The organism is Salipaludibacillus sp. CF4.18, assembly GCF_051262595.1.
Taxonomy (GTDB): Bacteria; Bacillota; Bacilli; order Bacillales; family Salisediminibacteriaceae; genus Salipaludibacillus; species Salipaludibacillus neizhouensis.
In genome coordinates, this window is sequence record NZ_JBIMEV010000030.1 from 1 (window position 1) to 54592 (window position 54592).

Annotated in this window: 45 protein-coding genes, 1 riboswitch and 1 other annotated feature; of the genes, 40 read left to right on the forward strand and 5 right to left on the reverse strand. The window is 37.0% G+C overall.

Annotated elements, in window-relative coordinates; all coding sequences use genetic code 11:
- Positions 1–43 precede the first annotated feature (43 nt).
- Complete coding sequence (locus tag ACHABW_RS16405) at positions 44–592, reverse strand: N-acetyltransferase family protein (protein WP_435756759.1); 549 nt, start codon at positions 590–592, stop codon at positions 44–46.
- Between the two features lie 179 nt (positions 593–771).
- Between ACHABW_RS16405 and ACHABW_RS16410 the strand changes: the two genes are divergently transcribed.
- The 7 genes from ACHABW_RS16410 to ACHABW_RS16440 all read left to right on the forward strand — a co-directional run bounded on the left by ACHABW_RS16410 (position 772) and on the right by ACHABW_RS16440 (position 8234).
- On the forward strand, positions 772–1416 hold the full coding sequence (locus tag ACHABW_RS16410) for a CAP domain-containing protein (RefSeq protein ID WP_435756761.1): 645 nt from the start codon (positions 772–774) through the stop codon (positions 1414–1416).
- 308 nt (positions 1417–1724) lie between these two features.
- Complete coding sequence (locus tag ACHABW_RS16415; RefSeq protein ID WP_435756763.1) at positions 1725–3455, forward strand: two-component system sensor histidine kinase NtrB; 1731 nt, start codon at positions 1725–1727, stop codon at positions 3453–3455.
- A gap of 395 nt (positions 3456–3850) precedes the next feature.
- Positions 3851–5791 carry an ATP-dependent DNA helicase gene (locus ACHABW_RS16420; RefSeq protein WP_435756765.1) on the forward strand — a complete coding sequence of 647 codons (1941 nt, stop codon included), beginning with the start codon at positions 3851–3853 and terminating at the stop codon, positions 5789–5791.
- Between the two features lie 279 nt (positions 5792–6070).
- The gene (locus tag ACHABW_RS16425; protein WP_110935899.1) at positions 6071–6256 is read left to right on the forward strand and encodes a hypothetical protein; all 186 of its coding nucleotides are present in this window, start codon (positions 6071–6073) and stop codon (positions 6254–6256) included.
- A 184-nt stretch (positions 6257–6440) separates the two neighbouring features.
- The gene (locus tag ACHABW_RS16430) at positions 6441–6962 is read left to right on the forward strand and encodes a topology modulation protein (RefSeq protein ID WP_435756767.1); all 522 of its coding nucleotides are present in this window, start codon (positions 6441–6443) and stop codon (positions 6960–6962) included.
- 56 nt (positions 6963–7018) lie between these two features.
- Complete coding sequence (locus tag ACHABW_RS16435; RefSeq protein WP_435756769.1) at positions 7019–7270, forward strand: DUF3986 family protein; 252 nt, start codon at positions 7019–7021, stop codon at positions 7268–7270.
- Between the two features lie 109 nt (positions 7271–7379).
- Positions 7380–8234: an HAD family hydrolase gene (locus ACHABW_RS16440; RefSeq protein WP_435756771.1), complete on the forward strand. Its 855-nt coding sequence runs from the start codon at positions 7380–7382 to the stop codon at positions 8232–8234.
- A gap of 385 nt (positions 8235–8619) precedes the next feature.
- On the opposite strand, the gene ACHABW_RS16445 is transcribed toward ACHABW_RS16440, so the two are convergent.
- Positions 8620–8964 (reverse strand): hypothetical protein, encoded by a 345-nt coding sequence (locus ACHABW_RS16445; protein WP_435756773.1) that lies wholly within the window; start codon positions 8962–8964, stop codon positions 8620–8622.
- 189 nt (positions 8965–9153) lie between these two features.
- Here ACHABW_RS16445 and ACHABW_RS16450 point away from each other — a divergent pair, with 189 nt between their 5' ends.
- A complete protein-coding gene (locus tag ACHABW_RS16450) occupies positions 9154–9279 on the forward strand; it encodes a hypothetical protein (protein WP_435756775.1) in 126 nt (41 codons plus the stop codon).
- Positions 9243–9326, forward strand: a riboswitch (ZMP/ZTP riboswitch). Its footprint overlaps the gene before it by 37 nt.
- Before the next feature lie 141 nt (positions 9327–9467).
- Positions 9468–10667: a phosphoglycerate dehydrogenase gene (locus tag ACHABW_RS16455; protein ID WP_435756777.1), complete on the forward strand. Its 1200-nt coding sequence runs from the start codon at positions 9468–9470 to the stop codon at positions 10665–10667.
- Positions 10668–10767: 100 nt separating this feature from the next.
- On the opposite strand, the gene ACHABW_RS16460 is transcribed toward ACHABW_RS16455, so the two are convergent.
- Positions 10768–11922 carry an MFS transporter gene (locus tag ACHABW_RS16460; protein WP_435756779.1) on the reverse strand — a complete coding sequence of 385 codons (1155 nt, stop codon included), beginning with the start codon at positions 11920–11922 and terminating at the stop codon, positions 10768–10770.
- A gap of 254 nt (positions 11923–12176) precedes the next feature.
- Between ACHABW_RS16460 and ACHABW_RS16465 the strand changes: the two genes are divergently transcribed.
- The 17 genes from ACHABW_RS16465 (at position 12177) to ACHABW_RS16545 (ending at position 31390) form a co-directional block, all read left to right on the forward strand.
- Positions 12177–13292: a DUF6946 family protein gene (locus tag ACHABW_RS16465; protein ID WP_435756781.1), complete on the forward strand. Its 1116-nt coding sequence runs from the start codon at positions 12177–12179 to the stop codon at positions 13290–13292.
- 188 nt (positions 13293–13480) lie between these two features.
- Entirely contained in the window at positions 13481–13864 is a 384-nt protein-coding gene (locus ACHABW_RS16470) for a GntR family transcriptional regulator (RefSeq protein WP_110935908.1), read from the forward strand.
- Entirely contained in the window at positions 13861–14766 is a 906-nt protein-coding gene (locus ACHABW_RS16475; RefSeq protein WP_435756784.1) for an ABC transporter ATP-binding protein, read from the forward strand. Before ACHABW_RS16470 ends, ACHABW_RS16475 begins: the two co-directional genes overlap by 4 nt.
- Positions 14738–16738: a hypothetical protein gene (locus ACHABW_RS16480; RefSeq protein ID WP_435756786.1), complete on the forward strand. Its 2001-nt coding sequence runs from the start codon at positions 14738–14740 to the stop codon at positions 16736–16738. The genes ACHABW_RS16475 and ACHABW_RS16480 overlap by 29 nt, the downstream gene beginning before the upstream one ends.
- Positions 16739–16876: 138 nt before the next feature.
- On the forward strand, positions 16877–17221 hold the full coding sequence (locus tag ACHABW_RS16485; RefSeq protein ID WP_435756788.1) for a hypothetical protein: 345 nt from the start codon (positions 16877–16879) through the stop codon (positions 17219–17221).
- A 305-nt stretch (positions 17222–17526) separates the two neighbouring features.
- Positions 17527–18534: a GGDEF domain-containing protein gene (locus ACHABW_RS16490; protein WP_435756790.1), complete on the forward strand. Its 1008-nt coding sequence runs from the start codon at positions 17527–17529 to the stop codon at positions 18532–18534.
- Between the two features lie 404 nt (positions 18535–18938).
- Entirely contained in the window at positions 18939–23531 is a 4593-nt protein-coding gene (gltB, locus tag ACHABW_RS16495) for a glutamate synthase large subunit (RefSeq protein WP_435756791.1), read from the forward strand.
- 2 nt (positions 23532–23533) lie between these two features.
- The gene (locus ACHABW_RS16500) at positions 23534–25018 is read left to right on the forward strand and encodes a glutamate synthase subunit beta (RefSeq protein ID WP_435756793.1); all 1485 of its coding nucleotides are present in this window, start codon (positions 23534–23536) and stop codon (positions 25016–25018) included.
- A 566-nt stretch (positions 25019–25584) separates the two neighbouring features.
- Entirely contained in the window at positions 25585–26175 is a 591-nt protein-coding gene (locus ACHABW_RS16505; RefSeq protein ID WP_435756795.1) for a YusW family protein, read from the forward strand.
- A gap of 295 nt (positions 26176–26470) precedes the next feature.
- Positions 26471–27313, forward strand: coding sequence for a SurA N-terminal domain-containing protein (locus tag ACHABW_RS16510; RefSeq protein WP_435756797.1), 843 nt, complete (start codon positions 26471–26473; stop codon positions 27311–27313).
- 215 nt (positions 27314–27528) lie between these two features.
- Entirely contained in the window at positions 27529–28263 is a 735-nt protein-coding gene (locus ACHABW_RS16515; RefSeq protein WP_435756799.1) for an alpha/beta hydrolase, read from the forward strand.
- A complete protein-coding gene (locus ACHABW_RS16520) occupies positions 28224–28475 on the forward strand; it encodes an alpha/beta hydrolase (protein ID WP_435756841.1) in 252 nt (83 codons plus the stop codon). The genes ACHABW_RS16515 and ACHABW_RS16520 overlap by 40 nt, the downstream gene beginning before the upstream one ends.
- Before the next feature lie 267 nt (positions 28476–28742).
- The gene (locus ACHABW_RS16525; RefSeq protein WP_435756801.1) at positions 28743–29300 is read left to right on the forward strand and encodes a shikimate kinase; all 558 of its coding nucleotides are present in this window, start codon (positions 28743–28745) and stop codon (positions 29298–29300) included.
- Between the two features lie 85 nt (positions 29301–29385).
- Positions 29386–29508, forward strand: coding sequence for a hypothetical protein (locus tag ACHABW_RS16530; RefSeq protein ID WP_435756803.1), 123 nt, complete (start codon positions 29386–29388; stop codon positions 29506–29508).
- 252 nt (positions 29509–29760) lie between these two features.
- Positions 29761–30540 carry a hypothetical protein gene (locus ACHABW_RS16535; RefSeq protein ID WP_435756805.1) on the forward strand — a complete coding sequence of 260 codons (780 nt, stop codon included), beginning with the start codon at positions 29761–29763 and terminating at the stop codon, positions 30538–30540.
- A gap of 11 nt (positions 30541–30551) precedes the next feature.
- Positions 30552–31010: a hypothetical protein gene (locus ACHABW_RS16540; protein WP_435756807.1), complete on the forward strand. Its 459-nt coding sequence runs from the start codon at positions 30552–30554 to the stop codon at positions 31008–31010.
- 212 nt (positions 31011–31222) lie between these two features.
- A complete protein-coding gene (locus ACHABW_RS16545; RefSeq protein ID WP_435756809.1) occupies positions 31223–31390 on the forward strand; it encodes a hypothetical protein in 168 nt (55 codons plus the stop codon).
- 91 nt (positions 31391–31481) lie between these two features.
- Here ACHABW_RS16545 and cysI read toward each other — a convergent pair whose 3' ends face one another.
- Both cysI and ACHABW_RS16555 read right to left on the reverse strand, forming a co-directional pair.
- Positions 31482–33200, reverse strand: coding sequence for an assimilatory sulfite reductase (NADPH) hemoprotein subunit (gene cysI / locus ACHABW_RS16550; protein WP_435756811.1), 1719 nt, complete (start codon positions 33198–33200; stop codon positions 31482–31484).
- A gap of 27 nt (positions 33201–33227) precedes the next feature.
- A complete protein-coding gene (locus ACHABW_RS16555; protein WP_435756813.1) occupies positions 33228–35051 on the reverse strand; it encodes an assimilatory sulfite reductase (NADPH) flavoprotein subunit in 1824 nt (607 codons plus the stop codon).
- A 526-nt stretch (positions 35052–35577) separates the two neighbouring features.
- On the opposite strand from ACHABW_RS16555, the gene ACHABW_RS16560 reads away from it, so the two are divergent.
- From ACHABW_RS16560 to ACHABW_RS16625, 14 genes are all read left to right on the forward strand, one after another.
- Complete coding sequence (locus ACHABW_RS16560) at positions 35578–36573, forward strand: substrate-binding domain-containing protein (protein WP_435756815.1); 996 nt, start codon at positions 35578–35580, stop codon at positions 36571–36573.
- 23 nt (positions 36574–36596) lie between these two features.
- A complete protein-coding gene (locus tag ACHABW_RS16565; RefSeq protein WP_435756817.1) occupies positions 36597–38411 on the forward strand; it encodes a cache domain-containing sensor histidine kinase in 1815 nt (604 codons plus the stop codon).
- Between the two features lie 4 nt (positions 38412–38415).
- Entirely contained in the window at positions 38416–39609 is a 1194-nt protein-coding gene (locus ACHABW_RS16570) for a response regulator transcription factor (RefSeq protein ID WP_435756819.1), read from the forward strand.
- Between the two features lie 219 nt (positions 39610–39828).
- Positions 39829–40947, forward strand: coding sequence for a multiple monosaccharide ABC transporter substrate-binding protein (chvE, locus tag ACHABW_RS16575; protein WP_435756821.1), 1119 nt, complete (start codon positions 39829–39831; stop codon positions 40945–40947).
- A gap of 87 nt (positions 40948–41034) precedes the next feature.
- The gene (gene mmsA / locus ACHABW_RS16580) at positions 41035–42585 is read left to right on the forward strand and encodes a multiple monosaccharide ABC transporter ATP-binding protein (RefSeq protein ID WP_435756823.1); all 1551 of its coding nucleotides are present in this window, start codon (positions 41035–41037) and stop codon (positions 42583–42585) included.
- Positions 42569–43735: a multiple monosaccharide ABC transporter permease gene (mmsB, locus tag ACHABW_RS16585; RefSeq protein WP_435756825.1), complete on the forward strand. Its 1167-nt coding sequence runs from the start codon at positions 42569–42571 to the stop codon at positions 43733–43735. Before mmsA ends, mmsB begins: the two co-directional genes overlap by 17 nt.
- A 245-nt stretch (positions 43736–43980) precedes the next feature.
- Complete coding sequence (locus tag ACHABW_RS16590) at positions 43981–44985, forward strand: LLM class flavin-dependent oxidoreductase (protein WP_435756827.1); 1005 nt, start codon at positions 43981–43983, stop codon at positions 44983–44985.
- A 170-nt stretch (positions 44986–45155) separates the two neighbouring features.
- Positions 45156–46001 (forward strand): protein-glutamine gamma-glutamyltransferase, encoded by an 846-nt coding sequence (locus ACHABW_RS16595; protein ID WP_435756829.1) that lies wholly within the window; start codon positions 45156–45158, stop codon positions 45999–46001.
- A 316-nt stretch (positions 46002–46317) separates the two neighbouring features.
- Entirely contained in the window at positions 46318–46599 is a 282-nt protein-coding gene (locus ACHABW_RS16600) for a DUF3219 family protein (protein WP_435756831.1), read from the forward strand.
- Positions 46600–46813: 214 nt separating this feature from the next.
- A complete protein-coding gene (locus ACHABW_RS16605) occupies positions 46814–49369 on the forward strand; it encodes a helicase-related protein (RefSeq protein WP_435756833.1) in 2556 nt (851 codons plus the stop codon).
- 131 nt (positions 49370–49500) lie between these two features.
- Positions 49501–49757: a binding site (T-box leader), on the forward strand.
- A 67-nt stretch (positions 49758–49824) separates the two neighbouring features.
- The gene (locus ACHABW_RS16610) at positions 49825–51504 is read left to right on the forward strand and encodes a 2-isopropylmalate synthase (protein WP_435756835.1); all 1680 of its coding nucleotides are present in this window, start codon (positions 49825–49827) and stop codon (positions 51502–51504) included.
- Positions 51505–51541: 37 nt separating this feature from the next.
- Entirely contained in the window at positions 51542–52441 is a 900-nt protein-coding gene (locus ACHABW_RS16615) for a fumarylacetoacetate hydrolase family protein (RefSeq protein WP_435756837.1), read from the forward strand.
- Between the two features lie 488 nt (positions 52442–52929).
- Complete coding sequence (locus tag ACHABW_RS16620; RefSeq protein ID WP_435756839.1) at positions 52930–54450, forward strand: sodium-dependent transporter; 1521 nt, start codon at positions 52930–52932, stop codon at positions 54448–54450.
- The gene (locus tag ACHABW_RS16625; RefSeq protein WP_110935933.1) at positions 54450–54554 is read left to right on the forward strand and encodes a methionine/alanine import family NSS transporter small subunit; all 105 of its coding nucleotides are present in this window, start codon (positions 54450–54452) and stop codon (positions 54552–54554) included. Before ACHABW_RS16620 ends, ACHABW_RS16625 begins: the two co-directional genes overlap by 1 nt.
- Positions 54555–54592: the final 38 nt, after the last annotated feature.

Consider the following 54592-nt stretch of genomic DNA (forward strand, 5'->3'; position numbering starts at 1 on the left):
CTATGTTATGAAGCAGAGAACCGTCCCTTTGTTTTACCTTTTTTTAATTTAAATCCTCTGTCAATACGGAAAAAGGCTTTAAATTATCCCAACCATAGGCGATCTCTTCCAATTTTTCTCCTCCGATGGTAGTTGATTTTTCATACACCTGCTCGCCGTCAAGATGTTTGAAGAAAGTACCTGAATCGAGATCCTTAAAGGTCCATAAAGCAATGGTTGAGAAGTGAACAGAAGAAAGATGTTGTACAGCACATTCAAAAAGTTTTTTGCCATATCCTTTTCCTTGAACATCAGGATGCACATACACCCCATATATCTCTCCAGTATATTTTATTCTTAATCGAGCATCCCTCATAGTACCAGCTAGAGAAAACCCAACTATTGTTCCATTACTGTCTTCCACAACATAGGTCATCGCTCCTCCAGTTGTCGAGGACGGAAGATCTTTTTTCCATCGTTGCTCTCTAGTGTTATACGTAAACTTATCTAAAGTAGCGGGTGGTAAAATATTCTTATATGACGAGTGCACACAATCAACATGAACACGAGCTATTCCTTTCCAGTCATTCACTTTCGCTTGTCGAATAATCATAAGATTTCTCTCCCTTCTCATGTTTGAATAAATCGGGGGGACGATTCTCTGCTTCCTAATTAAGAAGCAGAGAATCGTCACTCTAATTGTGGTGGAATAATTTGGAGGGTTACTATCTCATGCCTCTTACGATATCGTAATCTTATAAATAAATTAAGTTAAACGAGGGGATGAAGAACGTGAAAAAATACAACAAATATATTAGTGCCGTTTTATCGGTAACAGTAGCGCTAGGGATTTATACGGGTTCGGCAAGTGCATATGAATACTTTGACGAACCACCATTTGAAGCTTACAAAGTAAGCAAAGGTGATAGCTTTTATTATATTGGACTTCGGTACGGTGTAGATTATCGTGAACTTCAACGGATTAATCCTAACGTTGATGCGCGTAACATGCAAGTAGGATCGGTTATTCGCCTAATAGAGGATAAAAATAACCAAACACAATCAGCAGATGCTACATATGAATACGAGGTTGTTAGACTTGTGAATGTAGAACGAGAAAACCGTGGATTGAAGCCACTATCCATAAGAACTGAATTACAAAACGTTGCAGAAGCAAAGTCTAGAGACATGATTAACAACAACTATTTTAGTCATACGAGCCCAACTCATGGTTCTCCTTTTGAAATGCTAGATGCATATGGCGTTCAATACCGAACCGCTGGCGAAAACATAGCCAAAGGACAACGCACTCCAGAAGCAGTTGTAAATGCCTGGATGAATTCGGCTGGTCATAGGAAAAATATTTTAAGCACTAGCTTCACGCATATTGGTGTAGGATACTATAAAAACGCATGGACTCAGCTTTTCACAGGTTGATAGGGGAAGCAAGGGACGGTTCTCTGCTTCATTCAAAGAGAATACAGGAAACAGTGGTCACGTTCTATAGTAAAGATATTTTTTATAAAACTTTTCACTCTAATACGCTCGGATATATTATCCAAGCGTATTTTCTTTTGCTCTTTTATACTATCTATAACCTTATTACTTAAAAACGAAGCAGAGAACCGTCCCTGAAATCATAAAAAATACTATTTTTTTACTTCATTTTAATATAGTATATACTCTAGACTGAAAGTACTATATAAGAATAAATTTTCTATAAAAAAACAAGTGAGTGATTGAGGATGACGGATAGTCTTTTATTTAATAAAAAAAGAACAATATTTATGCTTGGTCTTCATATATGCGGATTCAGTATATTTTACACGAACTTTAATTATTCTATGATGCCTGGCGATTGGATATTATTTTTATCTTTGGTTGGAGCTGTTGTTTTATCAAGCTACTTTTTTATTCCAAAATGGCCAAGAGGAAGTAGTCTATCATTAGACACTGCTTTTTATATTGCCTCTCTTTTTCTCTTAGGATTAGAAGAGACATTACTATTATTGCTTATAAGTAATGTAATTTTTGCGATTTTTCGCAGTGAAATTATATGGTGGAAGCATGCTGCCAACCTTTCCATTTATTCTATTATGATAAGTACTACATACTTTGTATTCATTTTTTTAAATGGGGATGTTGGTGGGACCATTGAATCACTAACCTATTATTCCTTTGTATTGGCTCTTTTAACGTATTATCTTGTTAATTTAATTTTAATGACAATTTATTTTCATTTGTCTAATTCAGATCCACTTAAGGTCCTGTTTAAAAGTTTTATAAAAGAAACATACTCTAATTATTTTGTTACAATGGCCTCTTCATACATTTTAATGATTATTTTAACATTAGAGAATCCTATTTTTGGTGTCCTTATATTCACGTTTATTATTGTTTTGTTATCGATTATCTTTAGAAAAAATTACCACTTGTATGAAGAAATATCTAAAGACAAAATGTACCGTGAACAAATACTTAACTCACTGCCTGTAGGTATTATTACAATCGAAGACGAAGACACGACGGTGGATTTAAATCTATCTGCAGAAAAGCTATTGAACAGAGATGCATCGGAAGTAAAGGAATATTTAGTCGACAACTCAGAAATTCTTAACAAAAAGAACAGAAGTTTTTGGAGAAATGTTTCCTTAAAAAAGAAATACAACCAGGTGAAAACTCATTATGCTTCCGGAGATAAGAACTATCTTTTATTAATGTCCCAAACGGAACTTATTGATCAATACGATCAACTGATAGGAAGAATTATTTATTTCTTAGATGTTACCGATACAGAAAACCTTGAAAAGCGGATAGATAAAAGTGAAAGTCTTGCAGTCTTAGGTCAATCTGCCGCAGGGGCAGCTCATGAAATACGAAATCCCTTGACTGTCATAAAAGGGTTTTTGACACTCGTGGAAGAATCTTTAGGCGATAAAGACAATCACAAATTTCAAATTCCTTTACTGTTAAAGGAGATTAAACGAATTGATTCTATTGTCGGGGATATGTTACTAGTTGCAAAGCCTGTAACCCCAACATTAGAGAAAGTTTACTTGGAAGACATTGTTAGTGACATTCTCCCTTTGTATGACTACGCAATGACGGATCAACAAGTTTACATTCATGTTGATCTTATCAAGGTACCCCTACCTTTAGATGCAAAACAGATAACACAGGTATTATATAACTTGCTTCGAAATAGTTTTGATGCAATTGGTGAAAAAGGAACTGTTCATATTTATTCTAAAGTGTCAGGTAATTATTATCAGCTTTATATTGAAGATTCTGGGCCTGGTATTCCACCCGAATATAGGGAGGATCTATTTGAGCCATTTCATACAACAAAAGAAACAGGTACTGGGCTAGGTTTAACCATTGTCCAACGGATCGTAAAAAATCATCACGGAACGATAGAATTACTGCCTGGAAAGGGAGCGACATTTAGAATTTCGTTTCCAATACAGGTGCAATAGGAGTTTATAAGGGTGCTGAAAAAGTTTTTCTTTTTCAGCACCCTTTTTGAAGAGAGAAGAAAAGGGTTCTCTTATGTTGTTTCGGTCATACCTTGTCAATTATATATCGGTTTTGCAAGATAAATGTATTTTCTTAGATGTCTCAAACTTGCTTTTTTAATAAAGATAACTTATAATTTTGCAGCTACCTTTAACTTCATTATAGAAGATAGCAATGAATAAAGTAATAGAAATTTCGCTAATTTCATGCTTACAAAAGTTAGTTTCAAACCTTTACGTGTACGAAAAATAGACTACATTGCAGTTTTTCTAATCAGATGGCTGGCATGATAAATTACTTTCTTAGTGAGAAACATAAGAATCGTTCCACTAACAAAAAAGGGGCTATATTTTTAATGGCAAAATCACTTCCGTTTACAATTTCAAAAACAGAAAACTTCTTTGATCGTCTTGGGGATTTTGTAGGTGATGTGTTTTACGACACGTTACCGGAGCAAGGGTATGAACTTCGAGATGAGCAAATCTATATGGCATTTCAGATTGAACAAGCATTTAAAAATTCATCAACAATCTTTGCTGAAGCAGGCGTTGGTACAGGGAAAACATTTGTATATCTTTTATATGCTATTTGTTACGCGCGGTATAAACGAAAACCGGCTATCATCTCCTGTGCTGATGAAACGTTAATCGAGCAGCTTGTGAAAGAAAAGGGAGATATCGAAAAGCTCGAAAAAGCCCTTGGTATATCCATTGACGTGCGATTGGCAAAAGCACGTGAACAGTATGTATGTATGAAAAAATTAGATCCACTTGCCCATAAAACTGACGATGAGGACATCCTGCGTGTTCATGATGAGATTCCTGATTTCGTCTATGAGCAAGGTTCTTCCATGCAAACATTTGAGCGGTACGGTGATCGAAAAGAATATCCATGGGTACCAAATGATGCATGGGAAAAAATTTCTTGGGATCCGATTCAACAGTGTTCCACCTGTGATTGGCGTCATCGTTGTGGTCAGACGCTAAACCGAGATTATTATCGGCATGCCGAAGATTTAATCATCTGTTCTCATGATTTTTATATGGAACATGTTTGGACGAAGGATTCTCGGAAGCGTGAAGGACAAATGCCATTGTTGCCTGAGGCGAGCTGTGTGGTTTTTGATGAAGGTCATTTATTGGAGTTTGCTTCACAAAAGGCTTTAACGTATCGGTTTGATTCACAAACATTAGCTACTATTCTAACCGAATACATGAGTCAAGATGTACGAGAAGAATCATTACTGTTAATCGAAGATATCTTAGCTCTCCACGATGAGTGGTTTGATTTATTAAAAGAGACGGCCACATTTGTTGAGGGTTCTAACAGAAAAGAAGTTCCCAGATCAAAAATAATGATGGAACTTGCGACAAAAATAAATGAAAAAGTACAATCATTATTAGAGCAGCTAGTTTTTGATGGTGACATGTTTACCATTGAAGATTACCATGTGAAAATAATTGAAGAATATTTAGAATTTTTCTCTTACGGATTAGCAGTACTATTAGAAGGAAATCAAGGAGTATTTTGGCTGGAAGAAACGGAATTAGAGAGTTCATTTGTGATTATGCCTCGACTAGTTGAGGATGTCTTGAAAAAAGAAGTCTTTTCTCAGTCGATTCCTTTTATCTTTTCATCAGCAACGATGTCGCAAGCTGGAGATTTTAGTTATATTGCTGATAGTTTAGGCATTGAACGCTATGATTCCTTTACTGTTAAATCTCCATTTGATTATGAGCAACAAATGCGTGTATTTGGTCATGTTCAAGAAACGGAAGAAGAGAAGTGGCACGAAATAAGAAATGAACTACTAGAGAGCAATGGAAAATCATTAGTTTTATTCTCTTCGAAGGAAGAAATGACTCAATTCCGTGAGTGGTCCGATCAAAACACTTGGGATTTCTCTATTTTTTACGAGGGCGACCGTGAAATTAGTGAATTGGTTAAAAAGTTTCAGGACGATCATTCTTCTGTGCTATGTTCGTACAACTTGTGGGAAGGGTTAGATGTACCAGGGGAATCATTATCGCAAGTGATCATCGCATCCTTGCCATTTCCACCACATGATCCGGTATTTCAAGCAAAACGTAAACATGCAAACAATCCTGTTGAGGAAGTAGACATGCCTTACATGATCCTTCGTTTAAGACAAGGGATTGGTCGACTAATTCGAACGAGCACAGATAAAGGGACGCTTCACATTTGGATGAACAAAACACAAAAAGAAGCCTACAAAAACGACATCCAACAAACCCTACCAGAAGAAACAAGGGGACGGTTCTCTGCTTCTTTTTAGGTGAATTAAAGGGACTTGTTGGTTCTCTGCTTCCGATAAGTTTTTAGTGTATAAGAACTTAAGGGACAGGATGGTTTATAAGACATTCCGACTATTTTTCAATGAAATAATGGATTAATAGCCTTGTAAAGAGTAGAATGCCCATCTGTCGAATGAAGCACAGAACCGTCCCTACGGACTTTTTTAATTTGTATGCAGGAGATAAGGGCTCTTGGGAGGAATATTTAATGGAGGACAAATGATAACACGTCCAACAAATTAGAAAGGTGGTCGTTGTCTTTGAATCAAAATGTTACCTTGCAAGAAATCGCCGAAAATATCTCTAAGCCGCTATTAAACGCTTCTGACAAAGAATTGGAAGGTTTTCGCCAAATCATCGAGGAAACGATTAAAATAAGAGATTCACATATAAATTTGAAGAAAATGGTCAACAACTATGCTAGTTCTAAGATTCAACGATCTTAAAAGTTAACTGCTGAAAAAGGTTGTCCCTCAATGAAGAATACTGAAAAGTCGATGTGGACTTTTTCAGTATTCTTTTTTGCTGAAATTGACGAGTCTGATATCAATCATTCAGATCTTCAACAAGCATTACTTTTCATGTAAAAAATACTCACCAATAAATCATTTGTTAGGGGATGTTTGCAGAATGAATCGCATTATGGTGATGGGTGTTTCAGCTGGTGTGGGGAAGTCTATGTTTGCACGAAAGTTAGCGCAATCTCTAAATATACAAGTTTATCATCTGGACACTATATACTGGAAACCAAATTGGATAGAAGCTTCGTTGGAAGAATTTTCTGCTCGACAGCAGGAGATTGTTTTGCTGGATAGTTGGATCATGGAAGGTAATTATAATAGTACATATAGTATTCGAATAGCAAAAGCAGATACAATTATTTATTTAGAACTCCCACTAATTATTTGTTTATACCGAGTTTTCAAACGGTGGTTGACTAATATTGGTAAAACGCGGCCGGACATGGGCGAAGGCTGTAAGGAAAAACTAGATTACCAATTTCTTAAATTCATCTGCACTACTTACTATCCACGTAAAAAAATGATGAAATCCAAATTACAAGCTTTCAAAGAAATAGATTCTGAAAATAGGGTTATTACGTTGAAAAGTAAAAAAGACATCCAATCATATTTACACTCATTAAACATTTAATCGCTATTTTCAACTAAAAAAATTAAACATCTGTTTAAAAGAGAGTGGTGAAATTATTGCTGTTTGATCAACGATATCATCTTCATGTAGGCTATTATGCTAACTCAAAAGACATCGAGGCAATTTGCCTGAAAGTTTTAAATGAGGATATTTGGTGTATGTTCTTAGATAATGATTATAAACTGCCTCTCCCAGGCTCCGATTATCCTTCTCTAGAATCATTTGGATTATTGATTGGTATCTTTAACTTTACTACGAAAGAAATGTCCTATGATGCAGGAGCAAAACTGTTTAACGACTTTCTTTAAAAGAGAAAACATCATTTAAAAGTTGAAAACCGACAAAATTTTTATTTTAAGCAGTGATCAGTGTATACTTACCAAAGACATTCGTTTTATAAAATTAGGGGGAATCAGCGTGGTATTAAATCCTAAGGCAATTTTCTTAGACATGGACGGAACAGTATTAAATCATTTTAATAAGGTAAGCATTCATACAAAAGAAATTATTGATGAGTTACGAAACCGAGGTATATTTGTTTTTATCGCAACAGGAAGGTCAGCAGGTGAAATTTCAGGAGTAGTGCCTCCTGGTTTTCAAGTCGATGGTTTAATTACCTCAAATGGCATGGCAGGTTATGTTGGGGATGAAGCAGTATATGAGCATTCACTTTCGCTGGAATTGGTGGAGAGAATCATTGAAAAAGCTAGAACAAACAACGTCTATTATGAACTCTTCCCTTATGGAAGACCTCGCATTACATTGAAGCAAGATAAAGTATATGTAGAAGATGAAGTGAAAGATCCTAAGCCAGAAAGTGTTGGAATAAATGAGTGGCTTTCCCGAAAACAAGCAGTCAAAGAAGAAATTGATTGGAAGGAAAACATTGAGGGGAGTGCGTTTTCGAAGTTTTATTTTTTTGCCCGATCTACAGAGCATATCGATCATTGGAAAGATGAGCTTGACCAGCTGAAAAAAGAAATGAATTTTACGACTTCCATTTCTTCTATACATAATGTTGAGGTAATGGTTGCGAACGTAAACAAGGCAACAGGAATGAAGCAGATGTTACAGCATTTTGGGTTATCTGAAGAGAACACTCTCGCTATTGGAGATAGTAACAATGATTTGCCAATGTTAGAGTACGCTAGCTACTCAGTTGCGATGAAAAATGCAGCTGATTTAATTAAAGAGAAAGTCGATGAGGTTACGGAATTTAATTGTGATGAAGACGGCGTATATCATTTTCTAAAAGCTAAATTTGATCTGTAGTTTTGGCAGTTTGGAAAACACTGTTTGTTGAAAAAGGAGTACCTTTTAGTGATGAAAAGAAGGTACTCGAAACGATGTACTTGATATATAAAATAATCCAGTAGAAATGTACTGAAAGTGGTGAATAGAACGTCACCAATGGATGTGTCCATGAAACAAATGAAGCAGAGAACCGTCCCTACTTGCTTTTTTTTAGAATGAATTCATCGACTAACCATTTGATGACAACTGCCTTAATAATGTAGATGGGGAAAGAGTAAATGTATCTCCAGTTATCGAGGTTATAAATCTCGAGCCAAACAGTTATAGGTTCGAAAATAAACGTAAAAATAACCGCCATGATAAAATTTGCTATGATAAAGCTTCTCCATTTAGAGAAGTATTGTTACAGAAACATATGAGCAACGATGATGATGCCTTGATCGATTGAAATTAGCCTTGGCATGATATTGAAAAGTTGATAAGGATAGGACCACAATTGTAATTCTACCCCAATATCATCCATCATTAACACAAGAAGGCTCATCAACGTTCCATACAATAATATTGGTGCAATTCTATTTGTATCAACAAACCGCCACCAGATAATCCACGGAATTATCAATACAGCTAAAAGTAGAAACCATTGAAATGAGAACAAGTCATGATTCAACCACTTTTCTAATCTCATTTCAAACAATCGTTCATTAAAACTTTGTATTTGCTCATGACTCGGATAGTTTTCTGGCATTGTAAGTTATCCTTTTTAGTAAAATATCTAACATTAAACCTTCATTCAAAATCACTTCCTCTTATATGGTGTACATTTTCGTGAATTACACTCTCTTAAATGTATAAATAATAATTTTTATATTTCCCGGGCAAGCGCATGATCCGCCTTTATTCTTATATGGGGATCATTTAATCGAGAGAATTAGTAATGATTCAACAATACTTGTCAGGAAGTGTAACTAAAATATTTTATATGTTGAAGGTTGCGGCAGAATTTGATACGATAAAGGAAATAAAGAATCTATGTGTAACTGGCGTACACGGATTACCGTGAGGGAGCACATATCGATTGGAAAGCAGCCGTTCGCCTGGGCAGAGGTAAGGGATGTACAGGTACATCCTTTACCTCTTTCTGTTTATTTTTAGGGGGGATAGCTTAGTAGTTGAATGTAATTGAATGAGGAGACCACACTAATTATTTCCACAGAGTTTAAATACCAATAGAAGAAAGAGGCGGATAAAATGAGCTCAGTTATTTTAGACAATAAAAAAACAATTAAAACGTTAAACAATATTGCAGAATCAGGTTTAAAGATTTTTAATAAAGATAATTATACGATTGATAATGATAGTGAAAATCCTGATGCAATTGCTGTGCGTAGTTTTAACATGCATGATCTTGAATTTGGGGATAACCTGAAAGCTATTGCTCGTGCCGGTGCTGGTGTAAATAATATTCCCGTCGATAAATGTACGGAACGCGGAATTGTTGTTTTTAATACGCCTGGGGCAAATGCCAACGCAGTAAAAGAACTTGTATTAACATCTTTAATTGCTTCTTCACGGAACCTTTTTGAAGGAACCACTTGGGCAAGGACGTTAAAAGGCGAAGGAGACCAAATTTCAAAACATGTTGAGACCGGCAAGAAACAATTTGTAGGTAAAGAAATCAAAGGTAAAACTTTAGGTGTCATTGGTTTAGGAGCAATCGGTGCACTTGTTGCAAATGATGCGCTTAATTTAGACATGGACGTCATCGGCTTTGACCCGTTCATCTCTGTTGATACTGCTTGGAACTTATCTCGTACAGTGCATCGCGCTATGACGATCGAAGAATTGTTTGCTAACTCCGATTACATTACTGTACATGTTCCGTTAACGGACGACACGAAAGGGATGTTCAATGAAAAAACATTCAGCATCATGAAAAATGATGTTACTATTTTGAATTTTTCGCGTGACGGTCTTGTAAATGAATCGGATATGGCTGCTGCGCTTGAAAGTGGAAAAGTCGGCAAATTTATTACAGATTTTCCAAGTGAAGAAGTCTTGAATATGAAAAACGTTGTTCCATTCCCTCATCTAGGGGCTTCTACGAAAGAATCTGAAGAGAATTGTGCTGTGATGGCGTCTCATCAAGTCAAGGATTTTCTTGAAACAGGGAATATAAAAAATGCTGTTAATTTTCCGAATGCATCTTTACCTTACACAGGAAACCGTCGTTTTACTGCGTTCCATAAAAATGTACCAAACATGGTTGGTCAAATTACCTCCGCTTTATCGAATTATGACTTAAACATTGCTGACATGGTAAATAGAAGCCGAGGCGATTATGCCTATACGATGATCGACATCGATAACAAAGTAAACGGAGATATCATTCCTGGTATCGAGGCAAATATTACAGAGATCGAAGGTATTATTGCCGTTCGTTTGATTTAATTCATTTCAAGCTTAATACTGAAAAAGCCAAGCCATACTTTCTTTGTGAAAGTATGGCTTTTTTTGCTGTTTTCCTTTGAATAGATTACCTCGAATCCCTTTAGGTAGGTACTTTTTGTAGCGAAATACCCCCCTTAAGATACCCACTAATTGTTAGAACAATCATTCCGATTAGAAAAGCAACAAAATATGGTGATACGGTGTCACGAATGATTCCGGTAACCGAGGAACTAACAATGATACCTAACGAGAAAATGGCTGACATATAACCAAACGCCCGGCCATGAACTGCTTTAGGCGCATTTTCTGTAATGGAGGTCGCCATTGCAGGCATAATAAGACCAAAGAACACGCCCATCATAAATAATAGAACGGGTAACTGGAAGAGATCACTTATTAAAGCAAAGAGTGTCATCGACATTCCGAATAAACCTGTCATAAGCCTCAAAAACGGGCTAAACCGATTAATGAAAAAGAAAGAGAGTGTAATAAACGTCCCAATAGCCATATAGCTGAATAATTGGCCGGTTTGAAAAGTAGACAGTCCCCTTTCAACAGTTAAATAAGGAATTTCGAAAATAAGTACACCGTGGATATACATCACTGCAAAAGCTATTAAATAAACGATGGGTAGGTTGGGCGTCGATAGAATCCCACCGCCTGCAGATCCCTGTTTATGCTTTATTACCGATGTGACTTGTCTATCTTTTAGAAAAACGAAAGAATATGTTGCGGTAATGATCATGGCAGTCCCAATAAAAAAGTAGGTATTTGCGTAACCAATCCAAACGACCATTTGCCCACCGAGTAGTGGAGCGATAATACTGGCAATTGTTGATAACATCCCATTAATGGCAATATTTTTCCCTTGTTCCCGACTGTTTTTTGCATACCCCGAGAGCAGGGTGAAAGCGGCAGGAATCAAAAATGCTAAAGCAAAACCGTTTAAACCATGCAATACTAACAAATCCATAGAGTCTCCTGCGAGTCCGTGCGCAATAAATAACCCTCCGGAGGCAAATAACGGCAGAGTGATGAATAATTTCTTACCAAAACGATCTACCAGAGGCCCTGCGATCAAATTTCCGGTTAAATTACTGAGTGAAGTAACACTTATAATAACACCAATTAAGATACTCGATGCTCCGAAAGCTGCTGCATATGGAGTGAAAACAGGAATTTGAATTCTCATGATCAAACTAATAAAAAACATGACAATAAAGATATTCAATTTATCTTGTGTTACTTCTCTCATACTGTTCACCTCAGAAATAATGTATGTCGGACCTTTCAAGAATAGACGAGCAGTTTTATATATGTTTTGTATTCCTTTCCTCTGTCACTTTTCGAACACCAAAATAACAATAACAGGATATAAAGATATTTTTGCAGGATAATCGCTAGTTTTATTGAAATAAGCATTATACTCAACAAGCATGAATCAAGTTTTCCGTTCAATAGAAAGACAGATAAATGAATACCATGTTTGAAAACTAGGGAGGGAAATCTGTGGGGAGTTATTATACAGAGACACAAGGAATCGAATCGTGGAAAAACGAATTATCCGAACCGGAAAAACAGTGGAAGTCTGGTTTATCAGCGAAGGAACTAGCTTTGAGTTGGGAAGAGGCTAATGGTTTTCCACTTAGTATTCAAGAAGCTTTTCAAGACAGTGGTATCCCGCTTTTTAAAGATACGACTTTTTTATTTGGATTTCCTGAATATAAGATCCCATTACCGGGTGGCGGGACTAGTTCGCAAAATGACCTTTACGTTTTAGCAAAAGCCAGTGATGAATTGCTTACAATTATGGTAGATGGAAAAGTATCGGAACCTTTTGGGAAAACAGTCGGATTTTGGAGAGGAACGGACCCTAGCAGCGCTAAAAGAAAAAAGTTAGCCAAGTTACTAACCACACTTAAGTTAGAGGAAGAGGATGTATTGAATAAACGGTATCAATTATTGCATCAAACTGTATCTGCACTAATTGAAGCAAAAAGAGTCCAGGCAAAAAATACGCTTTTACTTATACATTCTTTTAGCAAAACAGCATCGGGCTTTGATGAATACTGTGAATTTGTAAAGATGTTTGAATTAATGCCTTTACGTAACTCTGTTGTTGGACCCGTTCTACTTAACGGTGTCGATGTTTATTTTGGTTGGGTCACGGAAGTAAACAACAATATAAATATAGAAGAAAACGAGACACTACAAGCCATTAAGGAGAAAAACACAACGATAAAGAAAGATACGAACAAGTTTGTTACAAAAATAAATCATGAAGTGATGTATTCTGCCGATCGATTTAATAATGATATAAATATTGGAGAATTTGTAAACACTACATTAATAGGCTTAATTAAAAACAGGCAGTTATCAAATGAGATGGTAGAGTGGTTAACGGACACTGAGTATTGTAAGGAAGTGTTTGATATTAACTACCCTGTGCTGAAGAAACTCGATGAAACGGTTCCTTCTTCCGAGCAGCGGAAGATACGAGGGTATAACCGCTACTGGACGAAGATCGTTTATATTCATCAGGCAAGGTATCTTATATGTAATGATTGGCATGAGAGAAACAGAGTTAAATATCAGAGGTGGTTGGTAAGGGTTGAGAATAAATAATCAGAGACTGGTTTAAAATTAGTCGCGAATAGAAAGGTACATACATTTACAGTCGTATTCTCAAAACTGAGAACGGCTGTTTTTCTTTGTTCAATATTCCTCAATTGGAAAATAATACTTGAATTTTGTATCAACCGTATTATAATGGGTAATACAGATAGTTTAATTCAAGATAAGGGGGTCCGAAGATGTTTAAGCTTGATACACGAAGTCGAGTCGCTATTTATGAACAACTAATGGAACAATTAAAGACGATGATTATTCGTGACGTCCTTCAAAAAGACGAAAAATTACCTTCCGTAAGAAATCTGGCTCAAGAATTAACGATCAATCCTAACACCATTCAGAAGGCTTACCGTGAATTAGAACATGAAGGTTTTATTTATACGATACCTGGTAAAGGGAGTTTTGTTTCTCCGCTTGATAAAAGTCCGAATAAGAAGAAACTTGCTTCCCTTAAACAAGATATTGAACAGAGAATCAAAGAATTCTTATTTTTGGGTGGTACTAAACAAGAACTGATCGATTGGCTAATACAGGGAAGCGAGAGAGAAGAGGGGGAAAGAGAATGATTAAAGCTGAAGCAGTGAATAAAAAATTCGAAGACTTGCAAGCAGTTCGAGATTTAACTCTTCATGTAAAAAAAGGATCTATTTATGGATTGCTCGGCTCTAATGGAGCAGGTAAATCAACGTTTTTAAAAATCATATCAGGTGTGTACAAACCTGATAATGGTAAGTTAACAATAGAAGATCAACCTATCTATGAACAACCTGATACGAAACAAACGGTTCTTTTTATTTCCGATCAACCTTACTTCTTTAATCTAGCAACTCTGAAAGACATGGCTGATTTTTATGCAGGCGTATACGAGCGATGGAACATGAAAAGATATGAGCAACTCACGAAGCATTTTCGGATGGATCCAAAGAAGAGATTAAACCGCATGTCAAAAGGAATGCAACGTCAAGCAGCATTTATTCTAACGTTGGCAACCATGCCAGATGTATTAGTCCTTGATGAGCCTTTTGATGGACTTGATCCAGTCATTCGTCAGCAAATGAAGAACTTGATTATGCAAGATGTTGCAGATCGTGAGCTTACATTAATCGTCTCCTCTCATAATTTACGAGAGATGGAGGATTTTTGTGACTATGTTGGTGTTCTCCATGAGGGGTCTTTATTGTTTGAGAGAGATTTAGATGAGTTACGTACAGATATTCATAAGTTACAACTTGCTTTCAAAGAAGTGCCAAATGAGGATAGCCTCAAGCAAGACTTGGATGTTCTTCACTATGAGTTAAAAGGCAGTGTCGTATTTTTGATTGTTAAAGGACAGAATGAAGAGATTCTCGCTAAAGTAAATCGACTTAATCCTGCAGTGGTGAATATGCTTCCATTGACATTAGAGGAAATATTTATTTATGAACTAGGAGGTGCCGGCTATGAAATCGAAAATCTCATTGTGGAATAAAGCCTTATTCAATCTACAGTTACGCACTGTTACTTGGTTTGGCATCCTACTCACATTGGCACTTCTTGTCATGTTGCCAATTAGTATCTTTGTACAAGAAGTTCGTTTTGGACCAGAGTCGAATCAATGGTTTTATTCTGCAAACAGCACGCTAAACTCCTTAAGTGAATTTTCACTACCATTTCAATTAATCGTTTTTGCTATTTTTCCTGTTCTATTAGGTATTGTGTTATTAAATTATTCGACGAAAAAAGAAGCTACGTATTTTATGCACAGCTTACCATTCACCAGACAAACCCTTTTAACCAATACGTATTTAGCTGGTTTCGTTGCATTGTTGTCTCCTATTCTGATAACAGGTATTGTGTTAGGAATTTTAAGGTTTTTCCTCGAAGATCCTTTTTATTCTTTCGTTGATCTGTTCGCATGGATCGGATTATCCACGTTTATCTTAGTATTTATATTCATTGTTACGATGATGATCGGTATTCTGGTAGGCAATGGGCTCCTCCATGGTGCACTAACTTATACTGTCATAGCAGTGCCTGCATTATTAATTGTATTAACACTTCTCAATCTTCAATATTTTATTTCGGGATTAGCCCTTACGTCATATACGGATACACTCGTAACAAAAGGGATATTTTTCGTTCGCTTAACCGATTTATATGACAATAGCTTTTCCATCTTAGAATATTTCATCTACATATTTATCATGGTAAGTCTCGTTCTTCTCTCTTACCTGATGTATGCGAAACGACCATCTGAGGCATCCGATCAAGCCATTGTTTATCCAATAGTTCGATCAATCTTTCTCTACGGGCTAACTTTTTTTACGATGCTAGTAAGTGGGGTTTATTTTACGGAAGCTCTGCAGGGCGGATTTGCTTGGACAATGTTCGGCTACATTCTAGGGGCGTTTATTGCCTATACAATCTTGCAAATGATTTTGCAAAAAGCGATTCGGCTTACGTGGTATTGGAAAGGATTTCTGGGATACATTGTTGTTATCGTCCTTTTAATGATTCCGATAAACATTGGCAGCGGCGTATATGAAAACAATATTCCTACTACTGCAACTGTTGAATCCGTTGCAATTTATAGTTCTTATTCTTATGGAAACGAAGAGTCAGGTGGAGCACCTCGTTTGACCGACGAATTATCTATCGAGCAAGTTACGGAGTTGCATAAGCAGTTGAAAGACTATGACCATGATGATGAATTTTATAGTTGGAATACAATTACGTTTGATTATAAGCTGGAAGATGGCAGTTCATTAAGAAGAGAATACAGTTTAGGAGAAACAGCTAGTAATGAACTAACCGAAGACCTTAGAAATAATGCTGAATTCAAGCAGGCCTATGATCCAATTTTTCAACTAAATGATTTAGATGTTACGTATGCTTCGGTTTACGGTAATTTACAAGGTGACGAAAAAAGAATTTCAGATCCTGAGGAATTACAAACGTTAATCAGTCTTCTAGAAAAGGATGTTACCGAAAGTCCGTCACAAGTGCTTGCGCAAGAAAATGCAGTTAGTGTTGGTGATGTTCAATTTAATATTGCTCGTAGTGAAGAAGATCAGAGAGATGAATATGTTATGCATGAGGGTGGATATGTCATGTTAACAAAAGATCACCAACGAACATTAGATTGGCTAAAAGAAAATGACTACGCTGATTCCCTATTATTGTCTGAAAATATAGACTCAGTTACTGTTGTTCCATCAACAGGAAATGACTTTCATATGGAACTTGATGAGGTTATTTATTCCTCAAACTCCATTTCAGATACATTTCCTGATGCTTTAGTAATATCGGAGACAAGTGAAATCGAAGAATTATTAACTGTAGGTCAAAGTAACTATGATGAAGATTATTTCGTTATTATTAATGACGAAAATGAATATCAACATTATTTTGGTATTGATAAGGAAGACATACCTGATTTTGTTTTAGAAGGATTAGAATAAATTCCTAAGACTTAGTTTGTTGCACGCGTATAAAATTGGAAGGTTACTAGAGTAAAGTGTGAGAACTCCTCTGATTAGCATAGCCTTCCTTCATAGCAATAATGTGTGAAACTCAATACAAGAAGGAGTGATTAGTCAATGGCAAAAATAACATCCATATGTGTATTACTCTTTCTTGTTTTTGTGTTCATAGGGTGTCAAAAAGATAGTATAGACTTCGATGAAAATGATCTCACTCATATTGAGGTAAATGAATGGGTGGATAATAACCACGTCGCAACAATCATCGGTCGAAATTCCATCACCCGACTAGTAAATGAAATAGAAACTACCAGCACAGAGTCACTTGTGAATACCGAGCGTGTGACCCCAGACTGTAAAGTCATATTTAAAAACAACGAAGAAATTATATATGAAATGAATTATTATACAAATAGCGGGGACGGTTACATAGCATCCTTTTGTGACAGTCCAAGGAAGTAGGGGACGGTTCTCTGCTTCTTTTTTGTGCGTTACATTAAAAGAAAGAGTTGTAAAAAACCTATTTCATAGATTTCTAAACTTAAAGTATAAATTTACCTGTTGAGGCAATTACTCAACAGGTTTTTAAAAGTTTTGATAATCGACAAATTTCTCGGGATTATTTATAGGTATAATGGTATAGTGCAAATGTAGACTAAATGAATGGTCAAAAACTGGAGTTAAGTTTCCAGATTAGATATCTCTTTGTGCCTTATTCACTTATTAATTGTTTTGAAGGATGTCTCTAAATGATCAGGAGGGGTGTTATGAAAAGTATATTGAAAGACACACGTGAGTACAATAAACTTGCAAGTCTTGATTTTAATAAAATTATTACAGGTGTAATCATTGCGTATGGAATTTGGGCTTGTACTTTTATATATTTAGATATTCCTATATTAGTTTGGATCTTCATCATTACGATTGCCATACAAGTAATTAACTTCACGCTTGTTAAGAATCAATATTTCCAACTTTATTTTCTTGCCATTTTCTTGCCTACTATAACAGCTGTAATAGTAGCGACAATAACGATAGGTTGGGGTGCTGGTTTCCATTATTACATTTTGATATTCCCATTATTTGTTAGCTTTGTATCTAAAGGTTTGATAAAATATTTCATCATATTTTCTAGCACTATCGTATATATTATTCTCTATTATTTAGTAGCAAAAAACACCGATATTGTTCCATTATATGTGTTTGAAACTTTTCATAGTTTGAATTTCATAGGATTACTTGTTTTTACGGTATTTACGACGTCATTATACCAACGCACAAACATCGCTATGCTCCATAAATTACAAGGCATGGCTATGATAGATCCATTAACTGGTATTTATAATAGAAGAACCATGTATGTCTTTTTAAATAATGCCGTGAAGGAAAATAGAGCCGGTTTGGATATTGATGATTTTAAAGAAATAAATGATAAATACGGTCATGATTGCGGAGATGCCGCATTAATTTTCTGTTCAGAAATATTCAAGAAAATGATTACAGGTCAAGGAATTGTTGCTCGATGGGGTGGGGAAGAGTTTTTGTTTCTTATTTACAGCAATCGTGAGGAGATTGCAGAACATATTGCCTATAGCATCAAGGAAGCTATGGAACTAGAAGGTGCCTTTAGCTATGAAAAATGCGAAATAAACCTTTCTATGACAGGTGGACTGGCAAAATTAGATGACTCATCAGATATTGAAGAAACAATTAAAGCAGCAGATAAAGCCTTGTATATAGGAAAAAATAGCGGGAAAAACCAAATTGTTATATAGGGACGGTTCTCTGCTTCCTTTCTTAAGAGTTAAGGTAGGATTATTAATTGACTAAACAAAAAACGATTGCTCCATGGAGCAATCGTTTTTTGTTTATATATACACCTCTAAATTATTTAAGTATATTTATTATTTCTGATTACTTTTTTGCTCATGTTGATGGATAGCCCAGTATAGTTCCTCATCTGTGTATAGGGACAATTCAATACTTTTCATGTTTTACCCCTCCTTTGTTCTTTGTGCTTACTAGTATAGTCCATGGAATCTAAGAGATGTTGTATAGCGTAAGGTTTTGTAACAGACAATTTTGGAAGCAGAGAACCGTCCCCTGCATTCCAATGTATTAAATAAAGTTGTCTTGTAAACATTAATTACAATGATGTTTGGACAGGGGTGGTTTTAGGATGAATAGGCACAATTTTCCAGCTAAGCAAGGTTTATATGATCCAGAAAATGAACATGAAGCCTGTGGAATTGGAATGGTAGCTAATATCAATGGGGAGAAAAAACATGAAATTATTACGCATGCAATTACTATTCTATGTAATTTAGAGCATAGAGGCGGTCAGTCAGCGGATACGAGTACTGGAGATGGGGCAGGTATACTGACTCAAATTCCTCATGTTTTTTTTGAAAGAGAATGTGATAAATATAATATTATTTTACCTGAAGAAGGTGGATATGGAGTAGGGATGGTATTTTTACCACAAGATCCTGAAATAAGAGCTCAAACTCAGAAACAAATTAGAACGATCGTTGAAGAGGCGGGGCAAGTGTTTTTAGGTTGGCGAACAGTTCCTGTAAATGATTCGTTCGTCGGTGATATGGCAAAAAAATCGGAACCATTTATCCGTCAAATGTTTATTGCTCCTTCTGATGAAAAAATGGATCAGGATACATTTGAACGAATATTATATGTGATTCGTAAGCGGTTGGAAAAACAGATGAATGCCTCGGATATTGAACACCAAAAAGGCGTGTATATTTGTAGTTTATCGACAAGAACAATCGTGTATAAAGGCATGTTAATTCCAGAACAACTCGGTTCCTTTTTCATTGATTTAAACAATCGTTATTTCAAATCAGCGCTGGCACTTGTGCATTCGCGGTTTAGTACAAATACATTTCCAAGTTGGGAACGGTCACACCCGAATAGGATGACGATACATAACGGCGAATTCAACACGATTAAAGGAAATGTCAAGTGGATGCAGGCAAGAGAAGGACAGTGCAAACCGAAAATGTTTCGACCAGATGATTATAAGTACTTATTTCCAGTGATTGATAAAGACGGAAGTGATTCCTCTATGTTTGATAATTGTTTTGAGTTTTTACACCTAACTGGACGATCACTCGCCCATACGGCGATGATGATGATCCCTGAACCATGGGTGAACGATGACAGAATGGGTGACGAGAAAAAAGCATTTTATGAATACCATAGCTCGTTAATGGAACCTTGGGATGGTCCGGCAGCGATTGTTTTTACTGATGGAAAACAAATAGGCGCATGTTTGGACAGAAATGGACTTAGACCTGGGAGGTACTATGTCACCAAAGATGGCATGATTATTTTAGGCTCTGAAGTAGGTGCGCTAGATGTCTCTGCTGAGGATATTGAATACAAAGAAAGGCTTCATCCAGGGAAAATGCTGCTAGTGGATTTGGAAAAGGGAAAAATTATATCCGATGAAAAAATTAAAAGTCACATCATTTCCGAACATCCTTACAAACATTGGTTAGCAGAAAATCTTGTTCATTTAAACGATTTACCGGAAAACACCCATACCGAAAGATTTACAGAAGACGATCGAAACAGGCAACAACTTGCCTTCGGATATACGAATGAAGAGTTAAATAAAATACTGAAACCTATGATTACAGATAAAAAAGATCCCATTGGTTCGATGGGCTATGATTCCCCACTAGCTGTTTTATCAAAAAAACCACAGATGTTATACAACTATTTTAAACAAATGTTTGCACAAGTTACGAACCCACCGATAGACGCAATTAGAGAAAAAATTATCACTTCTGTAAGAACGACAATTGGACCTGAAAAAGATTTAGTTCGACCAGAACCTGAAAGCTGCAGACAAATTCAAATTGACACGCCAATATTGAAAAATAGCGAGCTGCAAAAACTCTATGACTCAGATTTTCCCAGTGTAACTTTCTCTATCTTATTTCCAGTTAATCAGAAAGAACAAGAGTTTTCAAACAGATTATCGAAGCTTTTTAATGACGTTGACAAGGCCATTGAGCAAGGAGCGACACTGCTCGTTTTATCTGATCGAGGGGTAAATGCCGACTATGCAGCCATACCGACATTACTAGCAGCTTCGGGTTTGCACCATCATCTGGTTAGAAAAGGGACGCGCTCACTAGTTAGTATTATAGTTGAAACTGCCGATGCAAGAGAAGTTCATCATTTTGCATGTTTACTTGGATTTGGTGTGGAAGCGATAAATCCATATTTAGCTTTTGAGTCATTACAAGGTTTAATTGACAGAGGAGACCTTCGCGATATTTCAATGGATCAATCGGTGAATGAATACATTAAAGCCGCAACAGATGGGATTGTGAAGGTATTATCTAAAATGGGGATCTCAACTATTCAAAGTTATCGCGGAGCCCAAATTTTTGAAGCGATTGGGATAGAGAAAAATGTTATTGACCAATATTTTACAAAGACTGCCTCAAGAATTGGTGGAATCGGTCTGGACATCATTGCTCAAGAAGTATTGATGAGGCACCGTCGTACTTTTGAAGAAAAGAGAGGCTCAGAATATTCTCTAGAACCCGGGGATGATTTTCAATGGCGTGAGGATGGAGAAGATCACCAATATAATCCCAAAACCATCCATCTTCTTCAACAAGCTTGCCAAACGAATAATTATACACTTTTCAAACAATATTCTTCACTTCTGACAGATACTGATGTGAATTTACAAGCTATTCGGGGATTACTATCATTTAAAAAGAGAGAGGCTATTCCATTAGAAGAAGTGGAACCAATAGAAGAAATCTGTAAAAGGTTTAAAACAGGAGCGATGTCGTATGGGTCTATTAGTATTGAAGCCCACGAAGCACTTGCGATCGCAATGAACCGGATTGGGGGCAAGAGTAACTCAGGAGAAGGTGGAGAAACCGCGGACAGATTTACTAGGGATGAAAATGGGGACTGGAGGAGGAGTGCCATAAAACAAGTTGCTTCTGGACGTTTCGGAGTCACAAGTCATTACCTAGTAAATGCTGCCGAGATTCAAATTAAAGTTGCTCAAGGCGCAAAGCCAGGTGAAGGAGGACAACTGCCAGGGATGAAGGTATATCCATGGATTGCTGAAGTGAGAAACTCAACACCAGGAGTAGGATTAATTTCACCGCCTCCTCACCATGATATTTATTCCATCGAAGACCTGGCAGAATTAATTCATAATTTAAAGAATGCTAATCCAGAGGCACGAATAAGTGTCAAACTCGTATCAGAAGTTGGTGTTGGCACGATCGCGGCTGGGGTAGCTAAAGGAAGAGCGGACCTCGTTCTCATAAGTGGATACGATGGCGGAACAGGTGCTGCTCCGAGAACAAGTTTGAAACATACGGGATTACCTTGGGAGCTAGGATTAGCGGAAACACATCAGACCTTGCTTTTGAATCGTTTGAGAGATCGAATTGTGGTAGAAACAGACGGGAAAATGATGACAGGAAGAGACGTTATAGTTGCTGCATTACTCGGCGCTGAGGAATATGGTTTTTCCACTGCACCGTTAGTTGTATTAGGTTGTATTTATATGCGTGTTTGTCATCTAGATACGTGTCCCGTTGGTGTAGCAACGCAAAATCCTGAGCTTAGAAAAAAGTTTCCTGGTAAAGCAGATTATGTCGAAAATTTCATGCGGTTCATTGCAACCGAGGTAAGAGAGTTGATGGCGGAACTCGGATTCAGAAAAATAAATGACATGATTGGAAGAACGGATGTGTTAGAAACAAATCAAGCAATTACACATTGGAAAACAAAAGGAATAGATTTAACGGAGCTGCTCTATCAACCGGAAGTACCGGAGAATGTAAGTCGTTATGCGACCGTTGAACAAGTTCATGGACTTGATAAAACAATGGACAAACAAGAACTTATTCCATTTTGTAAAGAGGCGATTGAAAATCAAGAACCTGTCGAAGGTACTTTTTCGATTCGAAATATCAATCGAGTAACAGGGACACTTTTAGGAAGTGTTATTACGAAGCGATATGGTGCAGAAGGATTACCCGTGGATACGATACGGTTAACCTTTAAAGGCTCTGCTGGACAAAGCTTCGGTGCCTTTATTCCACCCGGTCTAACATTAAGACTTATTGGAGATGCCAATGACTTTATCGGCAAAGGAATGTCCGGTGGAAAAATAATCGTCCGTCCTTCTAGAAGGAGTACTTTTACCGCTGAGGAAAATATTATTGTTGGAAACGTTGCGTTTTATGGAGCAACTGCTGGAGAAGCTTATATAAATGGCATTGCCGGAGAACGATTTTGTGTCAGAAATAGTGGAGCAAGTGTGGTTGTAGAAGGTGGTGGCGATCATGGTTGTGAATACATGACAGGTGGGAAAGTTGTTGTACTTGGTGAAGTAGGGAAAAACTTTGCGGCGGGCATGTCCGGTGGAGTTGCCTATGTGTTGGATGAATCAAAAGATTTTCGTTACAAATGTAATCAGGAACAAGTTTTACTCGATTCGATTTCGGATGAAGAGGAATTGTCCATGATTTATAAAATGGTGGAGAACCATGTCTATTACACAGAAAGTGATTTCGGTAGCCAAGTAATCAAAAAATGGGCATCAATGAAAAAGAAATTTATTCGCGTGATTCCCGTTGATTATTTAAAGATGCAAAACAGAATCAGACATTTTGAAACAAGCGGATTAGATAAATATAAAGCGGCACTTGCAGCATTTGAAGAAAGTAAAAAAATAGTTAATTCCATAAAGGATGGAGGTTAACAATGGGGAAACCAACTGGTTTTATAGATTTTAAACGGCAATCGCTCCCAGAACGTGACCCGGCTGAACGGACGAAAGACTGGGAAAGTTACATGTTGCCGTATGAAGAAAAAGAGCTCAAACAACAGGGAGCTCGTTGTATGGACTGTGGCATTCCGACTTGTCACACAGGTACCATGTTAAATGGCATGACTTCTGGTTGTCCTGTGCACCATTTAATACCTGAGTGGAATGATTTAGTTTATCAAGGTCAATGGAAAGAAGCATTGAAACGGGAACACAGAATGAATAATTTTCCTGAGTTTACTGGTTTGGCGTGTCCAGCTCCTTGCGAAGGTGCCTGTGTTCTCGGGATTAATGAGCCTCCGGTTGCCATTCGATCGATTGAGTTAGAAATTGTTGAAAGAGGATTCAAGGAGGGTTGGGTGAAGGCGGTCGTCCCGGATACTCGGACAACTAAAAAGGTTGCCGTTATTGGTTCCGGTCCAGCTGGATTAGCCTGTGCTGCACAGTTAAATAAAGCTGGACACCACGTTAAGGTGTTTGAAAAGAGTGACCGTATTGGTGGACTTTTAACCTATGGGATACCTGAAATGAAACTTCCTTATTCCGTTGTTGAACGCAGAGTGAACCTTCTGAAGGAAGAAGGAATTAGCTTTGTAACAAATACAGAAGTCGGAAAGGATTTTTCAGTTTCAGCCCTTCAAACGGAATTTGATGCCGTCGTTCTTTGCGGAGGTGCGACAAAGCACCGGGATTTGGAAGTAGAGGGAAGAGAGCTTAAGGGCATCCATTATGCGATGGATTTTCTGCACGCAAATACGAAAAGTTTATTGGATTCTAATTTTGAAAACAATGATTATATTTCTGCAAAAGATAAAGATGTCATTGTTATCGGTGGTGGTGATACAGGAACAGACTGTTTAGCTACCTCCGTAAGACATGATTGCAAAAGTTTAACGCAATTTGATATTTATGAGAAAAAAGGAGATGTACGTGAGGATGATAATCCTTGGCCCCAGTGGCCTGTGATTCACCGTGTCGAATATGGCCATAAGGAAGCAGCTGCTGTTTTTGGTGAAGATCCTCGAGCGTATGCTGTCATGACAACGAAGTTTGTTGGTGATGACAATGGTCACGTAAAAGAAGTCCATACGATAAGTGTGGAAACAACCATTGATGAGAATGGGGAAAAAGTTCGTAAAGAAATACCAGGCTCTGAAAAAATATGGCCTGCTCAGTTAGTATTGTTGGCGATCGGATTTAGTGGGCCGAAACAAGAACTGATAAAGGAACTTTCTCTTGAAACAGATGAACGATCGAATGTTAAGGCAGAATACGGGAAATATGAAACAAATGTAAAAGGTGTTTTTGCAGCAGGAGATATGCGGAGAGGTCAAAGTTTAATCGTGTGGGCCATTAATGAAGGCCGCGAAGCCGCAAGAGAATGCGACAGATACCTAATGGGCGACACCAGATTACCATAAAGCGGTGATGCAGGGGACGGTTCTCTGCTTCATATTATAACTTGTGGCTATGATTTTGCTTTTTAGCTTACACAATTTTAACCTAATGAAACAAAAAAGAAACGATTGCCCTTTGGATAGAGCAATCGTTTCTTTTTTGTGTTCGTATTATTTTACCGCAATTTTAGTAAGTTTACTTTTACTTATCTGTTTATGTTGATGAATAGCCCAATACAACTCTTCATCAGTATATAGGGACAATTTAATATTCTTCATTATGTTATCCCTCCTTTGTTCTTTGTAATTACAAGTATAGACTATGTAATTTAAGGGATGTTGTTTTGCGTAAGATTTCATAACAGAGAAATTTATTTCAATGTGAAAAACTAAATTAATCTCTATATTTTTTCTTAATTAGAAATCCGTAATAGCTTTGGATAAAAATTACTTAAAAATAAGACCATTGAGCGAGTTTTATAAATCTTATGAGTGGGGATTACTCTTATTAGCTGCCATTATCCAAATCATCTGTCAGAATCTATTCCATCTCTTAAATTAAAATTCACAAAGAAAAAGGGGTAATTATCATGAAAAAATTCACATTAAGTATTGCAACTCTAGCTATAGCACTAAGTGCATGTGGGGGTATGAATGAAGAAGAAAATTCAAGTAATAATGAAAATCAGCAAGTGGAAGAACAGCCTGAAGCTAATTTGGCAACTAATAACGGTGAGAATAACTCTAACATAAATGAAGCAGAGAATGGAATGAACAATGATGACTCAACGGATATGGAATCTGAGGAAGATACAGAGGCAGTGATGGAACAAGATTTTGAAAACTTTGAACTGAATGTCACGCTGGTAGATGACTCTCAATGGGATTTTACAATCCAATCTACTGAGGAGGAAAATGAGCAGCCTGATGCGTCTGTATCTGGAGATAATTTAGATCTTGAGGGTGAGCAAGCAGCAGAAGAAATGAATACGTATCTTTCTGAGTTTCATGTCAACGCGGCTAGTGAAGTAGAAGAAATTAAAACGGAGATTGCTGATACATTTGATTTTAATGAAGCGGATATAAAAGAGTTTAATTTATCTATAAATTTCCTAGAACAAGAGAATGAAACAGAGTGGACTTGGAGTCAAGAAGAAGAAGAAGCCGACGGAGAGCAGTAAATATTGATGAAGCAGGGGACGGTTCTCTGCTTCATTCTTTGGTATTTTATGCATAATTATGGAAGCAGAGAACCGTCCCATGCATTTCCCTTGTTATTACATACTTTTACAATTTCAATCAATCTTACATCATAATTTGCCGATATCACTAGTATTTTGATGATATTCAGAGATATTTTATGATAATTTTAGAGAATTTTCATCTCTTTGGTCTATTGAAGCCTAGTTACAGTTTTACGCTCCGGAACGATATGTTAAGATTACCATCAAGTTCAATATAGAGAGGGGAATATCAATGAATAAAAAACACCTATTAAGTTTATCACTTGCAGGATTAGTTGCTGTGAGTGTTGCATGTAGTAACGATGAAGAGACAAATCAAGGTGAAAATGAAGGAAACGCAACACAAGAAGAAACAACAAATAATGAAGCTACAGAATCGCAGGAGGAAGAGCCTGCTGAAAATAACGAAACAGCTGTAGAGGATGGGGAAGCCTCAGAACAAATGGAAATGCCTGAACCTGACTTAGAAGGCGTTCCAGATATCGTGGCCGAAGTAAACGGAGAAGAAATACCTAAAGAAGAATTCGCAGTTACTTACGAAGGGCAATTTCAACAAGCCGCTATGCAATCACAAATGACAGGCGAAGAGGTTGACCAAGATCAATTAAAGCAACAGATTGTAGAGAGTATGATTGGTACGGAGCTTCTCATACAGGCTGCGGAAAACGGTGATTTTGAAGCTTCTGAAGAAGACATTCAGGAAACATTGAATCAAATAGCTGTACAAAACGGCATGGAATCAGGAGATGAATTTATTGCAGCTATAGAAGAACAGGGTACTGATGAAGAAGAAGTCATGTCCCAGTTAGAAGTGCAAGTTAAAATTGATCAACTGATTGCGAGCGAGACGGGGGAAATAAACCCTACAGACGAAGAGTTACAAGAATTCTATGATCAGATGATCGCTCAACAAGGAGAAGTAGAAGGTGAAAATGGGGAAGAAGTAGAAGTCCCATCTTTTGAAGAAGTGAAACCACAAGTTGAAGAACAACTTAGAAGTCAACAAGAAGCAGAAGCAGCACAACTGCTTGTAGAAAGACTGCGTGAGGATGCAGATGTAACAATTAACTTATAAAAATATGCAAGTCCGTTCTTCTTGAGAGATAATAATTTATAAATAAGAAGTTCCTTAGCCTCAGCTAATAAATGATGAACTATATTAGTCGACATCGATTTAAAAACATTTATAATTGATAAAGAAGCTTCATTAATATTGGATTCAGAATCACTGACAAATATATGAAGCTCCAAGACTTAGTTTTGAACACCATAGAATGGAGAGAAAAGTTTGTGAAAAAGTTTATTGGCATTATTAGTAGTTTGATAGTTTTAGCACTCATTGCACTAATGATAGCGGGCGATTATTTTTACAGTGAAGCAGTAGAACGAGGAACGGAAGTCGAACTGCACCGCGAAGAAACAGCAATTCCTGCAATGGTAAATGAGAAAAATGAAGATCTAATCAAAGAAGCAATCACTTGGTATGAAGAACAGACTTTTGAAAAAAGAACCATAACCACCTATGATGATCTCACATTGGAAGCAGACTTTTTAAGAAATGAACAATCTTCAGGAAAAGCTGTGATACTTGCTCATGGTTTTAGAAGTCAACGAGCAGATATGAGTGATTTTGTTCAATTTTATCATGAGCAAGGATTTGATATTTTGATCCCTGATTCCCGAGGTCATGGGGAGAGCGAGGGGGATTATATAGGTTTTGGGTGGCACGACCGCTTGGATTATCAGGAATGGATTCAAGAACTAATCGATAAAGAAAACAGTAGTGATATTTTTCTTCATGGTGTTTCCATGGGTGCAGGAACCGTGTTAATGACAAGCGGCGAAGATCTTCCTAAAGAAGTAAAAGGCGTGATCTCCGATAGTGGATATACATCAGCAGAAGATATTTTAACGTATCAGCTGCAACAAATCTATCAATTACCAGCTTTTCCGATCATTCAGATAACCAGTGGTTTAACACAAACATTAGGGCTGGCTTTAGTTTTGGTGAAGCATCTGCCGTAGACCAGGCTGCAAAAAATACGAGGCCTCTTTTTATTATTCATGGGGAAGCTGACGAACTCGTTCCGACTGCAATGGCTAATGAAATATTTGAAGCTGCAGGTGGGGAAAAAACGTTATGGACTGTTCCGGGCGCAGGGCATGTAAAATCTTACACAGTGGAAACGATAGAATACCAAGAGAGGTTAAAGAAGTTTTTTGAGGAGAGTATGTAAACAATTGGTTTAAATCGAGTTTATCAAAAGTAAAATGGTCAAAAGATTATCTGATTCGAGCTGTTACCACAGCTCTTTTTTTTGAATCAAAGTCCAATTATCTGGAAAATATTGAAAAAATATATCTAATTAGTGTTCAAAACCATAAAGACATTAACAGCAAGAAGGCAATTATTATTTATAGTGCAATACATATGAATTCATTAAAATAATTTAGGTTATTATTAAACTTCACAGTTAATAATATCAAACGTTTAGGAGGTTTATATGAAATTCATTTTAATATTTGGACCACAAGCAGTTGGTAAAATGACAGTTGGACAGGAAGTAGAAAAATGGACGGAATTAAAGCTTTTTCATAATCACATGACGATTGATATGCTATATCTTTTATTTGGATTTGGTCCCGAGACATGGAGGTTATCCACTTTATTTCGACAAGAGATCTTCAAAGAAGTCGCTACAAGCAACATAGAAGGATTGATTTTTACATTTGTATGGGCGTTTGATGAGCAAGAAGACTGGGAATTTGTGAAAGATATTTGCGAAATTTTTGAATCCCGAGAAGGTAGTGTGTACTTTGTCGAACTGAAAGCGGATATAGAAGAGAGACTCGAGCGTAACAAAAGTCCCCTCAGACTCGAACATAAGCCTACCAAACGAGATATTAAGCAGTCTGAATATAACTTAAAAACTACAATGGATAACCATAGACTAAACTCTTTAGAAGGAGAAATTACACGAGAAAACTATATTAAAGTTAACAATACTCATCTAAGCCCTGAAGGTGTTGCTTCTATTATTAAAGATAGGTTTGAAATATAGTTCTCGTAAAAGTTTTGTATCTGAATAACATTTGCAGAAAAACCATAATTATTATTAGAGAAAAAAATTATTGGAGGGACAATGTATGTGGATTTTATTAACGCTTATTATTATAGGTGTAGGTACTATTATTGGCCAATTAAAAGAACAAACGAATCAAAATGAAAGAATAATAGAGCTCTTAAAAGAATCTAATAAAAACAATTGAATACGGGAGATAATGAATGATTTCATACAGAATTGCGGACTGAAATAGGCCAATTAAATAATAATCAGATACGCCGGGGTTTTTCACTCCAGTTTACCCCTATTTAATATAGAAAGATATCAATCATTATTTGCTGAAAAATCGTATATTTTTTTAAATTGGTATCTTTACCATTTTGCTTTTTGTATATAATGCACTTTATTGTAAATTATATGGAAGAAAGCAAAATATGATTGAGTGGGGAGAATGAATGTGGAAAATTTTCACCCAACAAATGATGAACGTCGTTTTAAAGCCTATGTAAGTGTCTTAGGTACGACACAATTGCATCTTCGTAATCCATATGTTGTTGCGTGGTGGTCTGCAACAATGCCTGGTTTTGGGCATCTTCTTTTATCTAAATATCTCAGAGGTTTCGCTTTGTTTCTTTGGGAAATTCTCGTTAATAATATGGCAAACATTAACCATGCGATTGTTTATACGTTTACAGGAAACTTTGCTATGGCAAAAGAAGTCATTGATCCGAAGTGGATGCTTTTGTATATCCCTGTCTATATGTTTGCAATATGGGATAGTTACCGGTCAACTATCGATATGAATAGAGTATTTATATTAGCGGAACGGGAAAATGCAGATTTTAATTCATATGCCATCGGTTCAGTTGAGATTAACTATCTGGATAAGAGGCGACCTATTATGGCCGTTTTATGGTCCATTTTTACCCCTGGTCTAGGTCAATTATATATTCATCGAGTCCTGGCTGCCATTCTAGTTCTATCATTTATGATTGTTTTTGTGTGCTGTTCCCACGTACTTGTTGCCATCCATTTGCTTTTTCTAGGAGAAATCGAGCAAGCAACACAAGTCATAGATCCACAATGGTTTCTATTCATACCCTCTCATATGGGATTTGCGGCTTATGATGCTTACGTTAATACTGTGGAGAATAATAAACTATATGAAAGTGAACAACGGAAGTTCCTAAATAAAAAGTATCAAGAATATCGTGTGGAAATCCCCCAAAAAACGTGAGGTGAGGCAGCTTGCAAATTTTTTCATCCTTTGAACATTCATCTTATCTAGAAATAGCGATTACTTCATTAGAGGAAATAGGTGTGAAAAGAGAGCATATTCTTGCTGTTCCGCTTTATAATCGTGTGGAAGAAAGAAAATTATTCGATACGCTTCACCGCTCTGACGGTGTGAGTTTGTTTGATACTGGTGCAGCAATAGGTACAGCCTTTGGAGTCATTGGGGCCAGTGTCGGATTTGCCTTAGAGTGGGGTCCTATTCTTTGGGGATTAATTGGGGCAATAAGCGGGTTCATTTTAGGTTTTTTAATTAACTTTATTTTTTATAAAATAACTCGGCATAATAACAGAGCGTTGAAAGGCAAGAAATCAGAGGTGTTTTTAATTATTAACTGTCCTAAGGAATTAGTAGAAAAAGCAGAAAAGGTGCTCTGGGAAAGCCTTGCCTTGGGAGTTTCACATGTATCCTAGCAGTTTCTTGAATTTAGTAACTAATCGACGTTTTTTAATAAGAGGTCCAGCTCCAACTAGCTGAAAATGAATATAGGTTCTTTTAAAACGAAAGGCTTGTTTTTAATTAAGATATTGTAAAACATGCAGAGAGAAGAAATTTCAACAAAAAGGGTAACTTCCTTTTCTTCTGGAGATCATAAGACAATCACGAATAGACAGGAGTGGGATATATGAAAGACAATGAGCAAAAGGTACAACAATCAGTGTCCGATACTAACCAAATTCCAGATCCGAAAGAAGTTGCTCAAGAGCATGACAATGATACGAAGAACAATAAAAATGAACAGATTCAATCTGAAAAAATGAGATACAAACATGCTGACGAAATTTATGAATAAGAAAAACGCGTAGCGTCTTTTATTAAATAAATGAAGGGTGTCGTTTAATAAAGTCATTAAGACTTTTTACGACACCCTTCATTATATACTCTTATTTGTGAAAATTCGTTCCATCTGTTGTTGCTTCAATGACGCCGGCACGAATGACAAAGTCACCGAAATGCTCAGCTTCGTTTCTTTCTTTTGCGTAGCGGGAAAGGAGGGTGTTCAGTTCACTAAGGATTTCTTTTTCTCCAATGTTTTCCCGATACATTTTATTTAATCGACTACCATCAAATGCAGCGCCTAAATACATATTGTATTTACCTGGGGCTTTACCAATAAAGGCAATCTCTCCAAGAGACGGGCGTGCGCAACTGTTTGGACAGCCTGTCATACGAATAGTAATTTCTTTGTCTCGAAGTCCGTTCTCATCAATGATCTCATCAATTTTACCGATGAGTTCTGGCAGATAACGCTCTGCTTCTGCCATTGCAAGACCACAGGTTGGCATCGCGACACAGGCCATAGAACTTCGTCGAATCGCTGAAAAATATTTGCCATCTGTTAGACCATATTGATCAATTAATTCATTAATTTTCTTCTTTTTTGCGGAAGTAACATTAGCAATAATTAAATTCTGATTGGCGGTTAAGCGGATGTCACCCGTATGAATAGCGGCAATTTCACGCAATCCCGTCATCAGTTTATACCCGTCTGTATCAGCAATGCGGCCACCTTCTACAAAAAGGGTATAGTGCCATTTACCTTTGACACCTTTTTGCCAGCCGTAACGGTCTCCGTTGTCGTCAAAATGGAAAGGCTTGGCTTCTGCCAAACTCCAACCCAATCGATTTTCAAGTTCTTCTGTCACTGCATCTAGTCCAAGACGATCAATTGTATACTTGAATCTAGCGTATTTTCTAACAGAACGGTTCCCGTAGTCGCGTTGAATGGTGATGATTTTTTCTGCCAGATCTATAATTTGCTCGGGCTTACAAAAACCGATCAACTTTCCAACTTGAGGATATGTTTTATCGTCCCCGTGAGTCATACCTAATCCGCCGCCAATAGTTACGTTAAATCCGATCAGTTGACCTTCTTCAACAACAGCAATGAGTCCAAGGTCTTGAGAAAAGACGTCAATATCGTTAGACGGGGGTACGGCAATACCAATTTTAAACTTACGCGGTAAGTAAAGTGGTCCATACATTGGTTCTGGATCTTCGACTTCTGGTGTTCCTGCTACTTTTTCTTCATCCAACCAGATTTCGTGATACGCCCTTGTTTTTGGAAGTAAGTCATCACTTAGCTTCTTTGACCATTCATATACTTCACCATGTACATCAGACTGATAGGGGTTCGGATTACACATCACGTTACGGTTAACGTCACCACAGGCAGCAATGGTATCTAAAAGAGAATTATTGATTTCTTGAATAGTATTTTTCATATTCCATTTTAGAATCCCGTGCATTTGAAACGTCTGACGTGTTGTTAGTTTTAATGTTCCATTCCCATGTTTATGTGCAAGCTCATCCATAACGAGCCATTGTTTTGCTGTTGAGACACCGCCAGGCATTCTTACGCGAAGCATGAATTGAAAGGCTGGCTCAAGCTTTTGTTTTTGACGCTCGATTCTCTGGTCTCGATCGTCCTGTAAATAGCTTCCATGATGCTTCATTAAGCGATTATCATCGTCAGAAATCCCAGAACTAATCCGCTCTAGCATCGATTCTTTTAATGTGCCACGTAATAAATTACTTTCTTGTTTTATGCGTTCCACGTCACTTGGTGGACCCTCAGGTGCTTTTAAATTATGATTAACCATTTTAAATGAACTCCTTTCAATCCCAAATCAATATACATCTCGCTGATATCGTTTTTGTTGTTGCATATCCGCTAAATACGCTTCTGCTTGTTCACGGTTCATGTTACCCTCTTTTTCAATCATTTCAATAAGAGTGTTTTGAACATCATGAGCCATGTTTTTCTCATCACCACATACATAGAGGACAGCCCCCTGTTGCAGCCATTCAAATAATTCTTTGCTATGCTCCTTAAGTCTATGCTGCACATAAACTTTCTTCTCTGTATCACGAGAGAAGGCAACATCCATTTTCGTAAGAACCCCATCCTTCAACCATTTCTGCCATTCAATCTGGTAAAGGAAATCGCTCATGAAGTATTGCTCACCGAAAAATAACCATGATTTTCCTTCCGCCTCAATTTCTTCCCGTTCTTGCATGAAAGAGCGGAATGGAGCGATCCCTGTGCCAGGTCCAACCATAATGATCGGAGTCTCAGGATTTTCGGGTAACTTAAAGTTTTCGTTATGTTGAATATAAACCGGAAGCGTATCTCCTGGCTCTAATCGTTCAGAGCAAAGAATGGAACATACGCCATTACGTTGGCGTCCAAACGATTCATAGCGGACAGACCCGATTGTTAAGTGTACTTCTTCCGGATTTGCGTTCAAACTACTTGAAATCGAGTAAAGACGAGAAGGCATTTTTCTGAGAATAGAGACAAACTCTTGCACCGTTGAGTTCCACGGACCATAATCGCTCACTAAGTCTAATAAATCCCGACCAAGAATATATTCTTTAACTTGGTCTTCTTTTCCAGGTGATAAAAGGTCTTGCAAAGATTCATTTTCAGAAAGCTTAGCAGCTTTTTCGAGAAAAGGTTTTGATAAAACAGTAATCTCAAAATGAGAAATCAGTGCATCCTTTAATGGTAAAGACTCGCCTTTTTTATTCACCACTACTTGTTCTTCAGCGTTCCATTTCATTTCGTTTATAAGCATATCTACAAGTGCAGGATCATTTTCCGGATATACACCAAGACTGTCACCTGGTTTAAATTCCAATCCAGAACCTTCTAATGAAAGCTCAAGATGGCGAGTTTCTTTATTAGAACCCCGACCGTTCAAATTAATGTTTTCCAATACTTCTGCGTGAAAAGGATTTGTTCTAGAATAGACGGTATCTGTTGACTCAGCAGTTGTGTCTTGAGCAGGGGCAGTGGTGCCACTTTCTTGAGCCTCACTCAATCCGTTAATGACACCCGTCAACCATTCCTCCGCAGGTTCATCAAAGTCTAAGTCACAATCTACTCTAGGGTGTAAACGTGTAGCCCCAAGTTCTTCTAATCGCTGATCAAAATCGGCTCCTGTTTTACAGAAAAACTCGTAAGAAGTGTCTCCAAGTGCCAAGACAGAAAAACGAAGATCGTCAAGTTTAGGAGCACGTTTGCCGAGCATGAACTCATGGAATGTTATTGCATTGTCCGGTGGATCACCTTCCCCGTGCGTACTTACTACAATAAGAAGATTCGACACCTTTTTTAGTTGTTTTGGTTTGAAATCACTCATTGACGAAACTGTTACATCAAATCCACGGGACGTTAATTTTTTACCCGCATCTTCTGATAATCCCTGAGCATTCCCAGTTTGAGAACCATAGAGGATCGTGACATCTTTTGATACAGGCTGTGCAGATTGTTCAACTGGACTTTCTTTTAAATCCTCTCCAGCAACAGAAGCAGAAGCTGCGGTTTGGGACGCAGACAGATACCCGTTAAGCCATAGCTTTTGCGATTCTGTTAACGTAGGCAGAAGACGATTAAGTAGCTCTGCTTGTTCTTGATTAAATGGACTGTTCGTTTCTAGAAATTGCAACAATATTCACCTCACAAAGAATATAAACTATCTTTTAAAAATTAACCTTACTTACTAAACTTCCATTCATTTAATAGAATCAATCTTCAGAATTCAGATAAAAAAGACTAATTCTATTATAGCTTTATTATTCCTATAAATTCAATCGGTTTTATTGGGATATTCAAAAAATAGTGAATTTTCATCAATTATTGACTAAAATATTAGTTAAAAACAATTATTTATTTAAAAAATGACACTATTAGATAATAAATAACTTTTTAGATTTAGTAAATGGTCAAAATCACTCGAATACTGGGAGATGATAAAAAGAACAAATTGTGATTATAAATGAGAAATTCGGATGGGCAACATAAAAAGGAGAACTTAGACAGCTTTTTGCACCTCTAGTTTCTAATCCGACAACACGCTTATTTAATAATGAAGGTTGCCGAAAGGCGGAAATTTAGGTACAATTTCGATACAATATCATTCTAATGAACTACGCCTTTATATATTCAGAACATTTTTGAAAGGGGTTTCACTATTGAGAATCTTGCTTTTCTTCTATTTGTTATTAATTGGTTTATTTGTAGGATACGTTTATAACTATCAAACAACAGATTCGATCGAACGAGAGTGGTCGGAAAATGAACTTACAGGAAATATGGATGAAACTTATGTAATGGTAACATTTCAAGTAGGAATTGATTATTGGAAACGATCATTAAAAGGCTTTGAAGATGCAGCTGAAGCAATGAATGTTTCCGTTGAATATCGAGGTGCAACGCAATATGATGTAGATGAAGAAATTACTGTTCTTGAACAGGTCATTGCAAAAAATCCTGCGGGAATTGCTGTATCAACGATGGACCCAAGAGCATTAAATCCTGTTATTGAAAACGCAGTGGATGCTGGTATTCCTGTGGTTATGTTTGATTCTGATGCACCGGAAAGTAAAGCTTATTCTTTTTTAGGAACCGATAATTATAACGCTGGGGTAGAAGCAGCAAACAAGATGGCAGAATTACTAGATGGAGAAGGAGAAGTGGGTGTGATTACACAGCCACATCAATTGAATCATCAAGAACGTACTCAGGGATTTCAAGATACTATATTTGTCGAATATCCTAATATGAAAGTCGTCTCTATCAAGGATGGTAGAGGGGAACAGACGCTCTCTAAAACTGCTGCAGAAGATATTATGAGGGAGTACCCAGATATAGCTGGTATTTTTGCCACGGAAGCAAATGGAGGAGTTGGAGTCGGACTCGCTACTGTAGCTAACAATCGTCAAGATTCGATTAAGATTATCAGTTTTGACACGGGAAAAGGGACCCTTGATATGATAGAAGATGGTGTTATATCCGCAACATTAGCACAGGGCACGTGGGAGATGGGATATTGGTCATTGCAATTTTTATTCCATCTTCAACACGATATTGTTGAACAAGAAAATGACAGCATGCCATTACCGCGCTTTGTAGACACGGGAGTGACGATCGTAACAAAAGAAAATGTGGATTCTTATTATCCTCAATAAACCTCAAGAATGGATTGATTATATTGAAGCGCTGGATACAAATTAATAATTTACCGATTCGATATAAGTTGATCTCTCACTTTTTAATTATTAGTATTATTCCAATTATATGTTTAGGAATGTTAATTAATTGGACAGTTGAACGCGTACTTGAGCAACAGGTCAATGAAAATACGTTACAGCTTATCAGTAAAGTCAACGAAACTTTTGAATTTCATATAAATAACTTACAAAGTATCACTTATTTTATTGCTTTTAATGATGATGTTCAGAATTTTTTTAATGAAGGAGATGACCAACTAAATATAGATACGAATACGGAGTATGATATCCAACGCTTTCTCCGTAATTTTACAACATTAGCCCCTGAAGTAGCGGGATTATTGATTGTCAACAACGATGGAAACTATGTTAGCAATGAATTTTATGCACAAGCAACAGAGGATTTAACAGAGGAATCCTGGTATAAAGAAGCTGTGGATAATAAAGGCATTTTTAAAATCATCGGACAACCAGAAAACCGAAATATATCTTCCTTAGTAAATTATCAAAATGATGATGTCGTTTCTGTAGTTCGAGCAGTAGTAGACCCTTACACACAGGAAGTGCAGGGAGTTATTTTAATTGATTTGAAATTAAGAGTGATTGCTGAAACATTGGTAGATGTCCGTTTAGGGAAAACCGGTTATTTAATGGTTGTTGATGATCAAAACCAAAATATTTATCTGCCTGACGACCCTTTAATTGATACAATTCCAAACGATTGGTTAGAAGGGAAAAATTCTGGTACTTTCTCCAAAGAAATAAATTCTCAAAAATTACAATTTATTTTTCAGAAATCTTCGTTTGCTAACTGGACGACAATAGGGGTCTTTCCAGCTGAAGAAACAATTTTTGAAATGCGGGAGATTAGATTTTATTTAGTTGTTTTTGTTTTCGGACTTATGTTATTTGGGATTCCAGTTTCTTATTTTTTATCAAATTCGATATCTAAACCGATCTCACAATTAATGACCTTTATGCGAAAAGCAGAAGGTGGGAATCTTAACGTTCGTTACAAGGAAAAACGGGATGATGAAATTGGCTTACTAGGGCGCAGTTTTAACAAAATGTTAACCCAAATAAATCACTTGCTTCGATTAACAGAGCGGCATGAAAGGCAAAAACGAGAAGCGGAGTTCAGAAGTCTCCAAGCAAATATTAATCCACACTTTCTGTACAACACACTCGATACGATACAGTGGATGGCTAGAAAACAAAAGGCAGAGGATGTAGCAGAGGTAGTTGAGTCGCTGGCAAAATTATTCCGGATAGGTTTAAGTCAAGGCAGAGACACGATTACATTAACAGAGGAAATTGATCATATAGAAAGTTATCTAATGATACAAAAGACAAGGTATCGTGAGAAGTTGAATTATCACATTGATGTCGATGGCGGTACTCGTTCTCTCTATGTTTTAAAATTTATTCTACAGCCGATTATTGAGAACGCCATCTATCATGGTATTAAGGAACGAAGAGGCCCTGGTCATATTAGTGTTAAAGCGAAAGAAATAGAAGACCAATTAATGATTGTTATCCAAGATGATGGAGTAGGAATGTCGGAATTAAAACTTCAAGAAATGCGCCATACATTAAGTGAGGCTATTATGAGAACAGAAAACCAAGGTGACACAAGAGATAAAAAAGGATATGGCATGTTGAATGTACAAGCTCGCATCAAACTTGCCTTTGGAGATCGCTACGGTATGTATATCCAGAGTGAAGAAAAAGTTGGTACTAAAGTTGAAATTTCATTACCAATTCTAGTAAACGATATGATTGTAAAAGGGGATTAACACAATGAAAAAATGGAAGGTATTAATCGCAGATGATGAATTCATAATACGTGATGGTATTCGTTCTTCCGTTGATTGGGAAAAATATAATATGGAAGTCATAGGCGAAGCGGAAGATGGAGAGGAAGCTGTGGAATTAGCAATTACACATCAGATTGATATCTTATTGATTGATATAAATATGCCGATTATGAATGGTTTTATTGCAATGAAGCAATTGAAAGAGCAACTTCCCAATTGTAAAATGCTAGTCATATCGGGTTACGATGAGTTCAGCTATGCACAAGAAGCTATTCGTTTGCATGTTGAAGACTATTTATTGAAGCCAGTAAATCCAGAAAAATTGCTGATTTTGCTAATGGAAATAAAGGAAAAGCTAGACATAGAAGTGAATAAGGAAGTTTACTTAAAACAAGCGGCCAGCCAAATCAAAAAAAATCAAGCTCAAATGAAGAGAAGGTTTTTTCAGGATTGGATTGAACGTAATCTATCATCTGATGAAATTAAAGAACAGTTACATTTTATCGATTTACCTGTCAGTTCACCAAAACAGTACATGGTAATCAGGTGGCCAGAGTATCATCAAAACCAAACGTATATGCAGGAGAACGATCGGCAAATTTTCTTGTTCGCTATTGAAAATATTGTGGAAGAGAAATTAGCAGCTGAAATGTCTGCTGTTTTTCGTGACCAATCAAATCTATTTAATGTATGTTTATGGGAAACAGTGGATAATGACCAAATGAAAGAAATAGAAGCAGCAATTTTAAAATACCTTAAAATCAAAGTATATTGGCATATAGAGGACGTTGACGTTGACGGCTTAACCAATTTATATAAAACTTATGAAATGTGTAAATCAAAAGTAGATAAACAAATAAGAGTTTCCCCAATTGTTAAAGAGGCACAACTCTATGTGCAACAGAATTATCAGGATTCTTCCCTTACGTTAGAAAGGGTTGCGGAACAATTGCATGTATCCTCTGTATACTTAAGCCGTATGATGAAACAGGAGTTAGCTATTTCTTACGTCGGCCTTTTAACACAGATGCGCATAAATAAAGCTACTGATTTATTGAAAACAACGGATATGTCCATTCGTGCCATCGCAGAGGAAGTTGGTTTTGACTCTCAGCATTATTTCAGTACAACGTTTAAAAAGATGGTAGGTGTATCACCAAATCAATTTAAGAAATGAACGCTAAGAGAAAGCACTTTCCATATATAATGGAAGTGCTTTCTCTCATTAACAAACATATTTAAATAAATAACCTAAATTCATAGAGTTTGTTCTCCCTTTGTTACATTTAGATTAAATTTTTATAAAAACAGTTTAAAATAATGTAAAGGCTTTCAGCGTAAAGAATGATATTCTATATTTAGAAAGAAAATAAAAGTAATGAAAGGGGTTTCAATTATGAAGAAATTAGGTTTATTCGCACTATTATTTGGTTTTATGTTGTTTTTAGCTGCTTGTGGCGGAGGAAATGATAACGCTTCAGGAGAAACTAGCAATAATGGAAATGGAGAAGAAGTAGAGTCAAAAGATGCTTCAATAGGTGTCGCAATGCCAACTAAATCATCTGCGAGATGGGTAGATGATGGAAATAACATGGTTGAGCAATTAGAAGCACTTGGTTATGAAACTGATTTGCAGTATGCAGAGGACGATGTGGATAAGCAAATCGAACAAATTGAAAACATGATCGTAAAAGGAGCAAATGTACTAGTTGTTGCATCGATTGATGGTACAGCACTTACAAATGTTTTAGAAAAAGCGGCTGACCAAGGTATCGAAGTTATTGCGTATGACCGTTTAATTATGGGATCACCAGATGTAAGTTACTATGCAACATTTGATAACTTCCAAGTAGGGGTTTTACAAGCTTCATATATTGAAGAAACATTAAATCTTGCAGAAGAAGAAGGTCCATTTAATATTGAACTATTCGGTGGTTCTCCGGATGATAATAACGCTAATTTCTTCTGGGATGGCGCGATGTCCGTGCTACAACCACATATTGATAGTGGAAAAGTAGTCATTCAAAGTGAGCAAACAGAATTTGAACAAGCAGCAACAATGCGTTGGGATGGAAATTTAGCTAAATCTCGTATGGAGAACATTTTAAGCAAAGCTTATTCTGATGGCGAAACTGTCGATGCAGTATTGTCACCATATGATGGCATTAGCCGTGGTATTATCCAAGCATTAAAAGGTGTAGGCTATGGTTCTGGCGATCTACCAATGCCTGTAATCTCAGGGCAAGATGCTGAATTAGCTTCGATTAAATCAATTATTGCTGGCGAGCAAACTCAAACAGTTTTCAAAGATACACGTGTTCTAGCTGAAGTCGTAGTTAACATGATTGATGCTATTTTAGCTGGTGAAGAGGCAGAAGTTAATGATACAGAAACATATGACAATGGTGTAGAAGTAATTCCTTCTTATCTTGTAGAGCCTGTTTCAGTAGATATTGATAACTACCAGGAAGTTGTTATGGATGCCGGATATTACGAAGAGTCTGAATTAGAATAATAATAAACAAAACTGATTTGATTTAGTGGTGATCTCGATCGCCACTAAATCGTTTCATTACGTATTTCCGAGAAAGTGGGTGCGAGAATGTCAGATTATATTTTAGAAATGAGAAGTATAACGAAAACATTCCCCGGCGTTAAAGCGTTAGACGATGTGAATTTAAAAGTTAAGAGGGGCGAAATCCATGCACTAATGGGTGAGAACGGTGCTGGTAAGTCTACATTAATGAAAGTATTAAGTGCTGTTTATCCAAGCGGCTCTTACGATGGTAGTATTTATTTCGAAGGTGAAGAGTGTCATTTTAAAGATATTAAACAAAGTGAAAATGCAGGAATTGTAATTATTCACCAAGAATTGGCTTTAAGTCCTTTTCTATCGATTGCCGAGAATATTTTCTTAGGTAACGAACGACAATCTAATAAGATTATAAAATGGCAGGCAACGTTTGCGGAATCTAAAAAACTATTAGCGCAAGTTGGGTTGAAAGATTCACCCGAAACGATTGTTAAGGATATTGGTGTTGGTAAACAACAACTCGTTGAAATTGCCAAAGCGCTATCGAAAAATGTAAAACTATTAATTCTCGATGAGCCAACAGCGGCACTAAATGAAACAGATAGTGCAAACTTATTAAAACTGTTGGATGAACTTAGAAAACAAGGAATTACTTCTATTCTTATTTCTCATAAATTAAATGAAGTCGTCAGTATTTCGGATTCTATTACAGTTTTGCGAGATGGGAAAACAATTGAAACAATTGATGCTCAGGGAGAAGATGCTTCAGAGGATCGCATTATCAAGGCAATGGTTGGCCGAGATATGACAAGTAGGTTTCCTGATCGTGTTCCAAATATTGGTGAAACTGTTTTTGAAGTAAAAGACTGGAATGTTTATCACCCTCAACAACGAGATCGAAAAATGCTTGATAATGTGAATATACATATTCGTCGAGGTGAAATTGTCGGTCTAGCTGGCTTAATGGGAGCAGGCAGAACCGAACTTGCGATGAGTATATTCGGAAAAACTTATGGTAAGCAGATAACTGGAACCTTACACAAAAATGGCAAAGTAATTAAAGCTGATACTGTAAGTGATGCCATTGCACAAGGTCTTGCGTACGTTTCAGAAGACCGAAAAACTTATGGTCTGAACCTTATTGATGATATTAAACGCAACATTACCTTGTCTAACTTAAAACGAGTTTCCAAAAATTCTATTATAGATGAGAATAAGGAAATTACGGAAGCGCAATTTTTACGAGAAAAATTAAATATTAAAACTCCGTCACTTACACAATTAGCCGGTAATTTAAGTGGGGGGAATCAACAAAAAATTGTATTAAGTAAATGGATTTTTACTGAGCCAGATATTTTAATTTTGGATGAGCCTACACGTGGTATTGATGTGGGTGCTAAGTTTGAAATATATTCTCAAATAAACGAATTAGCGGCTGAGGGATTAGCTGTGCTTGTAATATCTTCCGAGTTGCCTGAGATTCTTGGACTCTCGGATCGAATTTATGTAATGAATGAGGGTCGTATATCTGGGGAGCTTGAGCGCGGGATAGCGAATCAAGAAAATGTGATGCGTTATATGACCGGATCTGGAGGTGCTAGTAATGAAAACATTAATTAATTTATTTAGCAATAATATTCGTCAATACGGTATGATCATTGCACTTGTGTTTATAACAGCCTTATTTTTTATACTAACTGATGGAATCTTATTTAAACCTTTAAACCTGACCAACCTAATCCTACAAAACGGCTTTATTTTAGTTTTAGCCATTGGTATGGTTTTGGTCATTATTACGGGAAATATTGATTTATCAGTAGGATCTGTTGTTGCTTTCGTTGGTGCCATAGCTGGGGTACTCATGATCAATAACAATGTGCCAGTAGTGTTAGCAATTGTATTATCCATTCTTGTAGGTGCTTTAATTGGTGTTTGGCAGGGATTTTGGATTGCCTATATAGGAATACCTTCCTTTATTGTAACCTTAGCAGGGATGTTAATTTTCAGGGGTTTAACTTTATATCTATTAGATGGGCAATCACTTGCACCATTTCCTGAATCTTTCAGAGTACTAAGTGGTGGCTTTCTACCCGATGTATTTGGTGCAGATGGATTGCATATATTAACACTTATTTTAGCGGGTGTCTTTTCACTCGTCCTGATTTATATGGAATACAGAAGCCGCAAAAAACAAGCGGCATATAGCTTTGATGTTCTTCCTCTTTGGATCTCAGTAACAAAGATGGTTTTATTGCTCTTTGTTATTAACTGGTTTGCTTATCAATTGGCACTCAATAAAGGGATTCCAATGGTATTGGGAATAGTATTTGTACTTATCCTGATTTACACATTTATTATGAACAATACAGTCATGGGTCGTCATATCTATGCAACAGGTGGAAACAAGAAGGCTGCTGATTTATCTGGAATCAAAACCAAACGTGTTGTATTCTGGGTATTTGTAAATAATGGTGTTATTGCAGCTTTAGCTGGTTTAATGTTTGCTTCTCGTTTAGATTCTGCAACACCTGCAGCTGGTAACATGCTAGAGTTAGATGCGATTGCTGCTGTATTTATCGGTGGTGCGTCGATGGCTGGTGGTGTTGGTACAGTCATTGGTGCTATTATTGGTGGACTTGTAATGGGTGTCATGAACAACGGTATGTCCTTAATTGGTATCGGTATCGATTGGCAACAGGCCATAAAAGGTATGGTACTATTACTTGCAGTAGGATTCGATGTATACAATAAAAATAAATCCGGAAACTAATTAATATAAAGAGCATTGAAAAAGTGAATTTTACTTTTTCAATGCTTTTTTACATTTGTACAATTTTATTAAAATTGTTGTTTTCGTCGAACAGAGAGGCTCAAATCCGCTCTAGGCGGACGCTTTCTACGGGCAATAAGTTGAAGTATCCCCATCCCTTTAAACCCCTAAGCATTTAAATTTGTTTTCAGTGGTCAAACTGATATTATTGGATGGAAACTTCAATTAAGAAAGGATACGTTCATATGTCAACTATACAGATACCCGTGTCAGTTTTAAATCTTGCCCCGATACGACAAGGGGAGGACGCAAAAGGTGCAATTGCATCGATGGTTGACCTGGCGCAAGCCACTGAGAAAATGGGTTACACGCGTTATTGGATTGCGGAACATCACAATACACCAACACTTGTCAGTTCAGCTACCTCGATGTTAATTAAACATACATTAGAGCATACAGAACATATTCGAGTCGGATCTGGTGGAATTATGCTTCCAAACCATTCTCCATTAATCGTTGCTGAGCAATTTGGCACGATGGCTACTATTTATCCAGACAGGTTGGACTTAGGTCTTGGGCGCGCTCCAGGGACAGACATGAATACGGCTCGTGCGTTAAGACGCTCACAAAGTGATGATTCAGTATATACATTTCCAAACGATGTAAAAGAATTACTTACTCGTTTTGGACCTGAAGAAGTTCAAGGTCAAGTAAAAGCCTATCCCGGTGTTGGTACGAATATTCCAATATATATCCTCGGTTCGTCAACTGATTCCGCTGGTTTAGCCGCTAAGTTAGGCTTACCATACGTATTTGCATCTCACTTTGCTCCAAAATATATGGAGGAGGCGATGTCGATTTATCATAATCAATTCCAACCTTCTGCCTATTTGGAGAAACCTTACATGATGGTGTGTCTCAACGTCATTGCCGCTGAAAGTGATGAAGAGGCCAAGTTAGAATCAACAACGATGCATCAGTTTTTCTTAAATGTTGTCAGAGGTACTCAAAATCCTCTCCAGCCTCCAGTTAAAAATATGGACGAGATTTGGAGTCAACGCGAAAAAGAAATGGTTTCTTCGATGTCCAGTGTAACGATAATGGGAAGTAAAGACTCCGTTAGAGAACAGCTTATTAATTTTCAAGAAAAGTATCGCGTCGATGAAATCATGGCAGTATCGTATATTTATGATCCTGAAAAGCAAAAACGCTCCTATGAGATTTTAAAAGAAGTAGTCGATGAGAAATAAAAATAGGTATGGAAAAAGCAAATCCTTTTCAGTAAAGGATTTGCTTTTTTGTGCTCTAAAGATATTAAATGCAATTATATGTGAAATAGTCAAAGTTTTTAACAAGTATTCTGTCATTTTCGAATAGGCTAATAATGACTAAAAATAGGTATTAGAAAGGGGCATATATTATGATTCGAATATCGGGAGAGCCCTTTCAACAAAATCAGAATTGGCCTAGTGGCAGCCCAGAAGGTATAATCGTTCAATCGATGCAAGAAGCTTCTATGGTTTATTCCTATGAAACCATAGATCAGCTATCTTTCGAACTTCAGTTACGAAAAAACATCATGAACAGTGCAAATCAGATGAACAAAAGCAATGCACAATTTGCTACCTTTGAAAATTCTCGTTGTAACCCTCAATATTGGCAATTAACAGACACAGGGGGATTTCGCCTTCAGCAAGGAGTCAATCCTTCTGTCGCCATTCAAGATATTTTCCAAAACGGTTCACAATATGCTTTTGAATGTGCTGGAGCTATGGTAATTATTTATTACCATGCGGTTTTAAATCAAATTGGAGAGAGCCTATTTAATCAATTCTTTCCAAATATCTTTATATACAGCTGGCATTTTGACGCTGATCTTGGAATACGTCCGACCTATATAAATTCGTTTTTACTTGGCGATGTTGTCTACTTTAAGAATCCGGAAGTGGCTCCTAACACTTCGTATTGGCGAGGAGAAAATGCTGTCGTTATGGGGAAAGATCTCTATTTTGGTCATGGATTAGGACTAATGACAGCCGATCAGATGATTCAATCATTGAACCGGTATCGTATTCCAGGCGCTAATGCATCCGCTTATTTAACAAACGTAGTAGCTAGACCATCTTTCAAAAACCTGTATCGTATTTCGATGCCATCTCGAGAATCTACTCTTCGCAAATATCAGTATGTAGTCATTGAACATAATGAAAGCTCGATTCCATTCGACCGGTACCGATTTTTCCTGAATGGGATTTATAATCGGTAAATTTTCTTGAAAAATGTAGGGATTGGAACATTTAATTTCCCTTTCTTGATAGAATTTATAAGTTGACAACTATCTATACGCTACAAGCATCATGGGGAGCCCATCTCCTTTCGAGTAGTACCTACAATCACTACTTAGGTGCTACTCAGGGATGGCGAAAGCTCACGCTGTAATTAACAAAAGTCGCTTTGCGTTTTTCTTAAACAGTTGTATTGATTCATGAACTAAGGCAAAATAAAGGTATCAAAATAGTTTTTTATTAAAATTACGAGTCCGTTACCAAGTCTTACCGTGTAGTTGAAAAGGAGATGTTTTTTTGGTTAAAAAAGTCATTTTAAATGAAACACCAATTGATTTAAAAGGATATGAGGAAGACATTGTTGATGGTTTAATCAAAATATCCCTTCTTTTTAACGTTAGTCATCGGGACTATCATGAGATAACAACATTACTTTATAAAGGAACGTTTGATGTGAAAGTTCCTGATAAAAACCTATCCTTTAAAGGAACAATACATAACTATTCTACCTCGATTACGAATTTATATAAACAGGAAAGCGTTGGTGAGTTTCACTTAAGTTTAATAGAACTTGCCTAAAGGCAGTCAGCTTGAGATATCAACAGTCAAGATCCTGTTTGGCATTTGAGTGTCACTAAACAACACTTTTAGCATCACTCAGATTCAAGGAAATACTCACTGTCGCTGACTGTTATCACGTTGTCATTATTCCCCGGGGGTAGTTCCATGCTTAAGTGCGTATTATACTAAGGGAAGAAGTTTTAGCTCTACCTTTTTTCTGGAAGGAGAAGCCATGGATTACATGTTAGATATTCACAGTCAAGCAGTGACACATACAAAAAACAAAATTTTAAAAGATATTGATGATTACCTGGGAAGTAAAGAAGAATTATCATCTTATGAGCAATACCTTATGGAAAGAAGACATTATGTCGATCAAATATGGATAAATGTTTGGCTAACGAAAATAACGAATGACATTTCTAAAAAGGAAAAGAAACAGTTTCTAAAGCAGAGGGAGTACGAAGTTGACGGCGTGGACCGAAAAGTAATTAATCGATTGTTTCGAACTGAAATGAGATCGCACCATCCGTTTGATGTATTAAGTTGGCTCAATGACACGTTTTACCAGCAAAAAAACGTGTGGGAAAAGCGATACAATGCTGCAAGGGAACATTTCCTGCAAGAAAAAGCTGAAAATAACCTAGAACAAGAGAAAACTTCCATGAAATTGGCTATAACTCGTGAAATAAAACGACTTATTAAAAAAGATGCTTTTCTTTTTTATCTTTATATTCGGCATTATATTTCTCTTCAACTAAAAAATGATTTGACTAATCATAAGTATAAAACCGCTGATACGTTTAAACTGGAAGAGAAATTAATTCCAGAGGGATATCTAAGTGATAGAGATTACATAAAGGTAAACGACTTTCTCTATGAACTCACCGGTTCTATACAAAAAACTAATTATTGGGAATATGAAACGTACCATGATAAATATGACAAAGCTGTTGGAGAAATCTTATCAGAACGTGTATCCGAAATCCTTCTAGATCAATTACCGGAAACCGTTAAAAAAGAGTACAGTAATGTTTACCACAGAGAGTTAACGCCTGTTATTTTATACGAACTTAGTAGGCAAAGAATGTATGCATTACAAGAAGAATTTCTTGAGAAAATAACAGAAGAATATTTTTCTGATCTCATTAGTCTAGCGGCGCTACCATTTGATGAAGCTACGCATCAAGAAAGATATCATGAGGATCTGATGGAGCAGGAACATAGAAAAGAACAAGAGTTATTGGCTATTAAACAAGAAGAAAAAGCAGAAGAACGGATGTTAGAGGATATTTTTGGACGTGAGTACAACCTTTCTTTAGGTAGAGATATTGATTACGTGCTTCATATTGGAGAAACGAACACCGGGAAAACTTATCGTGCACTAGAACGAATGAAACAATTGCCAAGTGGTATTTATCTTGCACCTCTTCGTCTGTTAGCATTGGAAGTATACGACAAGCTAAATGCAGAAGGAGTCCTCTGTGGTTTAAAAACCGGTGAGGAAGAAAAAGACGTGGATGATGCTACTCATATTTCCTGTACCGTTGAGATGTTTCATGAACGGGACCACTATGATATTGTGATCATCGACGAAGCCCAAATGGTTGCCGATAAAGACCGGGGTTTTTCATGGTACAAAGCCATAACGAAAGCCAATGCTAAGGAAGTCCATATTATCGGTAGTAAAAATTCGAAAGAAATGGTCTTACAGCTATTAGGGGATTCCACCGTCGACATCCGAGAATATAAGCGCGATGTCCCTCTAGAAGTGAACCAGAATATTTTTCGCCTCAAGCATGCAACAAAAGGAGATGCACTCGTTTGTTTTTCTCGAAAAAGAGTGTTGGAAACAGCCTCAGCATTAGAAAATTCGGGACATTCAGTGAGCATGATCTATGGCAGTATGCCACCGGAAACAAGAAAAAAACAAATGAAACGTTTTGTAAAAGGAGAGACAAGCGTTATTGTTTCTACAGATGCGATAGGAATGGGTCTAAATTTACCGATAAGACGGATTGTTTTCCTGGAAAATGAAAAATTTGATGGAACAAGAAGAAGACGTCTAACCTCTCAAGAAGTGAAACAAATAGCAGGTCGTGCAGGACGTAAAGGCATCTACAATGTAGGAAGAGTTGCATTTTCAAACGATATTAAAATAATGACACGACTGCTTGAGCAAGAAGATAAACTTGTACAGACGTTTACAGTAGCACCGACAAACGCCATATTCGAACGGTTTCAAAGCTACTCACGTGATTTTGGTTATTTTTTAGAGGTATGGGAAAAATTCGAATGTCCGTTCGGAACGAAAAAGGCATCGTTATCCGAGGAGAGAGAATTATATCGATTTATTCAAGATACAGAGATTGAAGCACGATTTTCGTTAATAGATCTTTATGGATTTTTGCACCTCCCTTTTTCCAAAAAAGAATCGGAGCTAACGAGACAGTGGAGGCTGACGATGGAGGCTATCGTTAGCAGTTCAGAACTACCAGAGCCACGAATTAAAAGTAATAACTTGGAGGAATTAGAACTTTCATATAAAGCGGTTGGGTTGCATCTCCTGTTTTTGTATCGATTAGGGAAGCGGACCGAAGCTTTATATTGGGAACGATTAAGGCTTGAACTGAGCGACGATGTTCATGAACAGTTAAAGACAGATGTCAAAAAAATCATCAAGAAGTGCAAACATTGTGGCAGAAACTTACCGGCAGATTTCAGATTTCACATTTGTGATGCCTGTCATTGGTCTCGAAAAGGAAGAAATATGCAGTACGGGTATTGACATGAATACCATCATTTCCAAATCGGGCCCTGACCTAGAAGAAAAAAGCTGAATGAACGAACCATAATACTTGTTTTATTAGGAAAATACCTTGTATTTCTAATGAAAATGTAGTATATTTATTTAAATATTCAAATACATTGAAGAGGAATAGTAGGATTTTTGGAGCGCACAGAGAGCTGTTGGTTGGTGTAAAACAGTGGCAATCAAAATTCGAACTCGCCTTGAAGTAGCTCACTGAACTGGAAAAAGTAGGTGGAGACGGTGCCTGACCGTTACATTAGGAGGATATAAGGGTTCAAACCCTGTATCTGTTCGAGTGCATACCTTTATTAGGTATGAAATCAGAGTGGTACCACGTGGGATATTAATGTCTTTCGTCTCTATAGTTATAGAGATGAAAGACTTTTTTGTTTTTTAAAAGATAATTCAACCAATGAAAGGGTGTTTAGCATATGAAAAAAATTGAGAAGTATTCCAGAAATTATTTTATGCCGCCAGTAAAAAGTATGAAGTGGAGTGAAAAAGAATATATCACGGAAGCTCCGGCATGGTGTAGTGTCGATCTCCGAGATGGTAATCAAGCTTTGGTGGTACCGATGAATCTAGAGGAAAAGTTAGAGTATTTTCAATTATTAGTAGACATTGGCTTTAAGGAAATAGAAGTTGGATTTCCGGCTGCATCAGATACAGAATATGCATTTTTACGAACACTCATTGAAAAAAACTTGATCCCGGATGATGTGACGATCCAAGTTCTTACACAAGCCAGGGAACATATTATTCGTAAAACGTTTGAATCACTGCAAGGTGTTTCAAAAGCGATCGTCCATCTGTATAACTCGACTTCCGTTGCGCAGCGGGAACAGGTTTTCAAAAAGTCGAAAGAAGAAATCATTAGCATTGCAATAACAGGAGCAAAGCTATTAAAAAAATATGCATTGGAAACAGAAGGTAACTTTACCTTTCAATATTCACCGGAAAGCTTCACTGGAACCGAGATTGAGTTTGCGTTGGAAATCTGTAATAACGTGCTTGATGAATGGCAGCCTACTGCAACTGAAAAGGTTATTATCAATTTACCGGCAACAGTGTCCATGTCTATGCCTCATGTCTACGCAAGTCAAATTGAGTACATGAGTGATCATCTGAAATACCGCGATAATGTGATTGTTTCCGTTCATCCTCATAATGACAGAGGAACGGGAGTGGCAGATGCAGAATTAGGAATGCTTGCCGGTGCAGACCGGGTCGAAGGTACTTTATTTGGAAATGGAGAAAGAACTGGTAACGTGGATGTTGTAACACTTGCACTTAATATGTTTTCACATGGTGTAGATCCTCAACTAAATCTTGAGAACATTCCAGAAATAATTGCTGTTTTTGAACGGATGACGAAAATGAAAGTAAGTGAAAGACACCCTTACGGCGGGGAACTCGTTTTCACCGCGTTCTCCGGCTCACATCAGGATGCGATATCAAAAGGTATAAAATGGCGAGAGGGTCACGAAGATAAATATTGGACGGTTCCTTACTTGTTAATCGACCCTAAAGATATTGGTAGAGAGTACGAGGGAGATATTATCCGTATTAATAGCCAATCAGGTAAAGGCGGCATCGCTTATGTACTTGGCCAAAAATATGGTTTGGATTTACCTACAGAAATGCGGGAAAGTTTTGGTTACAGCGTGAAAAATATCTCGGATCGTTTACACAAAGAACTTGTTCCTAAAGACATATACGACATTTTCGTGAAAGAATACGTAAACATAGAAACACCTTTTGCGTTTATTAATTACCAGTTCAAAAGTTATGATGACTACCATACTACTGTTAAAATTAAAGTTAATAATGACGTTCAAGAGTTTGAAGGGATTGGAAACGGTCGTCTGGATGCCATAAGTAATATCATTCAAAACAAATTAGATATAAAATATACAAATCTCGTTTACAAGGAACATGCGTTAGAAATAGGTTCTGGTTCACAGGCTGTTTCCTATGTAGGTATCACATCCAAAGATGGCAGTGTGTATTGGGGCTGCGGCATTGATATGGACATCATGGCTTCTTCTATCAAAGCACTGTTCAGTGCCGTCAACAAATTAGTCGGCGTGGAAGCTACTCCAGTGAAATAATTGATCTAATGATACAAGGATTGGGGATGGAATTAGAATGCGCCTATTAACATTTATGAAAGCAGGAAAGTATGCTTTAGGTATCAAATTAGATCATGGAATTATTGATATAGAGGCAGCTTTAGCTGTTGAACCGGATAATCGAGTACCAGTTAGTGTCACGCATATCCTTGAAGGGGGTGATCACGCTGTCGCTTCCCTTGAAAACTATCTAGAGAAACTGGATAACAAAAGCGATTCATCCTATATGTTGAATGAAGAGGAAATTGTATGGGGACCCAGCGTCACCCATCCGAATAAAATTATCTGTATCGGGCTGAACTATCGAAAGCATGCAGATGAAACAGGAGCTGCATATCCTGAGTATCCGATTCTTTTCAACAAGTTTAATAACGCACTAACCGGTCATCAATCTGATATAGCTGTTCCAAATGTTACGAAAAAGTTGGACTATGAAGTAGAGTTAGGAATCGTCATAGGAAAACAAGGGAAATATATCTCTAAAGACAACGCATTGGATCACGTCTTCGGTTACTGTACAGCAAACGATTTGTCAGCACGTGATTTACAACGCAGAACCCCTCAATGGTTACTCGGGAAATCTTGTGATGGTTTTTGTCCAATAGGTCCATTTCTTGTTACAAGCGACGAAGTGGCAGATCCAAACCATTTAAAATTACAAACAACGGTAAATGGAGAAATTAGACAAAACTCGACCACGGCAGATATGATTTTTGCCTGTGACGAGATTATCAGCTACATTTCTCAACATATGACGCTAGTCCCCGGAGACATTATACTCACAGGCACACCTGAGGGAGTAATGATGGGTTATCCCGAAGCGAAACAGAATTATCTAAAACCAGGGGATAAGGTAACAGTAGAAGTAGAAGGATTAGGGGCTTTATCAAACGAATTTATAAAAGAACAGTCATAGTATTTGAAATTTTTTAACTCTGTTTAATTCGATTGGGTTTGAACATTCTATGATTACAAATCTTTGAATTAAAGACGGATGATATTTTCTTGCTCATTAGAAAATGTTTTTTAAAGTGGCTATCCTTATGTACTACATGGATATGGATAGTCGCTTTTTCCTGTGATTTTGTTAATAGAGAAATTTGTTTCTATCAGAACAGAGGGTCTCGAATGCGCTAGATTAATACGTTCCTGTCTGAAGGTATTAATAATATTGGCATTTAATAGAACATTACAGTGTTATATTCCTAAAATTAAAAGGCATTTCTTTTATTCCAATCTTTTTGGATAAATACTTTGACAAACTAAGAATATCAAGCTAATATAGTGATAGAATAATCTGAATATTAGCGAACTTAGTACAAGTAATATTTGTCTGAAATAGTAATGAAACTTCGCTAAATTCTACGTATTCAAAAATATATCTCATGAAAGGTGGTCGTTTTTTTGGAGAATCGGGAACAATGGGGGACTAGAGCAGGTTTTATATTAGCTGCTGTCGGTTCTGCAGTAGGACTCGGGAATATTTGGCGTTTCCCGTATGTCGCTTTTGAAAATGGTGGAGGCGCATTTTTTATACCATACTTATTTGCACTGTTAACTGCTGGTATTCCTTTGCTGATTATGGAGTTTACATTGGGTCATAAATATCGTGGGTCTGCACCACTTTCATATGCACGTATGAATAAAAAGGCAGAATGGCTTGGATGGTGGCAAGTGGCGATAGCTTTTGTTATATCCACATACTACGCAGTCATAATCGCATGGGCTATTGCTTATACGTACTTTGCAATAGGACAGCAGTGGGGTGATGCTCCAAGTGATTTCTTATACGGAGAGTATTTACAGCTTTCTGAAGCACCAGGTCAAATAGGTAGTCTTGTACCATCGGTCTTTATTCCATTAATTTTAGTTTGGGTTATCACGTTAGGTGTTTTATTTAAAGGCGTTAAAAAAGGTATTGAAAAAGCAAATCGTATTTTCATTCCAGTACTATTAATCATGTTTTTAATTATTGTTGTCCGGGCGCTAACATTAGATGGTGCTGCTCTAGGTTTAGAGACATTCTTCAAACCTAATTGGAGCGAAATCATGTCACCGAGTGTTTGGGTAGCAGCATATGGACAAATATTCTTCAGTTTATCAATAGCTTTTGCAATTATGGTTACTTATGCAAGTTACTTGCCAAGAAAAGCTGATATTAATAATAATGCCTTTATAGCAGCTTTTAGTAACTCAAGTGTCGAGTTATTAGCTGGTTTTGGTGTATTTGCTACGTTAGGCTTCATGGCCACTACACAAGGTGTAGCGGTAGAAGAAATTGCCGCAGGAGGCATTGGTTTAGCATTTATGGTATTCCCAGAAATTTTAAATTCATTCCCTGGGCTAAATGGTTTGTTCGGTTTCTTATTCTTTGGTTCATTAGTCTTTGCAGGACTGTCCTCATTAATTTCGATCGTAGAAACATTTGTGGCCGGTGTTCAAGATAAATTTAAAGTTTCAAGAACAAAGGCAGTTGTCATTGGTGGTGGGTTATCCGCATTAATCTCGCTCTTATTTGCAACACAGGGTGGTTTGTACTTCTTGGACGCAGCGGATTATTTCATTAACACATTTGGTATTGCTTTAGCTGGACTTGTATCCGTTGTTACTGTATCTTGGTTTTTAAAAGAACTAAAGCCCCTTCAGGATCACGCGAATACTACTTCAGATTTTCGCACTGGTTTGTGGTGGAAAATATGTATAGGTATTATTACTCCACTCGTACTCGGGTATATGTTTGTATTAAATCTGATTGAAAACCTTAAAGCTAATTATGAAGGTTATCCAACATCATTTGTACTTTATTCTGGTTGGGGAGTTGCCCTGGCGGCACTTATCATCGGATTCATTTTTGCGGCGATGAAGTGGGATAAAAAAGATCTTGATGCTTCGACTTACTCAAAAGATGAAGGAGAAGATGTATAATGTCTGGAAGCGCAATTGTTATGATGATTGTAGGAATAATTATCATTTGGGGAGGACTTGCAGCTAGTATTTTAAATGCTGTTAAAGTTGCTAAACAAAAATAACGAAGTTAAGGCAGAGGCGAAAGCTTCTGCCTTTTTCT

Coding starts and splice junctions, on each gene's coding strand:
- ACHABW_RS16405 (WP_435756759.1), bottom strand. CDS start 592: ATGATTATTCGACAAGCGAAAGTGAATGACTGGAAAGGAATAGCTCGT.
- ACHABW_RS16415 (WP_435756763.1), top strand. CDS start 1,725: ATGACGGATAGTCTTTTATTTAATAAAAAAAGAACAATATTTATGCTT.
- ACHABW_RS16420 (WP_435756765.1), top strand. CDS start 3,851: ATGGCAAAATCACTTCCGTTTACAATTTCAAAAACAGAAAACTTCTTT.
- ACHABW_RS16430 (WP_435756767.1), top strand. CDS start 6,441: ATGAATCGCATTATGGTGATGGGTGTTTCAGCTGGTGTGGGGAAGTCT.
- ACHABW_RS16445 (WP_435756773.1), bottom strand. CDS start 8,964: ATGCCAGAAAACTATCCGAGTCATGAGCAAATACAAAGTTTTAATGAA.
- ACHABW_RS16450 (WP_435756775.1), top strand. CDS start 9,154: ATGATTCAACAATACTTGTCAGGAAGTGTAACTAAAATATTTTATATG.
- ACHABW_RS16455 (WP_435756777.1), top strand. CDS start 9,468: ATGAGCTCAGTTATTTTAGACAATAAAAAAACAATTAAAACGTTAAAC.
- ACHABW_RS16460 (WP_435756779.1), bottom strand. CDS start 11,922: ATGAGAGAAGTAACACAAGATAAATTGAATATCTTTATTGTCATGTTT.
- ACHABW_RS16470 (WP_110935908.1), top strand. CDS start 13,481: ATGTTTAAGCTTGATACACGAAGTCGAGTCGCTATTTATGAACAACTA.
- ACHABW_RS16475 (WP_435756784.1), top strand. CDS start 13,861: ATGATTAAAGCTGAAGCAGTGAATAAAAAATTCGAAGACTTGCAAGCA.
- ACHABW_RS16480 (WP_435756786.1), top strand. CDS start 14,738: ATGAAATCGAAAATCTCATTGTGGAATAAAGCCTTATTCAATCTACAG.
- ACHABW_RS16485 (WP_435756788.1), top strand. CDS start 16,877: ATGGCAAAAATAACATCCATATGTGTATTACTCTTTCTTGTTTTTGTG.
- ACHABW_RS16490 (WP_435756790.1), top strand. CDS start 17,527: ATGAAAAGTATATTGAAAGACACACGTGAGTACAATAAACTTGCAAGT.
- gltB (WP_435756791.1), top strand. CDS start 18,939: ATGAATAGGCACAATTTTCCAGCTAAGCAAGGTTTATATGATCCAGAA.
- ACHABW_RS16500 (WP_435756793.1), top strand. CDS start 23,534: ATGGGGAAACCAACTGGTTTTATAGATTTTAAACGGCAATCGCTCCCA.
- ACHABW_RS16505 (WP_435756795.1), top strand. CDS start 25,585: ATGAAAAAATTCACATTAAGTATTGCAACTCTAGCTATAGCACTAAGT.
- ACHABW_RS16510 (WP_435756797.1), top strand. CDS start 26,471: ATGAATAAAAAACACCTATTAAGTTTATCACTTGCAGGATTAGTTGCT.
- ACHABW_RS16525 (WP_435756801.1), top strand. CDS start 28,743: ATGAAATTCATTTTAATATTTGGACCACAAGCAGTTGGTAAAATGACA.
- ACHABW_RS16530 (WP_435756803.1), top strand. CDS start 29,386: ATGTGGATTTTATTAACGCTTATTATTATAGGTGTAGGTACTATTATT.
- ACHABW_RS16545 (WP_435756809.1), top strand. CDS start 31,223: ATGAAAGACAATGAGCAAAAGGTACAACAATCAGTGTCCGATACTAAC.
- cysI (WP_435756811.1), bottom strand. CDS start 33,200: ATGGTTAATCATAATTTAAAAGCACCTGAGGGTCCACCAAGTGACGTG.
- ACHABW_RS16570 (WP_435756819.1), top strand. CDS start 38,416: ATGAAAAAATGGAAGGTATTAATCGCAGATGATGAATTCATAATACGT.
- chvE (WP_435756821.1), top strand. CDS start 39,829: ATGAAGAAATTAGGTTTATTCGCACTATTATTTGGTTTTATGTTGTTT.
- mmsA (WP_435756823.1), top strand. CDS start 41,035: ATGTCAGATTATATTTTAGAAATGAGAAGTATAACGAAAACATTCCCC.
- mmsB (WP_435756825.1), top strand. CDS start 42,569: ATGAAAACATTAATTAATTTATTTAGCAATAATATTCGTCAATACGGT.
- ACHABW_RS16590 (WP_435756827.1), top strand. CDS start 43,981: ATGTCAACTATACAGATACCCGTGTCAGTTTTAAATCTTGCCCCGATA.
- ACHABW_RS16595 (WP_435756829.1), top strand. CDS start 45,156: ATGATTCGAATATCGGGAGAGCCCTTTCAACAAAATCAGAATTGGCCT.
- ACHABW_RS16605 (WP_435756833.1), top strand. CDS start 46,814: ATGGATTACATGTTAGATATTCACAGTCAAGCAGTGACACATACAAAA.
- ACHABW_RS16610 (WP_435756835.1), top strand. CDS start 49,825: ATGAAAAAAATTGAGAAGTATTCCAGAAATTATTTTATGCCGCCAGTA.
- ACHABW_RS16615 (WP_435756837.1), top strand. CDS start 51,542: ATGCGCCTATTAACATTTATGAAAGCAGGAAAGTATGCTTTAGGTATC.
- ACHABW_RS16625 (WP_110935933.1), top strand. CDS start 54,450: ATGTCTGGAAGCGCAATTGTTATGATGATTGTAGGAATAATTATCATT.